Raw genomic sequence first — 57,671 nt, forward strand, 5'->3', positions numbered from 1 at the left:
TAAGCGATTTTTCTTGAATGGCAAATTCATTAGGGTTGATGCTAGCTTCTCGTTCCCAGATAGAAACCACCATACATTCTCCGGCCTTGTGGACAGCAGCTAAAGCTTGTCCCAGCACAACCGGCACCCCAGTCACTTCATAAGACACATCTGCCCCGCCACCAGTTAAACGCTGAATAGCAGCTACCACATCTTCGCCTTCTTCTGGTCGCACAATGATGGCCCCAAGCTCCTCTGCCTTGGCTTGGCGTTCTGGAGATAATTCAACTCCATAAATCTTAGAGGCACCGGCTGCCCGCAAAGCCTCAATAATCAAGAGCCCGATTGGCCCCAAACCGAAGACAACCGCTGTATCGCCCGTCTTAAGAGCTGACTGACGGACTGCGTAAACAGCCACAGCAGCAGGTTCTGTCAAGGCTGCCTGCTCATAGCTAAGACTGTCTGGAACTTTGTGAACAATGTCTCCGTCCAAAACACAGTATTTGGCAAAACCACCGTCTGCCGCCAAACCGACAAAGTTTAGATTGGGGTCCAGATTATAATCACCGACAAGATTATGCTTAGCCAAAATGGGCTCAACTGTCACCCGGTCGCCAACTTTGACCCGTGTCACAGCACTGCCGACCTCAACAATTTCGCCAGCAAACTCATGTCCCAAAGTTACAGGCGCTTTCTGGCCAGAATAGACATGCTCTGTTTCTGTCGGAATAAAAATCGGTCCGTCCAAGTATTCATGCAAGTCAGTTCCACAGATTCCTGTATACTTGACCGCAATTTTAACCTGATGCGGTTGGACTTCCGGTACATCCACTTCTTCAATACGGACATCTTTAGCGCCATACCAACGCGCAGCATTCATTTTTGCCATAAACATACCTCACTTTATAATTTGTTAGTTTAATTGTAAACCCTTTCAGAAATCTTGTCAAAAGATTAGCTACATTTTCAAAAAATAACATACAAAAAACCAGCATCTGCTGGTATCAAGTTTATTCTGCAATTCTAGCAGAGTAGAAAGGAAGAAGGAACATTAAAACAATATAAAGAATCAAGAGAATCGCACGAAGCAATCCACCAAATAGAAAAGCAACTACTAAAGTTCCCAAACAAATAGAAAAATTAGTAAAATTTGTTTCAATCAGCAAGGTTTGCCCTGCTTTAACTGTCACTGGCTTGGTTTTCATAGGAGCTGCTCCTACACGAACAACAGCTTCTTCTCCCTCAATAGGAAAAATAGCCTCGTCACCATTCTTAATTGCGCCAACTTTCTGTTCATTTATAAAGATTGGAAACTTTCCAATAATCCCTACAAAACCTGTCCCACGTTTCACTTTGATTTCCGACATAAAGACTCCTTTGTTTTTTTTAATTATTTTAACATAACCGATGGCTAAAGAAAAGATAGAAAACCAGCCTCACGACTGGTTTTCTACTTATTTCTATAATTTCTCCAACTCTTCATTGAGCAGTTTTTGTGCTACTTGTGGGTTGGCTTGACCCTTAGTGGCCTTCATAAGCTGACCAATCAGTGACTTGGCCGCATTCTTATTGCCGCCCTTATAGTCATTGATAGCTTTTTCGTTGTTTGCAAATACTTCTTGGATGATTGGCAGAAGCTGCGCAGGGTCTGAGATTTGAATCAGGCCGGCTTTCTGTACATACTCCTTGGCAGAGCCACCATTTTTAGCCAGATGGACAAAGACCTTCTTAGCAATCTTAGAAGAAATCGTTCCGTCTGCAATCAGAGCAATCATCTCAGTCAAGTTCTCAGGTGTCAGCTCAATCTCAGAGATGGTCTTGCCTTCGGCATTGAGGTATTGAGCCACTTCCCCTTGGAGCCAGTTAGAGACAGCCTTGGCGTCACAGCCTGCTGCAAGAGCTGCTTCAAAGAAGTCTGACACAGCCTTCGTCGCTGTCAACTGCTTGGCATCGTAATCAGACAGACCGTAATCGCCCACATACTTAGCCCGGCGTTCTTTTGGAAAGGCTGGCAGACTGCTGCGTACTTGCTCAATCCAAGCATCTTCAATCTCAAAGATAGGTAGATCAGGCTCTGGGAAGTAACGGTAGTCCGCTGAACCTTCCTTCACCCGCATGAGCAAGGTTTCGCCAGTCGCTTCGTCATAACGACGGGTTTCCTGACGGATTTGGCCACCGCTGCGTAGAATTTCTGCCTGGCGTTTTTCCTCAAATGCCAGACCCTTACGAACAAAGTTGAAGGAATTAAGATTTTTCAGCTCAGTCTTGGTACCAAACTCTTTCTGGCCGTAAGGACGGATAGAAATATTGGCATCCACCCGCATGGAACCCTCTTCCATCTTGACATCCGAAATGCCCGTGTACTGGATGATTTCCTTGAGGGCAGTCAGATAGGCATAAGCTTCTTCTGGACTGCGCATATCCGCTTCTGATACAATCTCAATCAGCGGCACCCCTTGGCGGTTGAGGTCCACATAAGAGTAGCCGTCACTGCCGTGGGTATTCTTTCCGGCATCTTCTTCCAAGTGGGCCCGCTCGATACGGATTTTCTTGGTCGTGCCGTCTTCTAGCTCAATCTCAATCCAACCATTGTAGCCAATCGGCTCATCAAACTGAGAAATTTGATAAGCTTTTGGATTGTCCGGATAGAAGTAATTCTTGCGGTCAAAGTGCATTTTTTGGTGAATGTCCATGTTCAAAGCCAGAGCAGCCTTGATACCGTAGTCAATGACACCCTTGTTCATAACAGGCAGAACACCAGGGAAAGACCAGTCAATGATATTGGTGTTGGCATTGGGATCTTCACCGAAGTGAGCTGGAGCCGGTGAGAAAATTTTTGAATTGGTCTTCAATTCAACATGGACTTCCAGTCCGATAACTGTCTCAAAGTTCATTATTTTTCACCTCCAAAGATAACTGGCTGCTGTTTGTGGTAGTCAGTCGTTGCTTCAAATGCTGCGGCTGCCTGATAGATAGTCGCTTCATCGAAGTGGTTACCAATCAACTGCAGGCCGACAGGAAGACCATCTGCAAAGCCAGCTGGGATTGAAATGCCCGGTAGGCCAGCCAGATTGACTGGAATGGTCAAAAGGTCAGCCAGATACATAGCCACTGGATCCTGGTTTTGACTGCCCAAGTCATAAGCTACAGTTGGTGCAGTTGGACCTAAGATCAAGTCGTATTTTTCAAATACCTTAGCAAAATCTTGCATAATCAAGGTCCGAACCTGACCAGCTTTCTTGAAATAAGCATCGTAGTAACCAGATGACAAACTGAAAGTTCCCAGCATGATGCGGCGTTTCACCTCTTCACCAAAGCCTTCACTACGAGATTTAACATAGACATCTTCTAGATTTTCAATACCTTCTGCGCGGTAGCCATAGCGAATACCGTCAAAACGTTGCAGGTTAGAGCTGGCTTCAGAAGAAGCAATGATATAGTAGACTGCTACGCCATACTTACTGTGGGGCAGGCTGACTTCTTCAACAATAGCTCCTAGACTTTCCAAGTGCTTCGCCGCTGCTAAAATCGTTTCCTTGACCTTGCTGTCAATTCCCTCACCCATGTATTCCTTAGGCAAGGCAATCTTCATCCCCTTGATATCTTGGCCAATCTTGCTGGTAAAGTCTGGTACTGCTTCTTGTGATGATGTAGAGTCCTTAGGATCATTACCAGAAATAACATTCAAAAGCTGGGCATTTTCCTTCACTGTCTGAGAGAAAGGCCCAATCTGGTCTAAAGAAGAGCCAAAGGCAATGAGACCAAAACGCGAAACCCGTCCATAAGTTGGCTTGAGGCCGACTACACCGTTAAAGGAAGCCGGTTGACGAATAGAACCACCCGTATCTGAACCCAGTGACAGACGAACCTGACCAGAGGCAACAGCTGTCGCTGAACCACCAGATGATCCACCAGGAACCTTGCTGCTGTCCCAAGCATTCTTAGTCGTCTTAAAGTAAGAGTTTTCGCTAGAACCCCCCATGGCAAACTCGTCCATGTTGGTCTTACCAACGATAATCATGTCCTTACCGTAAAGCTTCTCTACGCTAGTCGCATCGAAAATCGGCTTGTAATTGTAGAGTATCTTAGAAGCAGCCGTCGTCAAAATCCCCTTGGTTGAGATATTATCCTTGACTGCCAGCGGAATTCCGCTCATAAGATTGTCCGCATCAATGCCCTTGGCGTCTAGAGCCGCAGCCTGAGCTAAAGCCTCCTCTTCGCTGACAGTAATGAAGCTGTCTACAGCTCCTTCACGTTCTTTGATATCTGCCAAAGTTGCCTGAGTTAACTCTACCGCAGAAATTTCTTTCTTGACCAGCAAATCATGCAACTCTTCAATGGTCTTGTGATTAAAAGTCATTAGGCATCTCCTCCGTCATCTAGGATGGCAGGCACTTTGATGTAGCCCCGCTCTTTTTCAGGTACATTTTGGAAAAGCTCGTCCCGGTTCCAGCCTGGCTGAGCCACATCTTCTCGCATATAGTTGATATTGGCAGCTACATTGGAAGTGAAAGGCACACCCTCTGTGTCCACTTCATTGAGCAATTCGACCATGTCGACAATCTTGGTTAATGTCGTCGCAAACTCAGCAGTTTCTTCTGATGAAAAAGCCAGTTTTGACAACTTTGCTACGTGACTTACTTCTTCTTGAGTAATCTTCATCTCTGATTCCTTTCATAAGATATGTGATCTTTAGCGACTGAAAATAACAATTTCTAGATAACATCTTATTTCCAAGCTTCAGCTCACCTTTACTTTGACAAGCTAGGGACGCTGAATTATTTACCATCCGCTAGCTCTTTTCTTCAGCTTCTTCCTGCCATTCTTCAGGAATTCGCATCATTTCATTTTACCATATTTCAGGCTAATTCTTCAATTCCAAATGCAGTTCTTTGAGCTGTCTTAGATCCACCAAACTTGGACTTTCCAGCATAGGATCAAAGCCAGTACCATTTTTCGGAAAAGCGATGACTTGGCGGATATTTTCTTCCCCAGCCAAAATCATAACCAAGCGATCCAAGCCTAGAGCCAAGCCGCCGTGTGGCGGAAAACCGTATTCTAAGGCTTCTAGGAAAAAACCAAAGTCCCGCTCATAGTCTTCCCGGCCAATGCCCAATAGCTCAAACATGGCTTCCTGAGCCTTCCTGTCATGAATCCGTAGACTCCCACCGCCGATTTCATAGCCATTCAAGACGATGTCGTAAGCGTGACTGCGGAATTGATCTGGCTCCTGTCCATCTTGAAAGATTCCCTGTGTGAAAGGATGGTGCATGGCTTGATAGCGGTTTTGGTCTTCATTCCACTCCAGCAGCGGCCAATCCACAACCCAGAGAAAATGAAGCAGACTTGCGTCAATCAAATCCAAAACTTTTGCGACTTCTATGCGCAGATGTCCCAAAGCTTCCTGAGCCCGACGCTTCTTAGCCATGACTAGCAGAATCAAATCTCCATCTTTGGCCTCAAAACGTGCTAGTAAATCCTGACTCTCAGCCTCAAAGGTGCTAGCCAAATCACCAGCTAACTGGCCATTTTCAATCTTGAGGCTGGCAAAACGGCTACAACCAAATTCCTTCATTTCCTGATAGTAGTGACTCAGCTGTTTCTTGCTAAAAGCACTAGCCGCATCTGGCACACAGATTCCCATCACTTCCTCTTGGTTATCCAAAGCTTTCTTGATGAGAAGCGAATCATTGGACTGGCACAAATCCGTCAAACTCTTTAGCTCTAAACCAAAGCGCGTATCTGGCTTATCAGAACCGAAGCGGCTCATAGCCTCTTCATAACTGATAGTCGGAAATGCTTCTGTCAACTCTAAACCATGAGTTTTCTTGACAACAGCCTTGAGCATGGCTTCAACCAGAGCTCGGATTTCTTCCTCGCTAGCAAAACTCAGCTCCAAATCCACCTGGGTAAACTCTGGCTGACGATCGCCCCTCAGGTCTTCGTCACGGAAACAACGAACAATCTGATAATAGCGCTCAAGTCCTGCTCCCATAAGCAATTGCTTGAGCATCTGTGGGCTCTGAGGCAGCGCATAGAATTGATTTTTAAAGACCCGACTAGGAACCAAGAAGTCTCTAGCACCTTCAGGAGTTGACTTAGTCAGATAAGGCGTCTCCACCTCCAAAAAGTCCAAACTGTTCAAATATTCCCGAATGGTTGATGTGACCTGATGACGAAGTTTAAGGTTATGTGTCATCTTCTCACGGCGCAAGTCCAAGTAGCGGTATTTCTGACGTAGGTCTTCTCCAGTATGGGCGTGTTGATCCAGCTCAAAAGGCAGTGCCTTGCTGCTAGCAATAACCTCAATCTTTTCAGCCCTCAGCTCAACCTGACCAGACTTGATGGACTTATTGACAAAGCGCTCTTCCCGCTGAACTACTTGCCCCGTCACTGCAATGACATCCTCTTTGCCAATGTCTTCCAGCTTAGCAAAATCTTTAATCTCACCGCCGACAAAGACCTGAAGCAAGCCTTCGCGATCCCGCAATTCAATAAAGGCCAGTTTGCCGTGATTACGGATATTGGCCACCCAGCCAGTTGCGGTCATGGTCTGTCCGACCTGCTCTAAACCATAATTTCCGATAAAAATTTCTTTCATGTTCTTTCCCTCTCAAATCAATTTGTAGCTCCGCCCTGTTGTTCAGGATATTTACCGCAGTTTTCCATCGTCTTCACCTGACCTACTGCAAAATAAAAAGCTTTCGTCTCTAAAACAGACGAAAGCCGTGGTACCACTGTTATTCGCTGCCCTAAAAGGCAGCCTCTGAGCTCGTAACGTGAGCGACGTTTGTGCTTAATCACACAAAAGATTACGAAACATGTTCTTCGGTTTTTGCTTTCTTGGTGCTGCTCTCAGCTATCAGCACTCTCTGTACAAGTCAGCAAGCCTACTCTGCTTCTCTTTTACTCTTAAATTGTATCTATTATAGTCGAACCCAGGACATTTTGCAAGTGGTTTAAGGCAAATTTGTGATTTTCCTCTGACAGAGAAGCCACTGCCGGCTCTACCACCTGAATCTGATAACCAAGATTATAGGCATCAATCGCTGTGTGCAAGACGCAAATATCCGTCAAGACTCCAGTCAAAATGACTGTATCTACCTTTCTTTCTCGCAGGCGGATATCTAAATCCGTGCCGGAAAAGGCAGAATAATGACGCTTATCCATCCAAAAGACCCGAGAGTCTGCTTGATGCTTGTCATAAAAATCAGCCAAAGGACCAAAAAGGTTACGACCGCTGGTTCCTTTGATGTTATGAGGCGGAAACAGCTTGCTTTCAGGATGAAAGGCATCATTCTCATCATGGGCATCAATAGCAAAGAAGATATAATCTCCTCGCTCAAAAGCCGCCTTTGTTACTTGAGCAATGGCTTCAGAAATCGCCTGAGCTGGCGCTCCTGCTGTCAACTTGCCCTCATCTGCGACAAAATCAACTGTATAATCAATGGAAATCAGTGCTTTAGCCATTAGTAGTCCCTCTTTTTAATTTCATCAAAGACATCCGGAATCAGGACTTTCAGATAAGTTCCCTTCATTCCCAGTGAGCGGCTTTCAATAATCCCAGCACTTTCCAGCTTGCGCAAGGCATTAACAATCACTGAGCGGGTAATCCCAATACGGTCAGCAATGACAGATGCTGTCAGCTGGCCTTCATTGCCATTGAGCTCGCCCAGAATAGCTGAAACAGCTCTCAGTTCTGAGTAAGACAGGGTATTGACTGCCATGGTCACTGCTGTCCGGCGGCGGATATTTTTCTCATCCTCTTCCCGCTGGAAGTTAAGCAGCTGGATACCAACCACTGTGCTGGCAATCTCAATCAAAATCAGATCATCGTCCGCAAATTCCTTGTCATTGCGCCAGATAATCAATGAACCCAGACGAATCCCTGACACATGAATAGGAGCAATGGTGGTCAGCCCATCTGGAAACTCATCCTTGGTCTCCACTGGGAAAATCGTCAAATCATGTGCAACTGGCAGATTAGCCTCTGTTTCATAGACCAGATTGGCTTCGTGAACGTATTCCTCTGGGAAATTCTTATCCTGGAAAAAAGCTTCCACACGGTCATTATTGGTCTTGTAGCGCATGAAATAGCCTAAAAGACGGCCCTTGCTGTTGATAATGCAGGCATTGCAGTGGATAATATCAGCCAACTGACGCGTAATAGCGTTGTAGGGTAGTTCTTCCTGCATCTGCTCTTCCGAGCGCTTCAAAATAGACGTAATTTTTCGTGTTTTTTCTAGTAAATTGGCCATGTTTTTACCTCATATTTATTAGCTTCATTGTAACATAAAAGCAGTAAAATTTCAATAATTATCTGAAAATTTTTTATTGAAAAACAATTACATACAATTCGATAAAATAAAGAATTTTTCAAGTATATGACTTGATATATCAAGCCATATTAAACAAAAAACAGTCAAGAATTTGACTGTTTTTGATTGATTTTGTTCTTTCTAATCAAGAGAACGTTTCTTGTAGAACAATTTCATAGCCATGAGCAGAAGCATTTGGCCTGCTAGAAGAAGCCAAGAAGAGTTTTCTCCTGTCTTAGGCAAGACATGACCTGAAGCAGCTGCCTGCTTATGATTTCCAGGGCTAGCACTTCCAGCATCTCCAGTAGTTCCAAGAGCTGTATGCTGAGGATCTCCTACTTGTCCAGTAAGCGGAGAGCGAGCGAAGCGCTCCTCTGTGTGAGCCAAAACAGACTGATAATAGCGAATATCTTCTTCCTTATTTTGTTCTGCATAAGTTTGAGCTAGCAAGTCGTATGTCGCCTTAGCTTGTGCTTGAACTGCAGTTAAAACTGCTACTTTTGCTTCTTGATCTGTTTGAGCTGTAAGAGCCGCTTGGTAAGCTGCCTGAGCTACAGCTAACTTGCTTTTAGCTTGTTCCAAGTTTCCTTCTGCATTTTCAAGATTTGACAATGACTCTTTAGCCTTTTGCAAAGCTGCTTCAGCATCTGTAACAGCTTTTTCAAGGTTAGTCTTTCTTTCTTTTGCTGCATTCAAAACTGCTTCTAGCTGAGCCAACTTATCTGATTCAGTTTTTAGAGCTTCTTGAGCTGCGGCAACTGTTGCTTGAACAGCAGTCAGAGCTTCTTGGGCCTGAGTTAATTTGTCCGCTTTAGTCTTGTCATCCAAGTTTGAGTTTTGCAGAGCCGCTTGTGCTGCTGCCAAAGCTGCTTGATCTGCTGCCAACTTCTCTTGAACTGCTGCAAGAGCTGCTTGAGCCTGAGCAGTTGCTGACTCACCTGCTTGAGCTTGCGCCTGAGCAAGTTGCTGGTTGGCTTGCTCTAAAGCTGCAGCTCTCCGATTATAAGTAGATTGGGCAACTCCCTTAGATGCCAGAGCCAGTTGATTGGCCTTGAAGGCGGCATCATAGGCTGTTTGAGCCTTGGCTACTTCCTGCGGATCTACTTTTGCTGTTGGAGCTTTTCCTGTAATAGGGCTGGCATTGAAGTTCTTTTTGCTAGCATACTTGACTTGATCTTCTGACACCATGGTGAAATGAGCCATAGTGATGTCGCCTTCCATTGAGAAATCAACTCCCAGATAGTTTTTCTGGCGACCAGTATTGAGACCTGAGATAGATGTAGCATGCAGCCATTCGTAGCCATTGAACATGAATTCAACAACAGAATCATAGACCCGTCTCTTCATTTCAGCCACACTCATTTGACTAGCATTTTCTCTCCAGATATAAGCGTTTTCGTAATATTGGAGACCTTTACTCTCCTGCTCAGCACTTGTGGTCATCAAACCATATTCACGTGCTACGCGGTTGATTCCTCTAGCATCGTGATGGTATTCCTCCATCAAATCCCAGTTCCAATTGTCTTTGCGGTATTCTGTTGCTACTTTATCAGCGAAATCAATTGAAGATGGTGTCACAACTACTTCACCTGTTCCCATCTGAGCACGCAGCTGGTTGATGAGTTCAGAAGCAAACTGTGAAAGTTCCTGACGAACATTCTGTGGAATATTATTGGTATCAATCAAAGCTTTGCTATCTGTAGGATCTGCTACGTATCGATTGAGAGCCTTAGCACTGGCATTCAGTGCAGCAAGTCTCTTTTGAATCTCATTAGTTTTTTGCTCTGATAAATTCGGTGCAACTAGCTCTCTCAAGGCTGCAATGTATTCCGGAGTCATAGACACACGGTTTTTATTGCTAGAAGCTTCAGTAGTAATTTTTCCAGCTTGAGCCTTTTGCAAAGCCTGTTGAGCTTGGTTCAAGTCTGACTGGGTCTTCTCAGCTGCAGCAGTTTTGTCCTGCAAGTTCTTCTGAGAAGCATCACGAGCCGTCTTAGCCTGAGTCTGGTTGGTCTGAGCTTTTGCAACCTCAGCCTGCTTCTGACTGTCAGTCTGACGAGCTGTAGCTACTTTTGCTTGCGCTGTTTCAACAGCAGACTGGTCAGCTGCCACCTTATCTTGGGCTACTTTCACATTCTTTTCTGCCTTAGCTGTAGCTTCACCGCTTAGGTTAGCCTGAGCATCCTTGACGTCATTTTGAGCTTTAGCAAGGCGTCCTTCTTGAGTTTTCGCTTGCTCTTGAGCTTCTTTAGTCTTGGCTGCCTGAGCATCGCGCTCAGCTTGAGCCGTCTTGGTTGCTTGGTCAGCTTTAGCCAGTTCTGACTTGTTGCTGTCCACTTGAGCTTTTTGGTTGCTCTCTTCTTGCTTAGCTGTTTCAATAGCTTCCGGACCAGCTTTATCAGCTGCCTCCTGTGCCCGGTTAGCTTCAGCTTGTGCTTGCTCGACCTGACTTTGAGCCGCAGCAGTATTTGCCTGAGCTTGAGCCAAATCAGCTTTCCCTTGTGCAACATTGCTGTCGGCTTCTTGTACAAGAGCCTGAGCAGCGTCTACCTGTTCTTTCGAAACAGATTCATCCTTTTGTGTGTTTTCTGCCTGTGGTTGGCTTTGACTAACGGGCGCATCAGAATAAGACTGATTATCAACTAATTGATCAGCCTGAACTCCTTCTGCGAGCACCAAAGACAATGCCGCTGCACTGACAGAAAAAGCACTAAGTGTCTTTTTCATTGTCAATATAATCTCCTCCACTTTTTCATCATTGTTAAAAACATTGACAAACACATTCTATCATGTTTGTCTTCTGGAAGGAAGACGCTAACACATTTTTTTAAGCATTTTTGGACAGATACATAAAAAATGTTGGACAAATTCCTAAAAAATGTCGGTAAAACCACCTATAATTTTTACCAATCGACCTCAAATTCAATTTCCAGAGCATCTTAATTTTTTTATTTTTGCAATTCAAAGACAACCATTGGACTAAAAAATATGTAAAATAAGTTATAAAAAGGCCGGAATATTTTCCAGCCTTTTTATAACATCCGCTTATTAACGGCGATATTGGCGCAAGAAGCGCGTCATTTTTTCTTGGATTTGAGCTAGCTCATCTACTCGAGGCAGATAAACGATGCGGAAATGATCTGGATCCTTCCAGTTAAAACCTCGTCCATGGACGAGAAGGACTTTTTCCTGCTTGAGGAAATTGAGCACAAACTGCTCATCGTCGTCGATGTGATACATGTTCCGGTCAATTTTCGGGAAAATATAGAGACCAGCTTTAGGTTTTACAGCTGACAGTCCTGGAATATCCTGAATAGCCTGATAGATGAAATTACGCTGCTCATAGATACGACCACCTGGCAACAGCAGTTCATCCACAGATTGATGACCGCCAAGTGAGGTTTGGACGACTTGTTGAGCCAAGACATTAGAGCACAGGCGCATGTTGGAGAGCATGTTTAACCCTTCGATATAACCCTTAACATGATGCTTAGGCCCAGATAGCACCATCCAGCCAACACGGAAGCCTGCGATTCGGTGCGACTTAGAAAGACCATTCATACTGACACAGAAGATATCAGGAGCCAGACTAGCCACAGACGTATGGACATTGCCGTCCATCACCATGCGGTCGTAGATTTCATCCGCAAAGATAATGAGATTATTTTGGCGAGCAATTTCCACAATCTCCAGCAGCAGTTCCTTAGGATAAAGTGCTCCCGTTGGATTGTTAGGGTTGATGATAATGATAGCCTTGGTATTAGATGTGATTTTTGACTTGATATCGTCAATATCTGGATACCATTCTGCCTGCTCATCACAAACATAGTGAACAGCATTCCCACCAGCCAGACTGACTGCAGCCGTCCAGAGTGGATAGTCTGGCATCGGCACCAGCACCTCGTCCCCGTCATCAAGCAAGCCCTGCATGGACATAACAATCAGCTCGCTGACGCCATTTCCCAGATAAATATCATCAATATCTACATTAGGAAAATTCTTAAGCTGGCAGTACTGCATAATAGCCTTACGGGCTGAAAAAATCCCCTTGGAGTCAGAGTAGCCCTCACTGTCACGCGCATTCATAATCAAATCATGAATGACCTCATCAGGAGCGGTAAAACCAAATTCAGCCGGATTTCCTGTATTGAGGCGGAGAATCTTTTCACCGTTGGCCCGCATGCGCATAGCTTCATCCAAAACCGGACCGCGAATATCATAGGCAACATGTTCCAGCTTGCTGGACTTGTCAAATTCTTTCATTCTTATTTTTCCTCTATTCATCAGAATGTTATCATTATACCACCAGAAAAAGCGATTGACAACAAAAAAATAAGCTCACTTTTCACGCGATTATGAAGCGATTTATAAGATAAAGAGCACTATTCCTTTTCTAACCCCTCAAAGTAAAGGAATCTTTTTCTGCTTGTAATTTTCTGACAGCATTTCCATTTTATCTTTACTTTTTTTCTGAAAAGGGTTACAATAGAAACAAGAAAATAGTTGCAAATCACTCGGACGTTATGGATTGATTGATTTTTGGTCAGCCCAATCATTCTGTGAATGATGCGACGTCCTTTGCCGACCATTTTAGAGGAGGTAGCTCTATGACTCAGAAATATGAAAACATTATGGTTGCTGTGGACGGTTCTCACGAATCCGAACTAGCCTTTGAAAAGGGTGTTAATGTGGCTCTCCGAAACGGCTCTCGTCTCACTATCGCCCATGTCATTGACACCCGGGCTTTGCAAAGTGTCTCAACCTTTGATGCAGATGTCTACGAGGACTTACAAGAAGATGCCAAAAAGCTGACAGCTGAGTTGAAAGAAAAAGCTCAAAAATCCGGTGTCAAGCATGTTGACATTGTCATTGAAATGGGCAATCCCAAGACTCTCTTAGCTACAGATATCCCAGAAGAGCACAAGGTAGATCTGATCATGGTCGGTGCTACCGGTCTCAATGCCTTTGAACGGCTGCTAGTCGGCTCTTCCTCCGAATATATCCTGCGTCATGCCAAGGTTGACTTGCTGGTGGTCAGAGACTCTGAAAAGACTTTATAAAAACTAGAGCAGGTAACTGCTCTAGTTTTCTTCTTTCTGCTCTATGCTACGCTGGTAGGCCTGAATCTGTCGTTCCAGTTCTTCTTTGATAGCTCCTTCGGGCGCGTATTTTTCTTCCCAGTCTTCTGGTTTGAGAATTTTATGGGTAACGGGGTCAAAGTGAGCCTTCCCGTCTGGGAAAATTTTGCCCATATTAGCCCGATGGACAATATCGAACAGTTGCTCTGGATCCACTCCCATCAGAACAAAACTGCCATAAGTGAAGTATAGAGTATCAATCAAGGCATCTACTTGACCGACTAGAGAAACCTCAGCCTGACTCTTGGAGCGAACCTTGTCAGCAGCCTTGTCAAGCGCTTGATGGAGATAGGCTACAGAACTGTCAAAGTCTTCCTCTGAGTTACTAGCTGCTCGCAGAAACTCGACCAGCTCTTCCAGTTTGAAGCCTGCCCGATAGCGAGCGTCCTGAGGCGACCAAGCAATCGGCTCTTCCTGAGTACTTTCATCCATGACACTATGGAACTCTTTAACCTTATTAAAGTGATGGTCACTGCTGGTAAAGACCTTTTCCCTCGCTAGGATACCAAAATGCTCCAGAGCCTTGTGAATCCCATCCTGACTATTGCTGCTAGTCGTATGCTTGGCCACTTCCTTGACCGAGCTGGTTCCATTTCCCATAGCAATAGAGAGACCAACTCCCGATAGCATTTCCAAGTCATTGTCAGAGTCGCCGAAGGCCATGACCTGATGAATGTCAAAGCCATATTCCTTTCCAACTCGGCGAATCCCCTCTAGCTTAGACGTGTCTTTATTGATAATATCGACCGCATAGGGGCTACTGCGGGTAAATTTCAAATCAGGGAAGTCTGCTTCAATCTTACGGCTTTCTTCTGGACTGGCCAAAATCAAAGCTTGATAAATCGGCTCCTGAATCAGCTGCAGGAGATCCTTTTCATGCTGGGGCAAGGCCTTGCTGATGACCTTATTAAATCCATGACTGACTGTTCGCGCCATTCGCTTAGGGATGAAGCGGCTAGTCCACTGGGAGAAAGGGCTCATGCCGAAGGACATAATCTTGGAGCCCAGCATAGCCTCAGCCGTTCCCAAGGAAATTTCTTTCCGATGCTTCTTAGCATAGGCAATTAAATCCCGCAAACTCTGCTTGTCAATGGGACTGGCAGAAATCACCCTATCTCTTGAAAAAATATACTGGCCATTATAGGTCACAGCAAAGTCTAAGTCCAATTGCTCCATAAAAGGTTTGACAAAGAAAGGGCCGCGGCCGGTTGCCAAACCGACCAATATTCCTTGCTCCTTTAAACTCTGAATAGCCTTTTCTGTAGATTTCAAAACCGTTCGACTGTCATTGACCAGTGTCCCATCAATATCGAAAAAGACGGCCTTTACTTCCATTGATTTTCTCATTCTTTCCTTTTATGATACAATAAATTATAACACAAAAATGACATACAATCACATGAATTGCAGAAAAGAAAAGCTGGAGTAATATCTATGCAACAGAAATGAAAACTCTATGAAAACAGAATGTGAGTTTTCAACTCTGCATTATGACTACAAGGAGAAAAAGGATTTATGACAAAGAAAATCTTGGTCCTGCACACAGGAGGAACCATTTCCATGCAGGCTGACGGCTCTGGGGCTGTCGTCACCAATGCTGATAACCCTATGAACCATGTGACCGTTCCGCTTGAGGGGATTGAGACAGAAGTCATTGACTTTTTTAATATTCCCAGTCCTCATATCACACCCCAGCACATGCTCAAGCTCTACCAAAAAATCAAAGCCAGTGCTGACCAATTTGACGGAGTAGTCATTACTCATGGGACGGATACCTTAGAAGAGACAGCTTACTTTCTGGATACTATGCAGCTGCCAAGGATTCCGGTCGTTCTGACCGGAGCTATGCGCAGTTCCAATGAGCTGGGGAGCGACGGAGTCTATAACTACCTGACAGCCCTGCGGGTGGCTAGTGATGAAAAAGCCAGTGATAAAGGCGTGCTTGTCGTTATGAATGACGAGGCACATGCTGCCAAGTATGTAACCAAGACCCATACGACCAATGTCAGCACCTTCCAAACGCCGACTCACGGACCGCTTGGCTTGATTATGAAACAAGAGATTCTCTATTTTAAGACAGCAGAGCCTCGGGTCCGCTTTGACTTGAACAGCATTTCTGGTCTGGTGCCCATCATTCCAGCTTATGCCGGTATGAAGACAGAACTTCTGGACATGCTGGATTTAGACAAGATAGACGGCCTCACCATAGAAGCATTCGGTGCTGGCAACCTCCCCAAGGAAGTAGCTGACAAGCTGACTGATATGATAGCAGCCGGACTGCCAATCGCTCTGGTCTCTCGCTGCTTCAACGGGATTGCTGAGCCAGTCTATGCTTATGAAGGAGGCGGCGTTCAACTGCACCAGGCTGGTCTCTTCTTCGTCAAGGAGCTCAATGCCCAAAAAGCCAGAATCAAACTGCTCATCGCCCTGAATGCTGGACTCAAAGGTCAAGAACTCCGAGATTATATGGAAGGCTGAGAAAAAAATCCCTATTTATTTTCTTTAAATCAAAAAGTGCTAAGGTTGCTTAGCATTTTTTTGACTCTTTCATATTCTAACACTGGGAAAATTTCATTGAATCGCTGGCCTTAGAGGATAACCTCAAACAGAGACTCTAGAATTTCAAAAATATAATCACTTACCATAGGTCACCTCCATTTTCTTAGCTTGTTTAAATTTCTTCGGATAGTGGACTTTGATTGTAACTTTCATAGCTTTTACCTCGCTTATCATTCATTCTTTAAGAGCAAAAACGAAACTCTTGGAGTCTTTAGCTTCAAGTTTGGTCTCTAATCTTTTTGTTCTTACTTGGATATAAGGATACAGCCCTAAACTTAAGAATCTCTTATAGATTTCTTAGGGAAAGCTTATAGTCAAAGAAATCCGGCAGCAATCTCTATCTACTACTTGAAATGAACAAGTCTTTCCAGTCACATACAAAAAGCTTCACCGATTGGGTGAAGTTTGTGATTTGTTAGAAGATTTATGATGAAAAAATTCTAAATTATTCTTATTCTTTGAGTGGCTCATACCTCGCAAGTCTTCTTGTCTTCAAGCTTTGGTTATAGGATTTTAAGGGATGTTTACTTTGTCATTGGTCCTACCTCTTTCTTTGATTTGACAATAGTATAATCCCTCAAACTTAAAGCCTACTTATAAATATCTTGCAGGAAACTTAATCCAAAGAACTCTTAATCTAGGTAATCTCGCTTGTCCAAATGAAGAGCAATCAAGTGCCAACTAGGATCTGTCCGCCAGTTCGGATCAGCTGTAATCTGGCTGGCAACCTTTCTGGCTTCTTCTAAAATCGGATAATCTTCCACGATGTCTGCCACTTGAAACTCAGGAATACCAGACTGCCGAGTGCCAAAGATTTCTCCAGAGCCTCGCATTTTCAGATCCTCCTCAGCCAGCAGGAAACCATCAGTCGTCTCAGTCATGATTTTCATGCGGCGCTTGCCTGACTCCGTCTTAGGATTGGCAACCAAGACCGCATAAGACTGCTTGCTGCCTCGGCCGACGCGGCCTCTTAGCTGATGAAGCTGGCTGAGTCCAAAGCGGTCCGCATCCATGATGACCATCACCGTAGCATTGGGGACGTTGACTCCGACCTCAATGACCGTGGTAGAGACCAGAATATCAGTCCGTCCTTCCTTGAAGTCCTGCATAATCGCCTCTTTTTCCTCGCTCTTCATCTTGCCATGAAGCAGAGCCACTTGGGCCTGCTGACCAAAATAGGCTGTCAGTTCTTCTTCTAGGGCAATGGCATTCTTAAGATCCAGCGCCTCAGATTCCTCAATCAAAGGAGAAATAAAATAGGCCTGAGCTCCCTTATGAAGCTCTTTTTTAAGCCAGTCGAGGACGACTCCCAGCTGCTCATGCTTGACCCAGCGGGTGATGATAGGCTTGCGTCCTGCCGGCATCTGGTCAATGATGGAGACATCCATATCACCAAATGCTGTAATTGCAAGAGTTCTGGGAATAGGCGTCGCCGTCATCATGAGGACATCAGGATTGTCTCCCTTTTCCCGTAAAATCCGGCGTTGCTCCACCCCAAAGCGATGCTGCTCGTCAATAATGACCAAGCCCAATGCATGGTAACGGACTCCTTCCTGAATCAAGGCATGGGTTCCGACAATCATGTCCACCTGACCGTTTTCAATCGCTGCCAAGGTTTCCCGGCGCTCAGCTGCTTTCATCCCACCAGTTAGCAGGGCAAGCTTCAATTCTGGAAAAAGCTGAGCTAGGCTGTCAAAATGCTGCTCAGCCAAAATTTCTGTTGGAACCATCAGAGCTGACTGAAAGCCAGCTGTATAAACAGCATACATAGCCAAACCAGCGACTACTGTCTTTCCGCTTCCTACATCGCCCTGCAGCAGACGATTCATGTGCCCAGGCGACCGCAAATCCTGCAAAATCTCTGTCAGACTGCGCTCCTGAGCTGAAGTCAGTTCAAAAGGTAAGCTCTTCTTTTTCTCGGCCACAGCATCCAACTGCCAATCAATTTTTAATCCATTGCTGACAGCCTTGGTTTCTCTCTTTAAGACCTGCAGCTGCATTTGAAAATAAAAGAGTTCTTCAAATTTAACCCGCCGAAGAGCCTGCTTGTAATCAGTCAAATCCTTTGGAAAATGCATAGCCCGCACAGCCTCAACTCTGCTCACTAGCTGGTAGCGTTCCAGCAGGGACTGGGGCAGATTTTCCTCTAAGAGCAAGTCCAATCCTTGGTCAAAGGCAGTCTTAATCAGCTTGACCAGACTGGCCTGACTAATTCCCTGAGCCAGCCGATAGACAGGCTGCAAGTCGTCCTCTACCTGAGCCAGCAGTTTCATACCAGTCAGACTGGCTTTGGCTTTGTCCCACTTTCCAAAGACCGCTAAATTAGCTCCAACTTCAATCTTGTCTGCCAGATAAGGCTGGTTAAAGAAATTAACTGCCAGAGCGACTTCTCCCTGCTTGATGGTAAAGCGCAGGCGATTGCGTTTGTAGCCGTAATACTGGACATTGGCCGGGGTTACGACCTGACCAGAAACAACCGCCTTTTCTCCATCCTCCAAGTCTAGGACATTCTTACTCTTAAAATCCTCATAACGAAAAGGAAAATAAAGCAGCAAATCCTGCAAGGTCTCTAGACCCAGCTTGGCAAATTTTTCTGCTGATTTCGGTCCCACACCAGGCAGAACCGTCAAAGGTTGGTGTAAATTCATAATTCCTCTTTCAGTTCTGATACTGCTGCGGTGCTAATATCGCAAACAGGGGGGCCAAGCTAGAACATTATCAAATACTTCAAGCGGTTCCCTGCATTAATCTTCTTAGTCTTTATAGACCCTCGGTACACGGTCGCTAATCAGGCAAACCACCTCATAGTTAATGGTGCCACGCTTTTCTGCCACATCTGTCGCCGTAATGGTCTCCGCACCGCTATTTCCAATCAACACAACCGAAGTGCCAAGGGGATAAGCCTGAGGCAGGCACACTGTAATTTGGTCCATGGAAACGCGGCCGACAATAGGGCAGCGCTGACCATCAATCAAGACATCAAAGCCCTGCATATCGCGTGTCCAGCCATCCGCATAACCCAAAGGAATGGTGCCAATCCACTCTTGAGACTTGCTAGTGTAGGTGGCTCCATAGCCAACATCTGCTCCAGCCTCGACTTCCTTGACATGCACCAATTCTGAGACCAGCGACAGAGCTGACTTGAATTCATAAGGAAGTGCCAAGACTCTTCCGCTGGGGTTGAGACCATAGATGATATCCCCCAGCCGAACTGCATTTAGAACGGTCTCTCTGTGCCAGAGAGAGGTGGCGGAATTACTAGCGTGGACAAGAGAGGGAACATTGTCCAGCTCAGATAAGATCTGATGAAAACGAGCCAGCTGGGCTTCAAACTTATGGTGCTCCGCTTCATCTGCCGTTGCAAAATGGGTAAAAATTCCCTCCGCGACAGCCCCAGCAACCTGCAAGCGGTGGATTGCCTCCTGAGCTTCCTGACTATCTCGAAAACCAATCCGCCCCATACCAGAGTCAATCTTGATATGAAAATTCAATCCAGTCAAGTCTTCTTCAGCGTCTAAGGCTAGATCCAGCCAATCCAAACTGGCTACGGTCAGAGACACCTTTCCTTTTCTAGCCAGCGGGAGCGCAGCCAGATCTGACACTCCTAGCACCAGAATTTTTTTGCCAATACCCGCTGAGCGCAGCTCCAAGGCTTCATCGATATTAGACACACAAAATCCATCTACGAGGGGCTCAATATGCCTAGAAACCTCAATAGCTCCATGACCATAAGCATTGGCTTTAACGACAGCCCACTTTTCAGTCGTCTGAGGCAGATGGGCACTCAGTTGTCTAATATTAAAAGCAATGGCAGCTAAATCAATCACTGCCTTGCTGGGTCTATGCAGACTAGCTTTCATCATTTTCCTCCAAAATAACGCTGGCCGTAACTAGGCCAGCAGCATGGCTCAGCGAAATCCAAACCTTGCCAGTAAAAGGTGACCTGCTGAAATAAGGCGCTCCCTGACGGTCGTTTAAAATCTCCAAGTCCTGAAACCTGAGTTTACCGATACCGGTTCCCCAAGCTTTAGAAAAAGCCTCCTTGGCAGCCCAACGGCCAGCTAGAAATTCGATTTTCCGCTTACCGGATAACTCCTCAAAACGAGAAAGCTCCGCCTCGGTCAGCACCTTCTTTGCAAAGCGGGCATTTTTCAGATAGGCTCGCTCAATGGCAGCCAGTTCTTCTATGTCAATTCCGTGTCCTTTTATCATATCATTCTCTGGAAAGGCGACAAAACTCAGCTGGGCAGCCAGCTGAGTTCGTCTTCACCCGACAGTTAGTCCTCTTTACAGGTCAAGACTGTCCCTTTCAATTTTCCTTATTTATCTAAAGTGTTGTAAATTTCTTCAATGAGCTGAACAGTATTGTCCCAGCCCAGGCAAGGGTCGGTGATGGATTTACCAAAAACTTCCGGCTCATTTTGCCGGCCGTCTTCCAGATAAGACTCAATCATAAAACCACGAACCGCTCTCTTAATCTTTTCATTCCAATCCCGATTCAGCAAGGTCTGACGCACAATCCTAATCTGTTCCAGATACTGCTTGCCAGAGTTATCGTGATTGGTGTCAATGACAATGAAGGGATTCTCCAAGCCCATCTTTTCGTAGTAGGAAATGGCTTCCAGCATATTCTCATAGTAGAAATTTGGGATATTTTTACCGTATTCATTGGTAGCCCCACGCAGAATAACATGAGCCAAAGGATTCCCAGAGGTTTCTACTTCCTGACCATGAAAAAGGAAAGTCTGCTTATTTTGTGCTGCATAGACAGCATTAAACATAACCCCCAGATTGCCAGAAGTTGGATTTTTCATGCCGACTGGAGCGTCAATGCCTGATGCCACAAAGCGGTGCTCCTGGTCTTCAACTGAGCGAGCTCCCACAGCATGATAGCTGACCAAGTCGTCTACCAGCACAAGATTGGACGGATAGAGCATCTCATCAGCCGTCGTCAGACCAGTCTCTGTAATGACACGGTAGTGCAGCTGACGAACAGCCTGCAAACCATTGATAAGACTAGGAGCTTTAGAAGTATCTGGCTGGTGAACCAAGCCCTTATAGCCATCCCCATTGGTCCGCGGCTTAGCAGTATAGACGCGCATGACGATAAAAATCTTATCTGCGACCTTCTTCTGCAGCTCTGACAAACGGCGGGAATACTCCAGCACAGCCTCTTCATTGTCTGATGAGCAAGGACCAATCACCAAGAGAATACGCTCGTCTTCCCCACTGAGAATCTCAGCTAGTTCTTGGTCTCGCTTGTTTTTATGAGTCAAGGCCTGACCAGTCAGTCTGGTTCTGGACTTAATCTGCTCAATGTCAATCTTCTGACCTTTTTCAATAAATGCCATACCATTTTCCTAATGTATCATAAATTTCACGAACCAGCTGTTCTGTATTTGCCCAGCCCAGACAAGGGTCAGTAATGGACTTGCCAAAGACTTCCGGCTCGTCCTGACGACCGTCTTCCAGGTAAGACTCAATCATAAAGCCCCGTACGGTAGCCTTAATCTTTTCATTCCAGTCTCGGTTAATCAGAGTCTGGCGAACGATACGGACCTGCTCCAGATACTGCTTACCAGAGTTATCATGATTGGTGTCAATGATGATAAAGGGATTTTCTAAGCCCATTTTTTCATACTGGGCAATGGTGTCCAGCAGGTTATCATAATAGTAGTTGGGAATATTCTTACCGTATTCATTCAGAGCACCGCGCAAGATTGCATGCGCCAAGGGATTGCCAGATGTTTCTACTTCCTTACCAGCGAATAGGAAACTCTGCTTGTTCTGAGCTGCATAGATGCCGTTAAACATGACATTGAGATTGCCAGAAGTCGGATTTTTCAAGCCAGTCGGCAGATCCGCTCCACTAGCTACAAAGCGATGCTGCTGGTCTTCGACCGAGCGAGCTCCTACAGCCATGTAAGAAATTAAATCATCTACCAGAGGCAGATTTTCTGGATAGAGCATCTCATCAGCTGTGGTCATGCCTGTCTCGGAAATAACCCGATAGTGCAGATTGCGGACTGCCTTGATGCCGTTAATCAGACTTGGAGCGGCAGTCGCATTGGGCTGATGAATAAGCCCTTTATAGCCATCTCCGTTCGTCCGAGGCTTAGCAGTATAAACCCGCATGACCATGAAAATGCGGTCTTTTACTTCTTCTTGGAGAGCAGATAGACGCTTGGCATACTCTAGCACCGCTTCTTCGTTATCTGAAGAGCAGGGACCGATAACCAAGAGAATGCGGTCATCTTGACCACGCAGAATTGCTTCCAACTCTCGGTCACGCTTTTCCTTGCGAGCTAACATGTCGCCTTCTAGCTTAGCAAGTTGGCGAACTTCTGCCACATCAATGGGTTGACTAGTTGCTTTAAAGGTCATCTATTCTCCTTCTTTTATGTTTACTTTTTACGGCCGTGACAGTTCTTGAATTTCTTGCCAGAACCACATGGACAAGGGTCATTTCTCTTTACGTTAGACAGGTCTACATTCTCAGGCATATTTGGCGCCTTGGCAGAGATATTGCGGGTAGCTGTGGTATTGATAGCCCGATCTGTCCGAGGACGCTCTTGCTCATGAATCTGTGCTTTCATCATCAGACGAGTTACATCAAACTCAATAGAGCCAATCATGTCATTGAACATACGGAAGCTTTCTGCTTGGTATTCGACAACTGGATTGTTCTGAGCATAGCCACGCAGTCCAACAGCATTGCGCAGCTGGTCAAGGGCGTCGATATGGTCAGTCCACTTGCTGTCCACCACGCGCAGAATCAAGACCTTCTGGAATTCACGCACCGCTTCTTCATCTCGCAGCTTAGCAATCTGACTGTCGTAGACTTCCAATGCACGTTCAAACAGATAATCTTTGATTTCTTGGTCAGACTTGCCTTCCAAATCGCTATCAGAAATAGAATCTTCTGAAACCAAGTTATACTTAGCAAAGTTTAAAATTGCTTCAATCTTATCATCCTGATCAGAGTGGCTGCTTCCATCAACGATGCGGTTGATCGTCCGTTTAATCATAGCATGGATTTCAGGACTGAGGTCACGGTCAGCAGTAATGACATCGTGGCGCTCAGCATAAATAATTTCCCGCTGCTCACGCATCACGTCATCATACTGCAAGACTTGTTTCCGCGTATCGTAGTTATTTCCTTCGACACGCTTCTGAGCTGCCTCTACCTGACGGGTCAGCATGCCAGACTTGATAACAGAATCTTCGTCACTAAGGTTCATCCGATCCAAGAGGGCTTTAATGCGCTCTGAGCCAAAGCGACGCATCAGCTCATCTTCCAGTGACAGGTAGAATTGTGACTCACCTGGATCACCCTGACGGCCTGAACGTCCGCGCAGCTGATTGTCAATCCGGCGGCTTTCATGGCGTTCTGTACCGATAACGCAGAGACCGCCCAATTCGCGAACACCTTCACCCAACTTGATGTCGGTTCCCCGTCCGGCCATATTGGTCGCAATAGTAACCGCTCCACGTTGGCCGGCGTTCATGATAATTTGCGCCTCTTTATAGTGGTTTTTCGCATTAAGAACTTCGTGAGGAACCCCAGCTTCTACCAATTTCTTAGAAATATAATCACTGGTTTCAACCGCAACGGTACCAACCAGAACTGGCTGGCCTTTTTCATGACGCTCTTTAACATCCTGAACAACTGCCTTAAACTTAGAATCAATACTTGGGTAGAGCAGGTCAGAATGGTCAATACGTGCTACCGGACGGTTAGTTGGAATTGGAATAACACGAATGTTGTATGTTTCGCGGAACTCTTCTTCCTCTGTCTTAGCTGTACCTGTCATGCCGGACAACTTCTTATACATACGGAAGAGGTTCTGATAAGTGATAGAAGCAGAAGTCTTTGTTTCTTCCTGAATCGGCACACCTTCTTTGGCTTCAATCGCTTGGTGGAGACCGTCGGAGTAACGACGTCCCTCCATTGTCCGACCGGTAAACTGATCGACAATCAGAATTTCCTGATCTTCACTAACCACATAGTCAATGTCAAGGAGCATGATGTAGTTAGCTCGCAGGGCATTGTCGATAAAGTGAGTCAGGGCAACATTTTCAATATCATAGAGATTGTCCAGCTTGAAGTAGCTTTCTGCCTTGTCAATCCCTGAATCAGACAGACCAATCGTCTTAGACTGAACATCGATGATGTAGTCGTCCTTATCCAGAGATTTGACATAGTGGTCAGCCATATGATAAAGCTGGTTGGTATCTGAAGAAACCGGTCCTGAAACAATCAGCGGTGTCCGAGCTTCGTCAATCAGGATTGAGTCCACCTCATCGACCAAGGCATAGTTGAGTGGGCGCTGTACCATGTTTTCAGCGCGGACTACCATGTTATCACGCAGGTAGTCAAAGCCGATCTCAGCATTGGTTGAATAGGTAATGTCGCAAGCATATGCTTCTTTCTTCTCAGATGGAGACTTAGCTGCCAGATTGATACCGACAGAAAGGCCAAGCCAAGAATAGAGTTCACCCATTTCAGTCGCATCACGCTCAGTCAGGTATTCGTTGACTGTGACAACGTGCACTCCTTTACCTGCAAGGGCATTTAAGTAAACTGGCATCGTCGCAGTCAAGGTTTTTCCTTCACCGGTACGCATCTCTGGAACGTCACCATGATGGAGAACGATTCCTCCCATAACCTGTACCTTATAAGGGAAAAGACCCAACACTCGCTTAGCTCCTTCACGGACAACTGCAAATGCTTCAAATAAGAGCTGATCTAAAGTTTCACCATCAGCATAGCGTTTCTTAAATTCTTCTGTTTTTGCCTGAAGTTCTTCATCAGACAAAGCTGCCATTTCGTCTTCATAAGCCAAGACCTTATCAGCCATTTTTTCTAATTTTCTTAATTCACCTTTATCATTTTCAATGATAGTCTTTAAAATATTCGCCATTTTTTTCCTTACTATATAATAATCTTTCTGATTTTTAGAATGTTCTTTTCATTATAGCATGTTTTCCTATATCTTTCAAGAATGAAAAAAGCAAAAAAGCTCCATCAGACTGTGCTTACAGAACCGGGAGATAGCAGGAGATTAGAGGATAAAAAAGAAAAGGCAGAGGTTTTACTCTGTCTTTTCGAGTCCAAACAGCACAAGGATAAACAAGTGTTTTTTCTTTTTGATAAAGAGACCTTTTTCCGATAGTGTCTAACACTCCTTGGACATTCTACCGCTCTTTCGGCTACTTAAAATCCAACAAGTGCATGGTGTCTTGGGCAATCATCAGTTCTTCGTTGGTTGGAAGAATGAGAATTTTAGCCTGCGACTGGGAATTTTGAATAAAGAGCTGACCTTGCTCGTTAGCTGCCTGATTTAAAGAAAGTCCTAAGCAATTGAGCTTTTGAACGACCAAGCTGCGGATCAAGGCTGAATTCTCCCCGATTCCAGCGGTAAAGACCAAGGCATCCAGACCATCTAAATCTGTGATGTAGCTTGCAATAGTCTGAGCGATACGGTTGACAAACATATTAACTGCTAGACTAGCTTTTTCATCGCCTCTGTCACAAGCCTCCAAAACATCTCTTAAATCATTGCTGAGTTGGGAGATGGCCAGCAGACCGGATTCTTTATTGAGGACATCGCTTAATTGCTGGGCTGATAATTTTTCCTGTTCTAGCAAAAAAGGAAGAATCATGGGATCTATGTCACCCGAGCGGGAGCCCATCATCAGGCCAGCTAAGGGGGTAAAGCCCATTGAAGTATTGACAGACTGACCATTTTTAATGGCGCAGATACTAGCACCATTGCCCAAATGGCAGTTGATAATCTTCAAATGCTCCGCAGCTTCTCCTTGCCCTTCCCAAATCTCCTTTACCTTTTGAGCAATATACTTGTGACTCGTTCCATGGAAACCATACTTTCTCAAACCGTATTTATGATAGTAATCCCAGGAAAGAGGATAGAGATAATAGGCTTCTGAAAGGCTTTGATGAAAGGCTGTATCAAACACAGCCACTTGTCCTGTTTCTGGCAGCGCCTTTTGGAAAGCTCGAATCCCTACCAAGTTGACAGGGTTATGGCTAGGAGCTAAGAAGGACAGCTTCTCAATGATGGATAGCACTTGCTCGTCTATCAAAGCAGAATCATCAAAGGATTCTCCGCCATGGGCTACGCGATGACCGACTCCATCTATCTCGTCCAGAGATGCAATCAGCTTCCGCTCCAAAAGAAAGTTCAGCAGGTAATCCACGGCAAATTGATGCGAAGGAATGGCCAGCAGTTCCTTTTCTTTTTGACCTTCAAATTCAATCTTAAAAATACCTTCCTTTAAGCCAATCTTTTCAAAAATTCCTTTCACCAAAAGGCTTTCATCAGGCATACTGAGCAGTTGAAATTTTAATGACGAACTGCCCGCATTAATCGCAAAAATTTTTTTAGACATATTTTTCTCCTGAGCAATGAAAACAGTGATTTTTCCAAATAATCTTTTTTTGAAAACTGAAACTTTCCATTGCTGCTTGTTAGATAAATAAGCTAGCTTCAAATGGTCGGCTAGCTTATTTACTATTTTGTATATTACATAGCATTGACTGCCAAGACAGCCAAGACAGCGCCGATAGTCGGTCCTACAATTGGCACCCAAGCATAAGCCCAGTTTGCATCTCCTTTATTCGGAACTGGTAAGAGGGCATAAGCAAGGCGCGGACCGAAGTCCCGGGCTGGGTTGAGGGCAAAACCTGTCGTCGAACCCAAAGACAAGCCGACCGCCATAATGAGGAAGCCAACTAAGAGTGGAGTGAGTCCAGGCGTGATTTCGCCGTGCGTTATCATCAAAAGTGCAAAGATGAAGAAGAAAGTCGCAACGATTTCGCTGAGCAGATTAAATGCTGGATTCTGGATGGCTGGTCCAGTAGCAAATACGCCAACTGAGTTGCCTTCTTCTGCCTTGGTTTCTTTGAAATGGGGATAGTAGAAGAGCACCACAATAGCTGCTCCGACAAAGGCTCCGAGAATCTGAGCAATGATATAGCCCACCACTTGCTCCCAAGGGAAGATGCCTCCTACCGCAAAAGCAATGGTGACAGCTGGGTTAAGGTGACCGCCAGTATTATAAAATCCTGCCGTATAGACACCCAAGGTCACTGCCAAGCCCCAGCCAAATACAACGGTAAACCAGTTGGGAGAGAAACCTTTTGCGAGACTCTTATTAAGACTGATAGACGCTCCGATTCCATTCCCAAAAACCATCAGAACCATGGTGCCTAAAAATTCACCTAGATATTTTTCCATACTCCATACTCCTTCATTTCGAAATAGTTTATACTCTCTCCTCTATATTGCTTCTACAGCGCAATATAGATTCTAAGAAAGTATAAGAGAAATATGCTCGTAAAATAGGAGAAAATCCCTAGCTCCAAAGCATGGATTGCAAGTGGTATCCTCTCCTCTGATATTATTTAATTAGCTAGCTGGCTTATCTACAGCCCTACAGCATACTCAGCAATGGACTGGTCTTCTTCAGAACTTCCTCCGCTGACGCCGATACCGCCAATCATCTCTGACTGGCAATAAATCGGAATGCCACCTGCTAAACTAACGACCTTATTGTCAGTCATCGTTTCCAGCTGGTAGAGCCACTGGCCAGGCTGAGTTAAAGGTGCTAGATCCTTGGACTGCATCCTCATGCCAACAGCTGTGTAAGCTTTCTTATAAGCCATATCGTTACTCACTAACAAGGCATTTTCCATACGATAGGTCATCACGACTTGTGCTGCTGGATCAACCACCGTTATCACGACAGCTAGTCCCAGCTCTTCAGCCTTGCGTCTGGCCCTTGTTACCAATTCCCAGGCATCTTGATAGATATTTGTGAAAAGAACAGGCTCTTTATCCAGTAAGGTTTGGCATCTGGCAAGGACTTTTTGGATGATGATGTCCTGCAATTCTGAGTTTCCTTCCCAGCTTGATAATTCTGGACTATCAAGCTCGTCTCTCTCTCTATCTCTAGCCATCCATTTCACCTCTTTTCAGTAGTTGATACGGACATCTTTTTGAATTGATCGGAACAAGTCAAAAAGATGCTTCTAACAGGTCAGATTTTTTAAACGGGACTCCCTTGACCAGACGCGCTGCATTTGAGCCAAACAGGCGCAAGACGTGGTCTGGTATAGCGGAATAATCTTTGATACGATAGATAAATTTTTCAAGCGGCAAGTTACGATAATGGAGGACTGCGTCTCGCCCGTCACAGGCAATTCCTACTAAAAGCTGGGATTGAGTTGCAGCCACATGCGCTAGTGATACAGGATCACTAACTTCATCTGGGCTGACCAGACTAAAAGGAATACCTTCCTCTTCGATACCGTAGCCGATTTGGGCCACCTTATCCGCAGGAGCATTGTCCGTAGCTATAAGTCTAATGGTTGGCTTTCTAGTATAAGCTAATTCCATAGCCGGCCCCCCATTTCTCTCTGACATAGGTCAAAATCAGTCCGGTCGCTACTGCATTTCGAGGCCCTACCAAGCCACGCACATTGCCTCGACCAGCTACAATGGCATTCTGAGAGAGGGCTTCGGTCACTAGCTGAGGTATTTCAAAGTCCAAAGCTGAGCCACCCACGATAACAACGAAAGGAATGTCTCGAATATTTTGAGTGGGACTGACACGCTTGAGAGCTCGCACCGCATTGGTAACAAAGACTCTTTCCTTGGCAGACTGCCGAACGAGTTTGATTTTCTCAATAGAGTAGTCTCCGTCATCAATAGGAACAAATTCATCATTTTCCTTGACGATGACGACTCTGGCAAACAAATCTCCAGACAACGGCTTATCAAAAAATTGAACAGTGCCGTCTTCATGCCGGATATGGAAAAGACTTTCTACCTTGGCCAGAGGATATCGTTTGATGTCCTCTGCAAGATGATGATTTTCCAGTCCCAACTCCGAATTGATCAGCATGGTTACCATATCACCGGCACCGGCTAGATGGACAGCCAAGATTTGACCCCTGCTATCGATAATGGAAGCATCTGTCGAGCCTGCTCCTAAGTCCAAAATAGCCAAGGGGCGATCCGTCCCTGGTGTAGTCAGAGCCCCGAGGATAGCTGATTCAGCTTCTGCTCCACCGATTTCTACAGTGATACCCAGCTCACGTTCGACTTCTTGGGCAATGATGGACATTTGCAGCTTGTCGGAATTTACCATAGAAGCAATGCCGACAGCCTGCTCCATAGAAAATTCTCCAGCCACACCACCGCGCACAGAAATCGGAGCAAAAGTATTGACGGCCAGTAAGTCACGGATATAAATGTCGGAAGGCTCTTTCTCGGTCAGGTCAGCCATAGTTTGGCGCACCTTCTCTAGCATGCCACCAACATTGGTTCCCGCTTCTCCGACAACATTGCTAATCTCGCCAGCATAGACAATTTTCTCCATAATCTCATCGGCGCCCTTGGAAATATCCACCTTTAAGGTATGCTCCTTGCCGATAATTTGGATACTGCCTGCTGGAATCGTCCGAGCCTGAACGTCGCCTGCTGGTGTCTTAATCACGACAGCTGAGCGGTTGCCAATGAGGGCACGGGCAATGGGAACGATGCTTTTCGTCTCTTCTGCACTCAAGCCGAAAACCGTCGCAATCCCATAGGGATTGGATAATTGGGAAATCACCTTTCCTTGCTCTACCACTTCAACAGCAGCTTGCATTCCCAAAGGAACCTTGTCAATAAAGAGAATCTCATCCACGATTGGAATCTTCTGGCTAATGCGGTTATTGACCAGAACCCCATCATCCGCCTGCAGAATGGCAGCAGTAATCTGATAACCCTTAGCTAGATAGGCATTGATCAGCTGGGCAACCAAGTCAAAATCAATAATCTTTGGCACTACCACGATGTATTTCCCATCAATCGGATGATGAACCAAGTCGAGAATATCCACTGTCAGTCCGATCCCCAGACCCAGACCGCCTGGAGTACGGGGATTATGGCCAATCATGGTAGACTCAGTAATAACTGTCTCTGTGATGGTTTCCATGGCAACATCGCCGATGACAGGCGTCGCTTCATTGATCCGAATCAAATCAATTTGTCCCAACTCAAGCGGTGTTTGCTCCATCAATTTCCTCAGAGATTGATAAATCCCATGGACGTTTTCCTTGGTCCCCTTGATGCCTGTTGTATCCGCAATGGCTGAGGCAAGAAAGTGAATGCTTCCATCATCTTGCACTTCAGCTAAGGCAGACTCGGTCGAAGAATTTCCTATGTCTACTCCAATGATTCGTTTCACATTTTCACCTCCACCAAAATTAGGCTATTTTGAGCAGCATTTATAAAAGCAGTGACAACAAGCTTTTTTCAACCTAAAATAGCCTTGATAAAACCGGATTAGTTGTCGCCTTTCAACTTCTTGCGGCGCTCATAATTTTCAGCAGCTTCTCTGACAAAGCCCGCACAGATAACAGCTCCATATTGGTTTTCCAATTCATTGGCAATGTCCAATAATTCCTGTTTGGAAGACCGGTAAGGACGCAGGGCATTGTAGATTTCCAGCACACGCGCATCCGGAACCTTGGTCAGTTCCGCAGCCCGAGAAAAGTTATACTGGATTGCTTCGCGGCCGGCATTCTTAGCAATTTCACCTTGCTTGATCAAAATCTCTGGCTTAATCCGCAAATCCTCTGCTGTTACATAGCCAGACAAGATATTTTCCAGTGTAATATCTTCGAATTTCTTATCCTGACCAACCTTTATCCAGTCTGGGTGTTTTTTAGAAATAGGATAATCAGCCGCTGTCGCTTCATCAGAACTGACAGGACGACTGGTTGCTCCTTGACTAGCTGAGCCGCTGTCGCTTAGCTCGGCTAATATTTGTTTTACTAATGTTTCTACTGATTCACTCATTCTGATTTCTCCTTGTAGACATCATATGCATTAAATCACCTGACATTCATCAGCTGGTTTTCCTCTTTTAACCAGTTTCGTTTCCTTGATATGCAGCAAGGCTGAGTAGGCCTGGTACTTAGGACGAGCCATTTGGTCGTTAAGGGTTGGCACCGGATTTGGTGTTTCACCCTTAGCATACTTAGCAGCATTTTTACCAATCAAACGATAGGTTTCAGGAGTTAACAAAGGTGCCTGCGGGAAGAGTTCCAGATTACTGAGCGGTGGCAAATCACGTTGGTGAATAACCGTTGTTCCCTTAGACTGAACACCGATAGAAATGCCAGAACCAGACAGGTGGTCTCCTTCTACCGCTACAAAGGCAACGTCAGAAGAACGATAGACCTTGACAATGCGAGCCTTGAGCCCTTCTTCTTCGATACCAGCCACCAGCTGACGCAGTACTTCCGTATGAGGAATGTCCACCATCGTCTTCACCTGCTGTTCTCCAAAGGCAGGTCCAACTGCAATAACGACTTCATCCGTTGATTGACTAGGCTTAGCCACACCAACTGTACGGATGACAGCTTTTTCATTGGACACAGGCTTTGTGGCAGGCTTTTCGCTTGTTGCAGCAGCTGTTTCGTTGGTATTGGCGCTCATTTCTTTCATCACTTCTGCAATAATGGAGCGCAGTAAAGTTTCATTTATCTCTGTCATCTTAGCTCCTCCTATACATCACGCGGGTCAATCGCTTTAGGAATGTCTTTGACTTTTTCCCATTCTTCACCGACCAGACGATGGCCTGTACCGACACCAACATAGTCATTCGGTGAATTCACCGCTGAAATAACATTCCAATCTCGATCAAAGATAGCAGATGTTTGCAGGAAATCCCCTGCTACACGTTGCTTGAACAAATTGAGCAGCTCATTGGCAACTTCTGGGAAGCCATTATTAGCCAAGGCTTTGATCAAATCGGCTCCTTGAACGCCGCGTTCCAGAATACCTTGAGCAGCCTTGATGTCTTCAACCTTATCCCGCTCTGGCATATCTTTAGAGCCATGAGCATAGGTCGCTGCTTCGACTTCTTCATCGGTAATCGGCGGCAGGCCCAAGCCCTTGAAAAGAGCTTGCATAACGCGTGCCGCCTTGTTCCGAACCTTCACAACTTCCTCTTCACGTACAGGACGAAGACCACCGTCTACCCGCAGGTCACGTTGCAGGACATTGTAGTCGTCAAAGTCTTCCGCATCCCAGTTAGAGCCGGCAAACATATTGTCATAGTTTGGCGTAGCAGAGTAGCCAGAGTTGATAAAGTCTGTACCTGGCGCAAACTGCATCAAAGTCCGAACGGAGCGACGTAAGTCTGAGTGAGTAAAGGTTTGGTCATTTGATGAAGCACATTCCAAGTCCAGCATGCTGGCAATCAAGTTTTCAGCAACGACCGCCCGAATACCACTCGGAACAGCTGCTGGAATACCGATACAGCTTACCGATCCATTCTGAGTTCCTTGAACCCCAGCTGCTTTTGTTACGTAGAGACAGCGAGCTTCCAGATAGAGCATGGACTTGCCTTCGGCTTGTCCCATCTGCACTTCAGACCCTGTACCGGAAGTGAAGCGCATCTTGAGTCCACGAGAGGCATAGGCGGAAGCCAGAAAGGCCTTGGACCAAGGTGTATCATCTCCATCAGTGAAGACATCTTCTGTACCATAAACAGAGATGGTCTCAGCATAGGCCGTAAAGCCACGCATACCAAATTCTAGTTCTGTCGCTTCTTCCAAGGAGCACTGAGTCAGTACCCCAGGACGGCCCACTTGGGAGCCAATCATCAGAGACAGGGCATTAAAAGGAGCGTAACGCACTACGGCAACCGTTGTTTCCTGCTCTGCAAAACCACGCAGAGCTCCTTCAGCTGCATCTGCAGCAATCTGAACTGGATTATCATTGACATTAGTGACGTGGGCTTGAGTAGCTGTTTGCTTACGGGTCCGCATCTTTTGCAGACACATCATGATTTCCACGACATTCATCTGATTGACTACTTCAATGATTTTAGCCGGAGTCATGGCCTTGGTCAGCTTGATGATTTCTGTCCGAGGCACATTCGGTGTCAATATTTTATTGGCAATCTCTCGTGAGTCCATCTGAATAACTTCTTCAGCGCGGCTCAAGTCAATCCCGTAGTTGGCAATGAACTGGTCAATCAGGTCAAATTCTTCTTTTGGTTTGCCGTCTAACTCAACCACTTTCCCATTTTGAATCTTGATACTGGGTTTAGGATCATTGGGGCTTTCCATAGCCACTAAACCTTCTTCAACCCATTCTTTTACAAATCCATCTTGGTTGATAGGGCGTTCGCTTAATACTTCAAAACGTTTGGATCTCATACCGTTTCCTCCCTCTCACTCTTAAATGTAAGATGGCTGTGAGTTGGTTGGCTCGTCACCCATACTGCCTAAAAGTGCCAGTCCAACTTCACGCGCTGAGATAACTGATTGTCTAACTGCTCCAGAATCCCCACTGATAAAGAGGATGGCTTCGTTTGAGTGGCTGGTGCCACCATTTCCTGGAGAAGCATAGCCGACAACAGTAACGTTGGCAGCCTTGACAGCTGTATCTGCCATGACAACACCAATGGCTGCAGGTGCTCCGACAATCAAGCCAAAGGCACGGCCGTATTCAGCACCAAAGGCAGTCTGGCAAGCATAGCTAGCACGCGCAGTATATTGGAGTTCAATATGCCCTGCATCATTAGCATAAACATCACCAAAGGTTCGATCCACTTCCTTCAAGGTTACTTCCACAGCTCGTCTGACATCTGATACATCTTCACCACCGAAGATAATCAAACTTCCGTGTCCAGCACCGCCCTTGGTATCACGAGGCAGTTCGATTTTAACAATTTCTGTATTGGTTGCTTTGACCGCTTCATCTGCGGCCATAATATGAGGACCTGCACCGGTACGAGCACCGACCACACCGATTGAGCGATAGCTCTTTTCTAGCTTCATAGCATCCAGCACCTGCTGGTCCACATTGGCAATGACAAGTCCAATTGTATCGCCTATCGGATTAACACCGACAAATTCTGTAATATTGCATTTGTTTTCCATAAGACAACTCCTTTCGCTGACACATTTTTTGAAGCGCTTACATTTTTAGGAAATAGAGAAATCAGATAAGGGGAGCACCATAACTATGCACCTCTTTCTGATTCTATTTTTTTACTTTTTGGGGGTCAAAAGAATAGATTATTCTAAGGTTTTCTGTTAAAATGAGTATGGTTGTTTTTTATAAAGGAAAAAATTCTGCATTCTCAAAAAGGGCCTAACCAACTTTTTTAGGAATGCCAAGCTAAGCCTACAAGAAATATACTTGACAGGCCTTTCCCTTCAGAAATAACAATCGCAGAGACAGATAACAGATGATAAACTTTTCACAGGGTTGCTCATCTTCTATCTGTTTTTTTATTTTCCTTCATTACAGAATGGCAGGACAGCAGGCCGCTGTCCTGCCATTCTAGTAAATCTGATAGTTCAATCCTCCAACAAACTAGCCTTGCCAGTCAGCCGGATAAGTCACATAGATAAAGCGGGCCTTATCTCTGACAGAGAACTGAATGTCGCTGCCTTTAGGGATAAAGAGTACTTCGCCAGGGCCAGCTGTCATGACTTCGTCACCAACGATAATATCAAGACGCCCTTCAATAACATAGTCCACTTCATCATAGTCCAGATGCCAAGGGAAAGTTGTCTTTTCCATGGTCATCAGACCCAAGCCCAATCTTGGGCTTTCATCTAAGGTCAGCAAATCTCGTGTATAAACTTGATGGCTCGCATCACCTGTATCCAAGCGATCTTCTGGACGAACATCCAGACCAGGCAGGGCGATAGAAGCTACGCCTGCCTTGCTGACTTTCTTCCCACCATCTTTAGTGGCTAATTCTTCCAATAAAATCTTACGAACCAATGTTTCTAGGTCAGAACGATTAATATCTGCCATACTTCATACCTCCAAGTCTAAGCTTCCTTCTTCGTTAGGAAGAAAGCCAGTAATACCGCTGTGATACCGCCGACAAATTTACCAATCATCATCGGCACAATCATTTCCGGTTTTTGACCGGCTGTAAAGCCTAGGTGATCTCCGATAACGAAGGAAGCAGATACAGCAAAGGCTACGTTGATAATCTTACCGCGTTTGTCCATATCCTTCATCATCTGGAACATGGCAATGTTATTAGCCAAAGAAGCTACCAAACCAGCTGCACCAACTTCGTTCATTCCTAGGGATTTTCCGATAGCAGAAAGCGGTTTGTTGGCTACCTTGGTAAAGACAGCTACCAGACCAAAGGCTCCAGCCAAGGTTACGGCAATCGTTCCGACAACTTCAAAGGCTTCCTTCAGTGTCTCAGCACCTTTTGGATAGAGGCTGATGAGCCATTCATTTCCAGTCAGAAGCTGAGCTGCACCAAAAGCCAAACCGAGCGTTGCCAAGATAACAATAATCTGACCAAACACTTCAAAACCTTTAATCATGGCATTAGGTGCCAAAAGCAATCCTATGAAAATCAGAGCAGATACAATGATAATCGGGATAAGATTGACAACCAAGGTTCCAAAAGGCAGACCTGGCACGAAAATTCCTCCAAGGAGACAGCCAATCGGAACAGTTACCAAACCGTATAGGATTCCGCGAGCCAAAAGCGGACGGTCATCTTTTTCAATAATACCCAAGGCAACTGGAATCGTAAAGACGATGGTTGGCCCCATCATAGAGCCCAGTACAAAGGCAGCGAAATTTCCTACTGCTGGATCCTGAGCCAGACTGAGAGCCAGAGGAGCTCCTCCCATATCATTGGCAATGAAGGTTGTCGCAAAGATAGACGGGTCAGCGCCCACCAAGCCATACAAAGGCACGACAATTGGTTTCAAGACATCCGCCAAGAGGGGAGCGATTACCATAATCCCAGCCATAGACAGAGCCAAAGCTCCCATAGCCATGATTCCTTCTTCAAATTTTTCACTTAGTCCTAGTTTGCCACCGATACATTTATCCACTGCACCGATCAGCATGAATAGAACCATGATATAAATGATAATTTCATTGATACTCATAACATTACCTTAGTTTCTAATATTCTTCATCACTGTGATAGTCAACCTTGTCAATGATAGCCACAACGACCATATCCACAGGGATATTCGTCTTATTTAGGCTCATCCGGGCAGAACTGCCAGTGGTTACCATTACTTGGTCTCCTTCGCCTGCACCGATGCAGTCGGCCACAATAAGCAGAGCTGGGTCACTTTGATGTTCATTTAGCTGCCGTTCGACCACTAAAAATTTCAAACCATTTAAATTTTCGTCTTTTCTAGTCGCCCAAAGGCTTCCTTTTACTTTACCAACAAACATCTCTACCCACTCCTTTATTCTATGATTTCTATTTTTTGACGTTTTAGATAATCTCTCGCCAAGGCTGTCACAATCATTCCTTTTTCTATTTTAAAGTTTCCATTTTCAGGTAAGCCCATTTCTCTCAGCCTCTTCTCTGTAAGCAAAACCGGCTTGCTCGGAGCCTTAGTCTTCTGGCTGACTTCTTCTGCCACCGCCCGTTTCACTTCCGGGCGAGGCTCTTCAGCCTGATCGCTTTCTAGGAGTGCTAAGAGTTGGCCTTCTTTATAAAATTGCAGACCGTAGCGAATCAGCTTTTCTCGCTGTCCCTGCAGTTCCTGATACAAGTACACTTTAGAAGATTGCTTGTACTGCTGAATAGCAAAGGCGCTGTCTGATACGAGGACTTTTTTGCCTTTCAAAAGACTCTTTAAAATGACTGCTTCCTCCACCGCTAAAGGGCAAAGGGATGAGAGTCTTAGAAAAGCATCAAAACCAAGCGACTCAACAACAACAATCTCTGCTGTGCAAGAATCTTTTACGACTTGAAAGCCTTCCCCTTCTAATAAGTCAGGAATCTTATCGCCTCCAATGACGTATACTGAGGGTTTCTGAGGCTTTTTCTTCAACTTTTCCATCAGGCGGTCTGTAATCAAATCTACCAAATGATCTAGATTTTCCATTCTTTACCTACCTTTTATTTGCTCATAGGACTTATTTTTTAATAATCCGTCCGCGTGTTCCTTTTTTGAAACCACAAGCATTGGCTTCATCGTAGTCAATATGCATATAAGTCGCAAACTTGGGACTAACACGGATAACCACATCGTCAAAAATCAGCGGACGAGCACCTTCTACTCTGACTTGTACAATCTCGTGATTTTTTACATTCAGACGTTCGGCATCTTCCGGTGTCATATGAACATGACGCTTAGCTACAATCAGGCCCTTATCCAGACAAACTGCCTTGTCCCCATGAGCCAAGATGACACCCGGTGTTCCTTCGATATCACCACTTTCGCGAATGGGAGCCTTGGTGCCCAGCTGCAAACAATCGGTCAGGGAAACTTCTACCTGAGAATGTTTGCGAACAGGCCCCAGAATAACCACATTGTGAAAAGCGCCTTTTGGACCGACAACTGTCAGCCTTTCTTGACTAGCGAACTGGCCTGGCTGTGATAGGTCTTTTGCTTTTGTTAATTGATAGTTGGGACCAAACAAGGCTTCCAAATCTTCCTGACTCAAATGGACATGACGTCCGCTCGCCTCTACCTCAAATGACCCCTGCAATTCTTCCTGAACTTTATCAATTACTTTATTTACCAAATTTTCTAAAGTCATTGCTGTTCTTCTTTCTCTTGTTATTAGCTTGCTATCAACCAGAGCAAGACTTCAATTGATTTTAATAATTGAGAAACCTTACAAGCAAATTGATCTCTGTCACCATCAGCAGCCTGCTCCAATTCTTTGCGCAGGAGGGTCGTTTCGATATATGTTTCATAGCAATTCAGCTGCCAAGTCGGCTCCTGATAACTCATCATAACCGTTTCTTGATCGAGCTGTCGACTGACCCGAATGGCCTGCAATTCTGCATTGCTAGGCAGGTCTGTCTGGTAATCAGAAATATCATCCAGAATATGCTGGCCAACGATTTGTTCTACTATATTCAATAGTTGGCCAACTTGCTCACACTTTTCATCCTGAAAAGCCTGATGCAATTCTCTCTGGTTCTTCAAAAAGCAAGTATAAAGTTTAGTCAGTCTAAATAGTCGTGGATACACAGCAGAGTCCTCAAGGTTTGTAATCGGCACCCTGATAGCATCAGCAGCTGAGTCTGTTTTCCCTTTGGTCTGACCTGAACAGATAATTCGAATATGGTGATCATTGAGAAAACCTCTGGCTGCTGGCGTCAGTTTTTCATCTTTGTTTAATTCAAAGACACCGTTATCAGCGAGAACGGATTCTCTATAAAGCTTTCTGATCTTAGCTTCTGTAAAAACTGACATGTATTCACATCCTTCTACTCCGTTGATACTCTGTGAAAATCAATCTGATACTCTTCGAAAATCAAGATTTTCGTTTACGTATAGAGCTACTGCCCATAAGCTTCATTTTCACTGAGTATTCTATTTGCCTCAGGGGCCTGTATAAGACCTAAACGCTATAATACAGGCCCCTTCAGCAAATATTTATCTGTCCCAGATTATTTGGGCAGAATAACTTCCACTTCAGCATGTGGACGTGGAATTACGTGAACTGAAATCAATTCACCAACGTTTTCAGCTGCAGCTGCTCCAGCATCTGTCGCTGCTTTGACTGCGCCGACATCACCACGAACCATTACAGTTACCAATCCAGCACCGACTTGTTCTTTACCAATCAAAGTTACGTTAGCGGCTTTGACCATTGCATCAGCTGCTTCAATTGCGCCGACGAGTCCTTTTGTTTCTACCATTCCTAATGCATTTGCGTTTGCCATGTTTATTTCCTCCAATTATTTTCTTGTTTTTAATTTTATCCGAAAGTCTGTAATCTTATTCTTGATGAGGCAAGATTACTTCTACTTCTGCGTGTGGACGTGGGATTACATGAACTGAAATCAATTCACCAACGTTTTCAGCTGCAGCTGCTCCAGCATCTGTCGCTGCTTTGACTGCGCCGACATCACCACGAACCATTACAGTTACCAATCCAGCACCGACTTGTTCTTTACCAATCAAAGTTACGTTAGCGGCTTTAACCATTGCATCAGCTGCTTCGATTGCGCCGACGAGTCCTTTTGTTTCTACCATTCCTAATGCATTTGTGATTGCCATGATTGTATCCTCCAATTTTAATGTTTAATATTGACTATTTTAGTTTTTCCAATACGCGTTGAACCAACAAGGTTACCAGTTCTTCTTCGTTTGATCCGTCAACTGCTACTGCTTTTGGTTCTTCCACTGCCATATTTTCTGCTTGTCGCAGGTCTGACAGTTCAGCTGTTCCGTAAGCTACACGACGGATATTGAAGAGATTGAGCGGGCTGACATTATCAGATGTCGCGCTGCCACCCACAGCTCCACAACCCAAAGTAAAGGCTGGGAAGAGACCAGTCGTTGCACCGACACCACCCAGAGCTGCTGGCGTATTGATCAGCAGGCGAGATACTGGTTTTTTCAGTGCAAATTCACGAATAATTTCTTCGTTTTGACTGTGAATAGCAAGAGTGTGGCCTGCACCTTCGTGATGCAAGATCTTAATGCTCAGCTCACAAGCTTCCAACCAGTCCTTGACAGTGTAGAAGCCTAAGACTGGAGCCAGTTTTTCCATAGAATATGGATACTGCTTGCCGACGCCTGTTTCTTCTGCAATCAAGACCCGAGCATCAGCTGGAACTGAAATACCAGCTAACTCAGCAATCACCTGAGGTGTTTTACCAACCATCTTCGGATTCATCGCACCACTCGGCTGGATAATGAAGGCACCCAGTTTCTTAGCATCTTCTGCTGGAACAAAGTAAGCACCTTGTTTCTTGAACTCTGCTACAACCTTTTCCTTCATATCTTCTTCGACGATGATAGACTGCTCAGATGCACAAATCACACCATTGTCAAAGGTTTTAGAATCCAAAATCTGACGAACTGCTTTTGGCACATCTGCTGTTCTTTCGATGAAGGCTGGACCATTACCAGGACCTACACCGATTGCTGGTGTACCAGATGAGTATGCTGCTTTGACCATTGCATTTCCGCCAGTCGCCAAAATGAGATTTGTATCCTTGTGTCGCATCAACTCATTGGTAGCTGCGATGGATACCCGATGAATCGCACTGATGGCTCCATCCGGACAGCCAGCTGATTTAGCAGCTTTCTTGATGATTTCCACCGTTTCCTCAATACTTTTAAGAGCATTTGGGTGAGGAGAGAAGACGATACTGTTTCCTGCCTTCAAAGCGATCAAAGCCTTATACATAACTGTTGATGTCGGGTTGGTTGATGGAATCAAGCCAGCAATGACGCCGACTGGAACCCCAACTTCCAAGACTTTCTTTTCCTTGTCTTCGCGGAGAACCCCAACAGTTTTCATATCCTTGATTTCTTCAAGAATACCTTTGGAAGCAAGAGCATTTTTCAATACCTTGTCTTCCCAGCGGCCAAAGCCTGTTTCCTGAGCCGCCATTTTGGCTAGGCGTTCACGCTCATCATAACAAGCTTTCGCTACTACTTTTACAATGGTATCAATTTGCTCTTGGCTCATTTTAGCAAGTTCTGCTTGGGCTTTCTTTGCATCCCGAATCAAATTCCTTACTTCCTGAATCGATACCAAATCTTTATCTTCTAAAAACATCCGCAATTACTCCTCTCCTATTGTTTCCATCAAAGTCTCAACGAGAAGTTTCTTGTTGGCAAATTTTATTTCTTTCTTGCTGAGACGGATACCTTCTTGATGATAGGCAAGGCTGCGTAGTTCGACGACTTTTAGTTTTTCCAGTTTTTCTCTGGTGTAGGTCCTTGTCTCTCCTTCAAGCTTCTCTGCTGGTTTAGCCTTAGTTTCCTTTACAGGCTGAGGCTTTTCTTCGATTTTTTCTGAAGGGATTGTTTCCGCCGTAGAAGCAATCTCTTTTTTAGCTGTTTTACTATTTCTCTTTGGTGCAAAGAGAAGGTCTGTCTGGTTATCCAACCTAGAAATTACATGGCTGGCCAGATAGTAAGGTTTATCCTGTACCAACTCAACTGCCGCATCAACCGCTGAGCGGACTGCACTGACATCGCCTATTAATTGAACTGTGTTCAAACCAGCTTTGACCGTTTCAATATTAAGCAATGATACATTGGCAGCCTTCAAAGCCGCATCTGCCGCAACTACAGCACCTAGATAACCTTTTACTTCAATTAAACCTAGTGCTCTATCTGCCATTTAATCAACTCCTAATCAATAACTTTTAGGATCATTTGCTACTGCGATGACTGCATTCGCAAATGCGTCGCAGGCAGCTCGGCATGCTGACTGTGATCCGACCAGAAGACCGCCGGCAAAGTTGGTTTCGCTCGGTGGTCCATAGAAGGCTCCAACTTGCACATCTGCCGCTTTCAAAGCCGCATCCAGTGCCACCATAGCTTCACCCGGTGGAGCAATCAAGTAAGCAATCGCTGTTCCTTCTTCCGCATTAGCCCCCTCTGACAGGTAAGAACCTGCACGAGAGATACAATGAGCGAAATAAGGAATGCTGTCATCATCATTGGCACTGTAGAAGCTAGCCCCATTTTCGATTTCATAGACTGCTACATCCAGACCGCTGCGAACTTCTTCTGGGTTTGGACCAGCCAAGATACCGATGACTTCACCAGCCAGCTTAGTTGAAGCGTTGCCTGCACCAGCGTACATACTGCGAGCATAGACTACTTCGACATCTGCTGCCTTGGTTGCTTCATCCAAGGCTACATAAGTGACATCATCACAGTCAGAAGTGATAATTCCCAGGCTTCTGTGATGTGGTTTAAGCTCCAAAGAAGCTGCCAAACCTGCATCCACGTTCGAAATCAGAAGGGCACTCAATACATTTGCACCTAATCGATCATTTTTCAAAGCCACTACCTCCTATTATTTCAAATCAATTCCTGATTTCTTATTATCAAGAATCTTCTTAATGATTTCTGCTACATAGGCCCCAGCTTCAACGGCTGGTGTTCCGCCTTTATGAATATTGGAAACAACGGTCCGTTTCGCTTCTGGCATACCAACTGTTGGCTTGTAAGCCAAGTAAGCACTCATGGACTCAGCTGTTACTAGACCTGGACGCTCACCGACCAGCATACAGATAACTTCTGCACCAGTCAGTTCTGCGATTTGGTCCATAGCTGCAACCCGAGCATGCTTGATAAAGAGTACTTCGCCAAAGTCCAGTCCGAACATTTTCAGACCTTGCTTCAGAGCTGGCAGGAAGTCTTTGACGTTAGCCTCGATAGCTGATGAGCTAAGACCATCACCAACGACAATCTGAACCTTGGCATTAGGTTTGCATTTTTCCTTGATAATCGCCTGCTGATCTTCTGGGAAGATGCGGCCAAAATCTGGACGTGTCAGGTACTCATCCTTAGTAACTGCCTTTGTCTGTACAGGAATGAAGCCCATTTCCTTGATAAAGTCATCTGAAACATAGGAGAAGACCGCATCCTGAGCTGCCGCATGGTCTGCTCGGAAACGCAGAACAGTTTGTGTCTTGTAGCGATCACCTGCCCGCCACAAGCCCAGACGTGCCGGAGTAAATTTCTTAATCTTCCGGTAGGCTTCTTCATTGATGGCATTCGGAATCAAGAACTGTTCCTGGATATCTACTTCTGTTATATCTGGAATGACGCCATCTTCTATCACTGAAGTGTCTTGTTTGACTTCTTCCTGCAGAGAAACTGCAGATTTTTCAACTTTATTCTGGTCAGTCGCTGCTGTTTCTTTAGCAGCTGAGTCGCCGCCCATCTCATTTAACAATGAGCGAATCATTTCTTTTAATTGCAATTCATCCACAATGATTTCCTCCTTGCTAATTTTGTCTCATAAAGATGGAGCCGTCTCCGCCGATTTCTGTCAGGTGGCCATCTTCCATCAAGCCCATCTTTTCCATCCACTCTTCAAATTCCTTGATTGGACGTTTATTGAGAAGTGAACGCATGGTTGCTGTTTCATGGTAACCAGTTGTTTGATAGTTAAGCATGATATCGTCACCATGAGGAATCGCCATGATGTAGTTAACATTAGCTGCTCCGAGAAGAACCAAGAGATTTTCAGCGTCGTTTTGGTCAGCCTTCATGTGGTTAGTGTAACAGATATCACAACCCATTGAGATACCAGTCAGTTTGCCCATGAAATGGTCTTCCAAACCAGCACGGATAACTTGCTTAGAATCATAGAGATATTCAGGTCCGATAAATCCAACAACGGTATTTACCAAGAATGGATCGAAGCGTTTAGCGAAACCATAACAACGAGCTTCCATAGTCACTTGGTCTGCTCCATGGTGAGCGTCAGATGAAAGTTCAGAACCTTGACCTGTTTCAAAGTACATGACATTCGGTCCAGCAGCTGTTCCCACTTTCAGAGCTGTATCCCAAGCTTCTTGAATGATTTTAGCATCAAAACCAAAAGCTTCATTTCCTTTTTCAGATCCAGCGATAGACTGGAAGACCAATCCTGTCGGAGCACCTTGATTCATGGCTTCAATCTGAGTAGTAACGTGAGCTAGCACACAGTGCTGAGTTGGAATCTTGTACTCTTCGATAAAGTCGTTAAACTTATGTAAGACCCGCTTGACGCTTTCTACTGAGTCGTCTACTGGGTTCAATCCTAAGAGAGCATCCCCACATCCATAGGCAAAACCTTCCATAGTAGAAGCCATAATCCCGTCTGGATCGTCTGTGGTATGGTTTGGTTGAAGACGAGAAGAGAATGTTCCCGGCATACCAATCGTTGTATTGGCATGTTTGGTAATGACAATCTTATTGGCAGCTACAATCAAGTCCAAGTTGGTCATCAACTTAGCAACCGCTGCTACCATTTCAGAAGTCAACCCACGAGACAGCCACTGAATGTCCACGTTCTTAGTCTTGTTATCCAAGATCCATTCACGCAGCTCTTCTACTGTCCAGTTCTTAATCTTTTCGTAAGTACGAAGATTGACGTCGTCAATGATAATCCGTGTTACTTCATCTTCTTCATAAGGCACTACTGGATTATTGAACAAATCAGACAGTTTCAGCTGAGCTAGTACAACCTTAGCAGCGACACGCTCTTCAGCAGATTCTGCTGCTACTCCGGCTAGCTGATCTCCGGATTTGTACTCATTGGCTTTGGCCAGCACTTCTTTTACGGATTTAAATTCGTAAAGCCGACCAAACAATTTTGTTTTCAAAATCATGGATTACTTCCTCCTTTGTGTAAATAAAAGTTTAATTAAACACCAATGTTTTCACGACAATCGGTAGGACCGAGCCTTCGATAACTGGATTACCAATATCGATATAGTCGCCATTTTGAACATCCACTGAGTCAATGCAGACAAATGGATAATCCTTAGGCAACTGAGCAAAGAGACATTGACCTAATACCTTGGCCATATCTTCTCTGACCACCACTAGCAGCGGAATTTTCTTTTCAATGCTTTCGCTCATTCCACTGACAATAGCCTCTGCGTATTCCAAAACCCGGGCGAAGCTTGGGCTTTTTTCTCCATTGATTGCCAAAGCCACCTGCTGGACTTCATTTTCCAGTGTGAACCAGGCCACCTTGTCCCTGATAATCTGCTGCAGTCCCTCCTTATCCTCATGCTCATCAGAAGCAGCCAGTTTGAGAACTGGAATGTTCTTAATAGGGAGGATATCGGAGATGTAGGTAATGGTACTGCCGCTGACATCGGTCGTATGGCTGCCCGCTCCAACAACGGTTGCCCGGATAGTCTCAGCTGACTGGATGACTTTCTTTTGATCAAAAATCTTGGATTTGCTCAGCGCCCTGCCTAGCAAGATACCGATATCCCCATAGCGGAAATCATCCGCCGAGGTCGTTTCCAAGTATATTCCATCAGCTACACCACCAGAGAAAGATACGCAGTGGAGATCATAGTTCAACTTGAGACCGTGGTTGGTCTGTAGGAGCTCATAGTAAGGACTGTGATTGTCAATTCCTACAGACTGTTCTAATACGGAGACCATTTCTTGAATCAGCCGATCCAAATCAGCCCGATGGACTGTTTCACCAACTGCCAGCTGAAGCCCCTGCTCTGCAATGATAGTCTGCAGTTTTGGAGCAATATAGCTAATCCGCTGGGTCTGCGGATCCATCTTTATTAGCCGACCTCCGATATCAAAACACCCTGTATCAATCACATCTCCTTCTCGGAAAACTGCCAGATTGGAAGTCCCCCCACCAATATCAATATTGACGACTGATGTATGATGCTCTTGGGAATACTGATGACTGCAGGCCCCTTTACCAGCGATGATACTCTCAAGGTCTGGGCCGGCCGTCGCAACGACAAAGTCACCAGCATAGCCACTCAGGGCTTGCAGCACCTGACTGGCATTTTCCTTTCGAGCTGTCTCACCAGTAATGATGACTGCCCCCATCTGAATATCTTTTTTCTGAATGCCTGCTTTCGCATACTCATTCAGAACAAAGTTTTTGATCTTATCTACCTCGATCAAAAGTTGATCCGAAATTGGTGTGAAGATAATTTCACTTTTATAAAGAACTTTTTTATCTGTAATATAGACACGAGGAATAGTAAACACAGAAGCAATATTCTCGATGGTAAGCTCTGAAAGGATCAGCTGTGTAGTGGCTGTCCCGATATCAAGCCCCACACTCAAAATTTTATCTGACATACTAAAAACCTCCAAAAAAAGACGCTCAAAGCAATGCAAACAAACAGAGTTCATTTACATTCTTCAAGCGTCATTGCTTTTTTCGACTGACATCATTGTTAGTCTGGTAGTATTTATTTTTTAAAACGAATGGTCGTTATCGTCCCCTCATGGTCTGAGTGGATAGACAAGGTTCCAAACAATTTTCCTTGGACAAAGCGCTCCACCAAGAGTAGGCCCAGATGATTCTCAAAGGAATGCTCTTGATTGTAACCGCTACCATTATCCAGTACTTTTAAAGTTATTATATCATTTTTAAATCCAACCTGCAAACGGATTTGCGGTTTTTCTGGATTTTTTTTATCCTTAAAAGCATGCTCATAGCTATTCTGCAGTAATTCATTGACGATTAGCGCCAGTGAAGTAGCCCGGCTGCTGTCGAGACAGAGTTCCGGTTCCAAGCTGTAGGTCAGGGCTATTTCCCTATGCCCGAAAAAACAGCTCTGAACATTTTCGATAACTTTTTTCAGCAGATGCTCAATCTGAATGCTGTCATCCTGCTGAGAAGACAGGAGCTCGTGAGTCGCTGCTATAGAGAGCACACGATTCATACTGTCATTAAGAGCTTTTTTGGTTTCTGCTCCTGGACTTTGCTGAGCCTGTAGTCGCAGCAAGGAAACAACGGTTTGCAAGTGATTCTTTACCCGATGGTTCATTTCACGAATGGTAGTTGTATGGGTTAAGAGCTGCGCTTCCTTTTCCTTGATGTCTGTAATATCCTTACAGATCATGACCACATTTTCACTCTCAGCCAGCAAGTAGCGCTTGACCAAAAAGCAATAAGTGCCATAATGTACCTCAACTTGGTGAGGTTTTTCTTGAGGGGCTTGCGGTCCCAGTTGCTGGATTTCTTCAAAAGTCAGACTGTCTAAGACCAGATTGCTATAGTGCATTCCCTCAATCGAGTCCATATAGCCTAACTTATGGCGATAAGAGTCGGCAGCTGCTTGATTGAAATACTTGAGATAGCCCTGCCGGTCAAAGACCAGACAAGCTTCGTCAATATGATCAAATAAAACAAACTGCTCTTGCGCTGTAATCTCAGGATTGCTCCGTAACTCAAAATCGTCGTCCTCTTTATCTAAAGAAAAGTGGTCCGGCAAAGTCTGTGGAGCATTTCTTTCGATAATCAGCGTTCCAATGACGCGCTCTTCTCTCACTATCGGAAAGACCGTCTGATGGATGGCTAAGCCCTCCTGCGATCTGGCCGAAAGCCCAATCGAGGGAGCGCCCGTCTCCAAGGTCCGGATAACACCTGGCTCATTTTCCAGATAGGCCATAGCACCTACGACCGAGTTTTCGTACAAGCTGAGCTTGCTTTCCGGTTTTTTGTGAAAGATGACAATGGCATGTTCCGAAAAGATGTTCTTTACGTCAATGAAGACATCTTCATTGGCATAAGCTGAGTTTTTCAATAATTCGTCAGCCTGTTGGACAAGATGCTCGATATCAGCCTCATCCAAATTTGTCTGTTCCTGACAAAGCTGCTTTATCTTATCTTTATACATCATTACACATCATCTTGGAGCACCAGCAATTTGGCAATCTCAATCATTGGCACTCTCTTTTGCATACTAATTGTCCGAATGCGCTTGAAAGCTTCTGGCTCTGACAAATGATCACGAGCCATCAACAAGCCTTTGGCCTTTTCAATCACAATCCGATCGTCTATCTTTTTCGACAGCTTGACCATTTCATTGGACATCTGCTGAAGCTGGCGGCCCTTCTCAATGCAGACCTCTACCATAGGAATCAAGGACTTGGCATCCAAAGGTTTAACCAAGTAAGCACTAATCCCATTGGTTTTAGCTTTTTGAACATAGTGTTCATCACTGTAGGCTGACAGTAGAATCACACTGTAGGCTAAAGCATCTTCGAGTATTTTCTTACCCGCTGTCAGGCCATCCAAAAGCGGAAGCTTGATGTCCATCATGACCAAGTCACAACGATATTTCTGACACAAATCAATAGCCTCAAAGCCATCGGATGCCTCAGCCACCACTTCATAATCAGCTGCTTCTAATATATTTCGGATATCTAATCTTACAATTGGATCATCATCAACAATTAGTATTCTGCCCTTCATACTTCCCCTCGACAGTTTGATTTTTTATGTCCGCGTTACGACAGTGCTGGAGAAGCCCAAAATCTCTTCCAGACCTTGTAAAACGGCAATGAGAGCTGCCTCAACAGAAGAAACGTCACCTGTCATCACGACAGAGCCGCTGAAACGATCCACAAAACCAACTTGAACATCCGCAGCCTTGGTCGCAATATCAACCGCAATGATAGCCGCTTCACTCGGAGTGATCGTCAAGATTCCAATCGCATCCTTGATTTCTGCCTGCAATCCCAATTTTTCAAAAATGACTTCATCAGGATTGGCGATAAGGTGCGCCAAGGTCACTTGTTTCCCAGGAACGTATTCCTGTATCATTCTTTGTTTTTCTTCCAATTTAGTAAACCTTCTTCATGATTTTAAACGTTCAGAAGTGTACTGCATGCTCTTAATCATTATACAATAATTTTGGCATAACAGCAATTCAGAGGATTAAAACGCTTTCTCTAATACTTTAAGCAGCTCTTCTGCCGTAGGGACACGAGGGTTAGTCGGAGTACAGCCATCATGCAGGGCAGCTTCTGAAATTTCTACCTTGTACTGAGCAAAAGCATCTGCTTTCACACCATATTCTCTCAGAGAAGTTGGCATCTCCAGCTTTCTTTGTAGTTTCTTGATGGCTTCAACCAGCTGTCTTACTCCTGACACAGGACTTGAAGCACTGCATCCCAATAGTTTGGCAATATCTTGATAGCGGCTCGCTACAGTCTTGTCTGTCGCCTGCCGGTTCCGATTGTTGAATTCGATACCAGCATTATACTGAATGACATGGGGCATTAAAATACTGTTTAAACGACCATGAGGTACATGGAACTTAGCTCCTGCCGCATGTGCCAGACTGTGATTGATACCCAAAGAAGCTGTGTTAAAGGCCATACCAGCCAGAGTGGATGCTGCATGCATCTTTTCACGCGCTTCTACATCCTGACCATTTTTGTAGGCTTTAGGCAGGTATTCAAAGACCAGCTTGATTGCCTTTTCAGCCAAGGCATCAGAGAAGTCCGTAGCCTTGGTCGATACATAAGCTTCAATGGCATGGGTCAATACATCCATTCCAGTGTCAGCCGTTATGTTACCAGGAAGTGACAGAACCAAATCCGCATCTAAGATTGCAACATCCGGAAGGATTTCTTTGGTCACTAAAGGATATTTGGTCCCTCTCTCTGCATCCGTGATTACAGAAAAGGACGTTACTTCAGATCCAGTTCCGCTTGTTGTAGGAATGGCAATGAGAATGGCCTCTGAGAAGGCACCCTGCTTCTTGGCAAAATAATACATAGCCTTGGAAGCATCAATGGCAGAGCCTCCGCCAATAGAAAGCACAATGCTGATTGGCTTGTCTCCAGCACTCTTGATGCCAGCCACAACCGTTTCGATTGGCGGATCAGGCACAATATCTGTGAAAACAACAATATCATTGCTGTCATCAAAGTTGGCTAAAATAGCATCCAGCGTGCCAGATGTCTTCAAAAAAGGATCGGCAACGACTAAAATATGCTCGTTTTTATAATGGCTTAATTGCTGCAGAGCGCCCTTGCCCACATGCAATTCAGTCTTATAGGAAATCTTATACATCTTTTCTCCTTTCTGTTGTATCTGTTTTTAAACAAAAAGAAGCTATATGAAAATAAGACTGCTCCCCTACACACGTCACAGCATTTTCATATAGCTTCATTGCTTATTTATCTTCAGTACCCCTTTGTACTATATTGAATTATAACACAAAAGCGCTTTCATAGCAATAAAAAAGTCATTAATATAAGAAGTTTTTAGTGCTGCTTCTCCTTGCAAAGCCAAGCTTATTTGAAGGATTAAATTTTTATTAAAATTTGATTCGTTTTCCTTGTAATTACCTGTGAAAGGTGTTACAATCTAGTTACTAGGAAATTGATTTTAGTACTTTTAAGGATATGGAAGTCTGGTGCAAATCCAGCGCGGTCCCGCCACTGTGATAAGCTTTTCAGCTTTAAGTCAGGTCTTTATTCTTAAATTTTAGTAGATTTCATGCCTCGATGTAAGGTAGTGATGTCAGTTTGGAACAAACATTTTAGCTTAGTTTCCATTATTGACTCTACGTTTAAGTACGTTAATTTTCTAAAGATGAGGTTTCTCTTGTCTTTCTGCAAAGGAGCAGAGTCAATAATTGGAAAGCTAGTGCTAATCAACGAAGCTTAGCATGAAGATACGATGATGTATAGGCGGCTTTCTTTTTTTAGAAGATCAAAATAAGTTCTGTCCTTCCAAGACTTGGTAAAAGTCAATTTGGAAAGACAGAACTTTTTCTGTTTCTTTTTATCACTGGCGCTTGCTAGCCCAACGCTCAACATCCGCCTTGGTGATATTGTGGAAGACCTTGGCACCTCTTTCATAGGCCACGTCTTCTTGATGTTTGGTAAAGTTGATTACTCGAGCCAAGGCAAAGAAGTAATCTGACAGACGGTTGACAAAAATCAGGACATTATTGTTAATTTCCGTGGTCCACATAGTCCCTACGATATGACGCTCTGCCCGTCTTGCAATGGTCCGAGCTACATGAATCATAGAAGCAATCTCGTCACCGCCCGGCAGAATAAACCTTTCCAAAGCTGGTGGAATTTCTGCGTAGGTATCAATCCTCTCCTCAATCCAGTCAATCAGCTGCTGATCGACCTTATAAGGGTAAACTCCCTGAGGAGTAGAGAGGTCTGAACCACAGTCAAAGAGATAATGCTGCAGCTGGAGCAACTCATCTCTCAGCTTATCATCCTTGTCCAGCTTGGTAATAGTATAACCAATCCAAGAGTTCAGCTCATCAATGGTTCCGTAAGCATTAACTCGTTCCGCATCCTTGGCAACACTTTGGCCGCCAACTAGCTTGGTCAAGCCCTTGTCACCTGTTTTTGTATAGAGTTGCATATTTTTCCTCCTTTAAGTCACATTTTTGCGAATATCAACATAATCTTCTTCTTTCAAACTGCCTTCAGCAAAGGTCGGCATGTGTTCCATGGTATAAACAGCATTTTCAAGCAGAAAGAAAGCCAAAGGACAGCCCGAACCTTCACCTAGTCGCATGTCCAACAAAAGCATGGGCTCCAGTCCTAGAAAGTCACTGATCAGTCTGTAAGCAGGCTCCGTCGATGCATGGGAAGCAAAGGTATAGTCCAAGACATGAGGAGTCAGCTGATGGGCAATCAGAAGCCCCGTCAGAGAGATAAGACCGTCCACTACACATGGCAGCTGATAGCGGGAACAGGCGAGATGAGTGCCTGCCATAGCCAGCATATCTAGCCCACCAAGCTTAGCGGTCAGATCCAGAATATCTCCATAAGGAGTGTGACGATTCAGACACTGCTGAATAATGGCTGTTTTATGAGCCTTCATATCCTGAGTCAGACCAGCTCCATAGCCGGTGACGTCTTCTGCTTTAAGGCCGAGAACCGCTGCAATGACAGCAGCTGAGGTGGTGGTGTTGCCAATCCCCATTTCTCCTGTTCCAAAGAGACGATAGCCGTCTTTGATCAGGGCCTCTGCCTTCTTGTAGCCGACTAGAATTGCCGCTATAGCCTGCTCGCGGGTCATGGCCGGCTTCTTGAGCATATTACGCGTCCCATGACAAACCTTGTCCTTATTTTCCTCAAAGATATCCTTCTTGCAACCAATGTCTACCAGGCAGATGTCTGAACCTGCATGTTTGGAAATAGCACACAAGCCTGACTTCCCTGCTAGAATATTGCGAGCAACAGTATAGGTCGTTTCTTGAGGATTGGCAGAAACGCCTTCAGCTACGATGCCATTATCTGCCACATAGACGAGAACAATCTTCTTTTCCAAATCAATGGGACCAGAAAACATGGCATGCAAGCGAGCATAGATAGTCTCTAGCTTTCCCAAGGAGCCTGGCGGCTTTCCAAGCTGATCGCAGTAGCTCTGTCCTTCTTGAAGCTTGTATTTGTCTATCGGAAGAATCTGCTCAATAATTTTTTCTAAGTCTTTCAAACTAGTCTATCTCCTCCCTGACCGGCTGCACCCCTTCAAAAATAATCCTGCTCAAGGTCCGAGTCTGATAATAAGCCCCACTGGCTGAGCGAGATAGTTCAGCCTCTAGCTTAGGCAAGACTTCTAGCTGTTCCCTGCTCAGCAACAGACCAACCAATGTACCACTATGGGCAACATTGAGGCCTAAACACTGGTGTTCTTTTACCAAATTCAGTAATTCTTTCAGATAGGGTTTGGGCAGCCGTTGGTTATTCAACAAAGCACTATAGCTCGCTAAATGGCCAATCTTTTCCAAACTCTTCTCCTGACAAGCCTCCTGAAAGAGAGGAAGCAAACGCTTAGACTCCTCAGCCGGATAGCTAGGACTGTCCTTCATCCGAACCAAGTCAAGAGTTGTCACCATCTCCACAGGCTCCAAGATATAGACATAGAGCTCCGGTCGCCAGTCTGTCTGCCAGACCACTTGACCAGTCAGGGGATTAATGACCGTCCAGTCCGCAAAAGCCACCGAGTCAGTAGGCTCAATCTTAGCACAGAGACGAGTCAAATCTGATGCCTTTAGAAGCTGCTTTTGTCCCAGAGCAGCTGCCTGCAGGTAGCTAATCATATCAGCAGTGCTGCTAGAATAGCCCTTGCTGATAGGCAGGTCTGACTCCTGAACAAAAGAGAAAGCATTGGCCACAGGCAGGAGCTCCAAAGCTCGCCTTACCTTTTCACCTTGGGCTTGCCTTGCGAGAGACGAAGCTCCATCCAATCTCACTCGACTTCGCTTCTCAATCCCATAGGAGAGCAGGACCTCCTGCTCTCCTGCTAAACCTTGAAATAATTCACCGCAGGAACCTGGACAGGAAACCATACCCTTAGTCATAAGGAGCCTCTTTCGCCAAGACCTCTGTCAGACAAGCCAGAAGCTGTTCATTTTCCTGATGGCTGCGGATGGCTATGCGGTAATGCCGTTCTGACAGATCATGATAATTTTGACAGGAACGAATAAAAATCTTTCTCTGCCGAAGCTCCTGACGCAGGTCCTGCTGACCTAGATACTCAAAGAAGATATAGTTGACACTAGGCTTGACTGGCCGAATCTGTGAAAATACAGTCAGCCCTTGAAAAAGGAAATCTCTTTCTACTCGAAGCCACTGCTTGGTAGCTTGCTGATAGGCCTGATCCTCCAAAAGGACAGGCAGGGCCTGGTCCGCCATAGCATTGACCGACCAAGGAGCGCGGCTCCCCTCTATCTCATCAAAGCAAGTTGGATGGCAGCTGAGAGCATAGCCCAGTCTCAGACCAGGAATAGCATAAAACTTAGTCAGAGACCGCACCACTACTGCATTTGGATAGGTGGCCAGACGTGAGACGAAGCTATAGTCCTCCTCATTGTCCAGAAAGTCCATAAAAGCCTCATCCAGTATCAAAAAGATTTGCCGCTCCTGCAAGTAGTCAGCTAGCTTTTCTAGCTCAGTACGCCGAATCAAGGTACCCGTCGGATTATTGGGATTGCAGATGAGTACAGCGTCTCCTGCAGTCAGTGAATCCAAGGCTGGCAACATGTCAGCTAGATTCCACTCATAGGATGGGGAAGGGAGGCTAAAGCGCTCCACCTTGGCCTGCACTTGCAAGAAGGCTTTTTCATATTCCATGAAAGTAGGGCTCAGAGTCAGGACAGTTTTTGGACGCAGGAAGCGGGCCAGCTCATAAAAGACTTCTACCGCACCATTTGCCAGCAGGACATTGTCCTTTTCTAGGCCATGATGATGTGCCAAAAGCTCTCTGGAGTGGCTGTAGCTGATGTCTGGATAATGAACCAGCCAATCAATGGACTCGGTCAGACAAGCCCTCAGCTTTTGAGAAATCCCCAAAGGATTGATATTGGCACTGAAATCCAGACAATCTTCTAGAGAAAAACCAAATTCCTCAGCCAAAGCTGCCGCATTTCCCCCGTGCTCTACTTTCATAAAAAGACATTCCTTCCTCGTTTCCTTATTAGAATCTAGTATACCATATTCGACTTCTCGTCCCTAGTCTGACTCCAGATAAGCCTGGAGACGGTCAATTCCTTCGTTTTCCGTCGCTGATATTTCAAAAATTTCCTTGGCTCCAGCCGCTTTCAGCTGCCGCCGTGCTTTTTCGATTTGTTCTTCCTTATCAGCCATATCAATCTTGGTGACAATACCAATCACTTCTTTATTGAAGAGGGAAGAAAAACCCTGAGGAAAGGTCTGCATCTGATTGGAAGCCGCCACCAAGAGGCCAATCACATCAGCTTCCGTTGCTGTCACGTTCAGAGCATTGTAATACTTACGATGCTGGAGAAATTCTCCGGGCGTATCAATGATGGCATCATAGAACTCAATAGCCTGAGTCTTAAAGTAGGTCAGCTCCAATCCTTTCAGTCGCTGGGTCAGAGTGGTCTTACCCACTCCGACTGGACCGACAAACATAATTTTTTTCATATCTTGCATCCATTCCTCTCTATGACAGGGAACTGCCTGCTATCTGCTGAGCTGGGCTTTCTTACTATCTAGTTTGATAGTTTCCCTGCCATTGAGCAGTACACCCTTATTTTCATCGCGGCCTTGCAGGTAGTAAAGGGCATCTTCCTGACCGTATGTTTCAATTGCCTTAGTTTGCAAAAGACCGATTCCCTTGCTAGGATCTCTCAAAAGATTGAAGATGATACCCATTTGCAGTTTAGGGAAGTCCTTGAGCATAGCATAGTCGCCATTACTATCGCCGGCAATCAGGATTGGTTCTTGATTGTCATGATTGACAGCAATCAGCTTCTTGATAGTTTCTGTCTTGCCCTCACCTTGAGTCTGAGCATAATTGGTATCGTATTCTGGCTGAATCACTCCCTGATCATCCTTTTTCAGGCGCATAGCAGTGACATTTTCTTTAGGAATATTGTAGCCATACTTAGAATTGCTAGCATAAGGGATAATCACATCGATATAAGACGCTGAGCAGATATAGACATCAATGCCGTTAGCCATCAGAGTCTTGTAGAGATTTTGCATTTCCTTGACCGAGCGAACACCGCGCTTGAAGGTCACAGTGATTTGGCCTGACTCACCTTTCAAGCCTTCTGGACTTTCCCAAGTTTCAGAAGTCAGCTTGTCTTGGAGAGCTTGGTCAATAGACTTTTCAGATAGAGCTTGAACTTCTTCAGAAGTCATACCTGCATAGAGGTAGGTCACCCATGGATAACTGATGTCAGAGCTGAAGGTATCACCAATCGCTTCGTAAAGATAGCGGAGTTTAGCAGCAAAGTCTTGGTATTCATCGGTCTTTTTGACTTCTTCCAGAGACTTGTCTCCTTGCATTCCCTTATAGCTATTGTAAATAACCGTGTAGTCAGAAAGCAGGTCAGCCGCAATCTTGTCAATGTTCACTGGTTCACCATCTTTGTTATGGAAATCCTCAACGAAATCGTCGCTCGGTATATTGGTCCGCACTGCTTGGTCAAATTCTTCCGGCGTCATCTTAAAGGCCAGATTTTCAATTTGATAGGTAAAGGTTGCTTCGCCAATGTCGTTAATGACGGTCGTATTGTCCCAGTCAAAGACGGCATAAGGTTTTTTATTTTTATCATAGCTAGAGCTGGTGTTCCCATTCTCCTTGATGAGCTTAGTCAGACGGGCATAAAGCTTGTCTTCCCAAACGCCCTTATCCAAAGTCTTAGCCTTGTCCTTATCCGTTGTCTCTGTCTTAGCCGAGGACGACTCCGTTGTCGTCTTATTATTCCCCGCTTGACAAGCTCCCAGAAGCAAAGCCAAACTACAAAGCAGCACAATTCCTTTTGTCCGCATAGAAACAATCCTCCATAAAAAATAATAGTGCGCAAAAAAATGGCATAGAAAACCCCTTTGATTCTGAAACACTCGCTTCATTGCGATCAAATCAGGCTTCCTTGCCATTTTCTATACTGTTATTATATTATAAACTATCTGGCAGACTTTGTCAATGAAGCGCTTTCAATTTTGTAAAAAAATAAAGGCAGAGAAAAATTATTTCTCTGCCTTAGCAAAGTTTTCTTCTAAATGTTGCAAGATTTTCTTACGTTTAGACATTTGGTAGTCATAATGAATCATAATAAGCGCATAACTTAAAATACTACCGAGTATCATCATCATCATATCACCATCTTTTAAATACAATATGGAAAGTAGTACCACACATGGGGTACCAAGTAATTGTGTTATTCTAATTACTTTATAATGTTTTTTTGCTTTTTCTATAAACTCCTTTCCCTCAGAACCTTCTAAATTTACTATAGAAAAAGTGGTTTTCTTTTTCATAGAAACCATTGCCATTCTAGTAATAATCCCAGTAAGAAAGATGGTTAAAATTAGTATTATTAATCGAATGTTAAAAGAATCTACTACAAGTTTCTTTGCTATCATCCTTAACAATGGACCAACTATCAGTATAAAGGCAGGGGTATAGGTCTGAATTTTCTCAGTGTTTTGTAAAACGTTAGATAGTTTTAATTGTTTCTTCTCTAAATCATAATAAAGGGCCTTACCCTGATACCAGCCTAAGTTTACTAAATTAGAATATTTCTTCATTCATTTTCCTTTTAAAGTATATTTTTTATCATTGTTTAACTACATAGGAGACATTCGGAACACCACTCAAATTTTTGTCAGCTACTAAAAACACCTCAAATCAGTTCATCACTTTTCGGATGCTTCCTTATATAAATAGCTGCATAAACCGCATCTACCATGACAGCTGGCAAAGTCAAGGTCAACAAAATTCCCAATAAAACACCAAAAGCATTCTGAATATAACCCGTTAGGAGGGAGGGAATGATTGTTGCCCCCGCAAAAGCTATAGCAAAATTATTCCACCATGTTTTCTTTCTATCTCCCTCTTTTACTTGATTAAAAGCCCAGACTTTTCCTTGATTCTTTGGGAGATAGTACCAAGCATAGAGGCCACAAGCAAAGATAAAAAGGAACATCATCAATATTACATAAAATGGAGTGAGAGGGGATTGATATATCTCCTTAGCTCCAATAGGACTACCGTCTGAAATAACCATTAGTAAACCAATAAAATTTAGACCTATCACTAAGCTTAACACTGTGAGGGCTATTAAATAATATGTTAAAACCTTCCATGCATTTATTAAATAGGGAATAAAAGAAATGATAATACCCAATATATTCACAACACCGCAAAGCAAAGAAAGCCCTTTAAAGATACCTAGATAATCTTCATAACTTCCAACCAAATACATAAAACCGCTTAATGCCAAACCAATCCATGGATATAATTTAATATAACCTAAGCTGACACCATGTGTAATCAATGGACCATGGTATCTTCCTTTTTCTATATTAGTGATATTTACTTTATCTTTTCTATTTATCTTTACCATTAACGAGACCACCCTTCCACTAGTTTAAGCCATTAGTTCTATTAGAAAAGATTTGTAAAAATCTGAATTATTTATTGGACTATAATCTATAATAATCATATTCAAAAAATCGTAATATTTTTTCTTCATTTCGCAACTCCTGTATTGATATTTTTGTTTCTTCTAAACTTCTCAGTATTAATTACTCTTATCCATTTTAAATCATTCTTGATAAACAATCCAGTTATAGAGGACACGTTCATATTTCCAGCTTTCCTCTTAATAAAAAAAGGGAAATCGTTTCTTCGATAATCCCCTTCAATTCTACAATTTTTCAGGCACTTGATTTCTCCAGCCTGTGAAAACTTGTGCATAGCCCAATAGATACAAGGGCGTCAATGCGATACTCAAGCCTACCAAAGCAATAATCATATAGAGTCCTGACAGCATAAACAGGCGAGTGATGACTGCTACTGCTGCTGACAAGCAGCACAGGACGATGGCATGAATCTGCAAAATATTGATCTTTTGTTTCTGTTCAAAATATCTCAATTTTGAAACGATCACCATCTGA

Annotated in this window: 54 protein-coding genes, 1 pseudogene and 1 riboswitch (2 of these 56 running past the window's edge); of the genes and pseudogenes, 2 read left to right on the forward strand and 53 right to left on the reverse strand. The window is 44.6% G+C overall.

Features of this window, described 5'->3' with window-relative positions:
• The 10 genes from J1C81_RS08965 to J1C81_RS09010 form a co-directional block, all read right to left on the reverse strand.
• Positions 1-868, reverse strand: the 5' portion of a protein-coding gene (locus J1C81_RS08965) for a 2,3-butanediol dehydrogenase (RefSeq protein WP_032906405.1). 179 nt of this gene lie to the left of the window's left edge; only the first 868 of its 1,047 coding nucleotides appear in the window; it begins with the start codon at positions 866-868; its stop codon lies off the left edge, out of view.
• A 121-nt stretch (positions 869-989) separates the two neighbouring features.
• Positions 990-1,346, reverse strand: a complete 357-nt coding sequence (locus J1C81_RS08970; protein ID WP_002915785.1) for a hypothetical protein — start codon at positions 1,344-1,346, stop codon at positions 990-992.
• A gap of 93 nt (positions 1,347-1,439) precedes the next feature.
• Positions 1,440-2,873 carry an Asp-tRNA(Asn)/Glu-tRNA(Gln) amidotransferase subunit GatB gene (gatB, locus tag J1C81_RS08975; RefSeq protein WP_002915787.1) on the reverse strand — a complete coding sequence of 478 codons (1,434 nt, stop codon included), beginning with the start codon at positions 2,871-2,873 and terminating at the stop codon, positions 1,440-1,442.
• Positions 2,873-4,339, reverse strand: a complete 1,467-nt coding sequence (gatA, locus tag J1C81_RS08980) for an Asp-tRNA(Asn)/Glu-tRNA(Gln) amidotransferase subunit GatA (protein ID WP_002915789.1) — start codon at positions 4,337-4,339, stop codon at positions 2,873-2,875. Before gatA ends, gatB begins: the two co-directional genes overlap by 1 nt.
• On the reverse strand, positions 4,339-4,641 hold the full coding sequence (gene gatC / locus J1C81_RS08985) for an Asp-tRNA(Asn)/Glu-tRNA(Gln) amidotransferase subunit GatC (protein WP_002915790.1): 303 nt from the start codon (positions 4,639-4,641) through the stop codon (positions 4,339-4,341). The genes gatA and gatC overlap by 1 nt, the downstream gene beginning before the upstream one ends.
• A 202-nt stretch (positions 4,642-4,843) precedes the next feature.
• The gene (gene aspS, locus J1C81_RS08990) at positions 4,844-6,580 is read right to left on the reverse strand and encodes an aspartate--tRNA ligase (RefSeq protein WP_002915792.1); all 1,737 of its coding nucleotides are present in this window, start codon (positions 6,578-6,580) and stop codon (positions 4,844-4,846) included.
• 311 nt (positions 6,581-6,891) lie between these two features.
• Positions 6,892-7,449, reverse strand: coding sequence for a cysteine hydrolase family protein (locus J1C81_RS08995; RefSeq protein ID WP_002915796.1), 558 nt, complete (start codon positions 7,447-7,449; stop codon positions 6,892-6,894).
• The gene (codY, locus tag J1C81_RS09000; RefSeq protein ID WP_002903941.1) at positions 7,449-8,237 is read right to left on the reverse strand and encodes a GTP-sensing pleiotropic transcriptional regulator CodY; all 789 of its coding nucleotides are present in this window, start codon (positions 8,235-8,237) and stop codon (positions 7,449-7,451) included. The genes J1C81_RS08995 and codY overlap by 1 nt, the downstream gene beginning before the upstream one ends.
• A 201-nt stretch (positions 8,238-8,438) precedes the next feature.
• Positions 8,439-11,024: an SEC10/PgrA surface exclusion domain-containing protein gene (locus J1C81_RS09005; protein WP_080556997.1), complete on the reverse strand. Its 2,586-nt coding sequence runs from the start codon at positions 11,022-11,024 to the stop codon at positions 8,439-8,441.
• Positions 11,025-11,345: 321 nt separating this feature from the next.
• A complete protein-coding gene (locus J1C81_RS09010) occupies positions 11,346-12,560 on the reverse strand; it encodes a pyridoxal phosphate-dependent aminotransferase (protein ID WP_009659361.1) in 1,215 nt (404 codons plus the stop codon).
• A 344-nt stretch (positions 12,561-12,904) separates the two neighbouring features.
• Here J1C81_RS09010 and J1C81_RS09015 point away from each other — a divergent pair, with 344 nt between their 5' ends.
• The gene (locus J1C81_RS09015) at positions 12,905-13,357 is read left to right on the forward strand and encodes a universal stress protein (protein ID WP_002915801.1); all 453 of its coding nucleotides are present in this window, start codon (positions 12,905-12,907) and stop codon (positions 13,355-13,357) included.
• A 21-nt stretch (positions 13,358-13,378) separates the two neighbouring features.
• Here J1C81_RS09015 and J1C81_RS09020 read toward each other — a convergent pair whose 3' ends face one another.
• Positions 13,379-14,770 carry a Cof-type HAD-IIB family hydrolase gene (locus tag J1C81_RS09020; protein ID WP_032909760.1) on the reverse strand — a complete coding sequence of 464 codons (1,392 nt, stop codon included), beginning with the start codon at positions 14,768-14,770 and terminating at the stop codon, positions 13,379-13,381.
• 180 nt (positions 14,771-14,950) lie between these two features.
• Here J1C81_RS09020 and J1C81_RS09025 point away from each other — a divergent pair, with 180 nt between their 5' ends.
• Positions 14,951-15,913: an asparaginase gene (locus J1C81_RS09025; RefSeq protein ID WP_002915807.1), complete on the forward strand. Its 963-nt coding sequence runs from the start codon at positions 14,951-14,953 to the stop codon at positions 15,911-15,913.
• A 713-nt stretch (positions 15,914-16,626) separates the two neighbouring features.
• Here the strand turns inward: J1C81_RS09025 and recG are convergent.
• From recG to J1C81_RS09235, 42 genes and pseudogenes are all read right to left on the reverse strand, one after another.
• Positions 16,627-18,642, reverse strand: coding sequence for an ATP-dependent DNA helicase RecG (gene recG / locus J1C81_RS09030; RefSeq protein WP_002902528.1), 2,016 nt, complete (start codon positions 18,640-18,642; stop codon positions 16,627-16,629).
• A gap of 105 nt (positions 18,643-18,747) precedes the next feature.
• Positions 18,748-19,854, reverse strand: coding sequence for an alanine racemase (gene alr / locus J1C81_RS09035; RefSeq protein ID WP_023915816.1), 1,107 nt, complete (start codon positions 19,852-19,854; stop codon positions 18,748-18,750).
• Positions 19,844-20,206, reverse strand: coding sequence for a holo-ACP synthase (gene acpS / locus J1C81_RS09040; RefSeq protein ID WP_002896329.1), 363 nt, complete (start codon positions 20,204-20,206; stop codon positions 19,844-19,846). Before acpS ends, alr begins: the two co-directional genes overlap by 11 nt.
• A 107-nt stretch (positions 20,207-20,313) precedes the next feature.
• Entirely contained in the window at positions 20,314-21,345 is a 1,032-nt protein-coding gene (locus J1C81_RS09045) for a 3-deoxy-7-phosphoheptulonate synthase (RefSeq protein WP_002915809.1), read from the reverse strand.
• Entirely contained in the window at positions 21,332-22,378 is a 1,047-nt protein-coding gene (locus tag J1C81_RS09050) for a 3-deoxy-7-phosphoheptulonate synthase (protein WP_002915811.1), read from the reverse strand. The genes J1C81_RS09045 and J1C81_RS09050 overlap by 14 nt, the downstream gene beginning before the upstream one ends.
• Positions 22,379-22,398: 20 nt before the next feature.
• Positions 22,399-24,918, reverse strand: coding sequence for a preprotein translocase subunit SecA (gene secA, locus J1C81_RS09055; RefSeq protein ID WP_002901055.1), 2,520 nt, complete (start codon positions 24,916-24,918; stop codon positions 22,399-22,401).
• A gap of 289 nt (positions 24,919-25,207) precedes the next feature.
• Positions 25,208-26,407, reverse strand: coding sequence for an acetate/propionate family kinase (locus J1C81_RS09060; protein ID WP_032909761.1), 1,200 nt, complete (start codon positions 26,405-26,407; stop codon positions 25,208-25,210).
• A gap of 134 nt (positions 26,408-26,541) precedes the next feature.
• A complete protein-coding gene (locus tag J1C81_RS09065; protein WP_002907132.1) occupies positions 26,542-27,255 on the reverse strand; it encodes an MIP/aquaporin family protein in 714 nt (237 codons plus the stop codon).
• A gap of 188 nt (positions 27,256-27,443) precedes the next feature.
• Entirely contained in the window at positions 27,444-27,977 is a 534-nt protein-coding gene (locus J1C81_RS09070) for a GlcG/HbpS family heme-binding protein (RefSeq protein ID WP_002915817.1), read from the reverse strand.
• Between the two features lie 58 nt (positions 27,978-28,035).
• Positions 28,036-28,416 carry a glycerol dehydratase reactivase beta/small subunit family protein gene (locus J1C81_RS09075; protein WP_002915819.1) on the reverse strand — a complete coding sequence of 127 codons (381 nt, stop codon included), beginning with the start codon at positions 28,414-28,416 and terminating at the stop codon, positions 28,036-28,038.
• Complete coding sequence (locus J1C81_RS09080) at positions 28,397-30,253, reverse strand: diol dehydratase reactivase subunit alpha (protein WP_002915821.1); 1,857 nt, start codon at positions 30,251-30,253, stop codon at positions 28,397-28,399. Before J1C81_RS09080 ends, J1C81_RS09075 begins: the two co-directional genes overlap by 20 nt.
• A gap of 98 nt (positions 30,254-30,351) precedes the next feature.
• Positions 30,352-30,867 (reverse strand): diol dehydratase small subunit, encoded by a 516-nt coding sequence (locus J1C81_RS09085; protein ID WP_002896345.1) that lies wholly within the window; start codon positions 30,865-30,867, stop codon positions 30,352-30,354.
• A gap of 30 nt (positions 30,868-30,897) precedes the next feature.
• Positions 30,898-31,566: a propanediol/glycerol family dehydratase medium subunit gene (locus J1C81_RS09090; RefSeq protein WP_002915822.1), complete on the reverse strand. Its 669-nt coding sequence runs from the start codon at positions 31,564-31,566 to the stop codon at positions 30,898-30,900.
• A gap of 11 nt (positions 31,567-31,577) precedes the next feature.
• The gene (locus tag J1C81_RS09095) at positions 31,578-33,239 is read right to left on the reverse strand and encodes a propanediol/glycerol family dehydratase large subunit (protein ID WP_002896348.1); all 1,662 of its coding nucleotides are present in this window, start codon (positions 33,237-33,239) and stop codon (positions 31,578-31,580) included.
• 21 nt (positions 33,240-33,260) lie between these two features.
• Positions 33,261-33,971: pseudogene (gene pduB / locus J1C81_RS09100) on the reverse strand (propanediol utilization microcompartment protein PduB); the annotation flags it as partial.
• Between the two features lie 433 nt (positions 33,972-34,404).
• On the reverse strand, positions 34,405-34,854 hold the full coding sequence (locus J1C81_RS09105) for a cupin domain-containing protein (RefSeq protein ID WP_002896350.1): 450 nt from the start codon (positions 34,852-34,854) through the stop codon (positions 34,405-34,407).
• A gap of 17 nt (positions 34,855-34,871) precedes the next feature.
• Positions 34,872-35,966 (reverse strand): ethanolamine utilization protein EutH, encoded by a 1,095-nt coding sequence (locus J1C81_RS09110; RefSeq protein WP_002896353.1) that lies wholly within the window; start codon positions 35,964-35,966, stop codon positions 34,872-34,874.
• Between the two features lie 16 nt (positions 35,967-35,982).
• Entirely contained in the window at positions 35,983-36,264 is a 282-nt protein-coding gene (locus J1C81_RS09115) for a EutN/CcmL family microcompartment protein (protein ID WP_002896356.1), read from the reverse strand.
• Between the two features lie 14 nt (positions 36,265-36,278).
• Positions 36,279-36,926, reverse strand: coding sequence for a hypothetical protein (locus J1C81_RS09120; protein WP_002915823.1), 648 nt, complete (start codon positions 36,924-36,926; stop codon positions 36,279-36,281).
• A 31-nt stretch (positions 36,927-36,957) separates the two neighbouring features.
• Positions 36,958-37,584 (reverse strand): ethanolamine utilization phosphate acetyltransferase EutD, encoded by a 627-nt coding sequence (gene eutD, locus J1C81_RS09125; RefSeq protein ID WP_002896361.1) that lies wholly within the window; start codon positions 37,582-37,584, stop codon positions 36,958-36,960.
• A 23-nt stretch (positions 37,585-37,607) separates the two neighbouring features.
• Complete coding sequence (locus tag J1C81_RS09130; RefSeq protein WP_002915824.1) at positions 37,608-38,249, reverse strand: hypothetical protein; 642 nt, start codon at positions 38,247-38,249, stop codon at positions 37,608-37,610.
• 197 nt (positions 38,250-38,446) lie between these two features.
• Entirely contained in the window at positions 38,447-38,722 is a 276-nt protein-coding gene (gene pduA, locus J1C81_RS09135) for a propanediol utilization microcompartment protein PduA (RefSeq protein WP_002896373.1), read from the reverse strand.
• A gap of 55 nt (positions 38,723-38,777) precedes the next feature.
• Positions 38,778-39,059: a propanediol utilization microcompartment protein PduA gene (pduA, locus tag J1C81_RS09140; protein ID WP_002915825.1), complete on the reverse strand. Its 282-nt coding sequence runs from the start codon at positions 39,057-39,059 to the stop codon at positions 38,778-38,780.
• A gap of 34 nt (positions 39,060-39,093) precedes the next feature.
• Positions 39,094-40,572 carry an acetaldehyde dehydrogenase (acetylating) gene (locus J1C81_RS09145; protein WP_002915826.1) on the reverse strand — a complete coding sequence of 493 codons (1,479 nt, stop codon included), beginning with the start codon at positions 40,570-40,572 and terminating at the stop codon, positions 39,094-39,096.
• A gap of 6 nt (positions 40,573-40,578) precedes the next feature.
• On the reverse strand, positions 40,579-41,142 hold the full coding sequence (locus J1C81_RS09150; RefSeq protein WP_002915827.1) for a BMC domain-containing protein: 564 nt from the start codon (positions 41,140-41,142) through the stop codon (positions 40,579-40,581).
• 15 nt (positions 41,143-41,157) lie between these two features.
• Positions 41,158-41,811 carry an ethanolamine utilization microcompartment protein EutL gene (gene eutL / locus J1C81_RS09155; protein ID WP_009659835.1) on the reverse strand — a complete coding sequence of 218 codons (654 nt, stop codon included), beginning with the start codon at positions 41,809-41,811 and terminating at the stop codon, positions 41,158-41,160.
• Between the two features lie 15 nt (positions 41,812-41,826).
• Positions 41,827-42,747, reverse strand: a complete 921-nt coding sequence (eutC, locus tag J1C81_RS09160) for an ethanolamine ammonia-lyase subunit EutC (RefSeq protein ID WP_002915828.1) — start codon at positions 42,745-42,747, stop codon at positions 41,827-41,829.
• Between the two features lie 16 nt (positions 42,748-42,763).
• Complete coding sequence (locus tag J1C81_RS09165; RefSeq protein ID WP_002915829.1) at positions 42,764-44,134, reverse strand: ethanolamine ammonia-lyase subunit EutB; 1,371 nt, start codon at positions 44,132-44,134, stop codon at positions 42,764-42,766.
• 31 nt (positions 44,135-44,165) lie between these two features.
• Positions 44,166-45,599 carry an ethanolamine ammonia-lyase reactivating factor EutA gene (eutA, locus tag J1C81_RS09170; protein ID WP_002915830.1) on the reverse strand — a complete coding sequence of 478 codons (1,434 nt, stop codon included), beginning with the start codon at positions 45,597-45,599 and terminating at the stop codon, positions 44,166-44,168.
• Positions 45,600-45,712: 113 nt separating this feature from the next.
• Entirely contained in the window at positions 45,713-47,149 is a 1,437-nt protein-coding gene (locus J1C81_RS09175; protein ID WP_002915831.1) for a sensor histidine kinase, read from the reverse strand.
• Positions 47,149-47,724, reverse strand: coding sequence for an ANTAR domain-containing response regulator (locus tag J1C81_RS09180; protein WP_002902510.1), 576 nt, complete (start codon positions 47,722-47,724; stop codon positions 47,149-47,151). The genes J1C81_RS09175 and J1C81_RS09180 overlap by 1 nt, the downstream gene beginning before the upstream one ends.
• A gap of 24 nt (positions 47,725-47,748) precedes the next feature.
• Complete coding sequence (locus J1C81_RS09185) at positions 47,749-48,093, reverse strand: BMC domain-containing protein (protein ID WP_002898216.1); 345 nt, start codon at positions 48,091-48,093, stop codon at positions 47,749-47,751.
• Positions 48,094-48,189: 96 nt separating this feature from the next.
• The gene (locus J1C81_RS09190; RefSeq protein ID WP_002896393.1) at positions 48,190-49,332 is read right to left on the reverse strand and encodes a 1-propanol dehydrogenase PduQ; all 1,143 of its coding nucleotides are present in this window, start codon (positions 49,330-49,332) and stop codon (positions 48,190-48,192) included.
• A 310-nt stretch (positions 49,333-49,642) separates the two neighbouring features.
• A riboswitch (adenosylcobalamin (AdoCbl) riboswitch) is annotated at positions 49,643-49,791 on the forward strand.
• A 261-nt stretch (positions 49,792-50,052) separates the two neighbouring features.
• The gene (locus J1C81_RS09195; protein WP_002915832.1) at positions 50,053-50,652 is read right to left on the reverse strand and encodes a cob(I)yrinic acid a,c-diamide adenosyltransferase; all 600 of its coding nucleotides are present in this window, start codon (positions 50,650-50,652) and stop codon (positions 50,053-50,055) included.
• A gap of 12 nt (positions 50,653-50,664) precedes the next feature.
• Positions 50,665-51,732 (reverse strand): nicotinate-nucleotide--dimethylbenzimidazole phosphoribosyltransferase, encoded by a 1,068-nt coding sequence (gene cobT, locus J1C81_RS09200; RefSeq protein WP_002915834.1) that lies wholly within the window; start codon positions 51,730-51,732, stop codon positions 50,665-50,667.
• Position 51,733: 1 nt separating this feature from the next.
• A complete protein-coding gene (locus J1C81_RS09205) occupies positions 51,734-52,600 on the reverse strand; it encodes a hypothetical protein (protein ID WP_002915835.1) in 867 nt (288 codons plus the stop codon).
• Positions 52,593-53,687, reverse strand: a complete 1,095-nt coding sequence (gene cobD / locus J1C81_RS09210; RefSeq protein WP_002915836.1) for a threonine-phosphate decarboxylase CobD — start codon at positions 53,685-53,687, stop codon at positions 52,593-52,595. Before cobD ends, J1C81_RS09205 begins: the two co-directional genes overlap by 8 nt.
• A 63-nt stretch (positions 53,688-53,750) precedes the next feature.
• Positions 53,751-54,185, reverse strand: coding sequence for a EutP/PduV family microcompartment system protein (locus J1C81_RS09215; protein WP_080557029.1), 435 nt, complete (start codon positions 54,183-54,185; stop codon positions 53,751-53,753).
• 39 nt (positions 54,186-54,224) lie between these two features.
• The gene (locus tag J1C81_RS09220; protein ID WP_032909762.1) at positions 54,225-55,541 is read right to left on the reverse strand and encodes a phosphoserine phosphatase; all 1,317 of its coding nucleotides are present in this window, start codon (positions 55,539-55,541) and stop codon (positions 54,225-54,227) included.
• 198 nt (positions 55,542-55,739) lie between these two features.
• Entirely contained in the window at positions 55,740-56,300 is a 561-nt protein-coding gene (locus tag J1C81_RS09225; protein ID WP_002915840.1) for a hypothetical protein, read from the reverse strand.
• 95 nt (positions 56,301-56,395) lie between these two features.
• Positions 56,396-57,118 (reverse strand): hypothetical protein, encoded by a 723-nt coding sequence (locus tag J1C81_RS09230; RefSeq protein WP_002915841.1) that lies wholly within the window; start codon positions 57,116-57,118, stop codon positions 56,396-56,398.
• A 303-nt stretch (positions 57,119-57,421) separates the two neighbouring features.
• Positions 57,422-57,671 carry the 3' end of a hypothetical protein gene (locus J1C81_RS09235; protein WP_002915842.1) on the reverse strand. It continues 407 nt past the right edge of the window, so the window shows 250 of its 657 coding nt (coding positions 408-657); its start codon lies off the right edge, out of view — the gene reads right to left on this strand; the stop codon is at positions 57,422-57,424.

The sequence above is a fragment of the Streptococcus sanguinis genome (assembly GCF_050225395.1).
Classification (GTDB): Bacteria; Bacillota; Bacilli; order Lactobacillales; family Streptococcaceae; genus Streptococcus.

Coding starts and splice junctions, on each gene's coding strand:
- J1C81_RS09020 (WP_032909760.1), bottom strand. CDS start 14,770: ATGGAAGTAAAGGCCGTCTTTTTCGATATTGATGGGACACTGGTCAAT.
- J1C81_RS09085 (WP_002896345.1), bottom strand. CDS start 30,867: ATGAGTGAATCAGTAGAAACATTAGTAAAACAAATATTAGCCGAGCTA.
- pduA (WP_002915825.1), bottom strand. CDS start 39,059: ATGGCAATCACAAATGCATTAGGAATGGTAGAAACAAAAGGACTCGTC.
- J1C81_RS09115 (WP_002896356.1), bottom strand. CDS start 36,264: ATGTTTGTTGGTAAAGTAAAAGGAAGCCTTTGGGCGACTAGAAAAGAC.
- J1C81_RS09120 (WP_002915823.1), bottom strand. CDS start 36,926: ATGGAAAATCTAGATCATTTGGTAGATTTGATTACAGACCGCCTGATG.
- J1C81_RS09145 (WP_002915826.1), bottom strand. CDS start 40,572: ATGTTTTTAGAAGATAAAGATTTGGTATCGATTCAGGAAGTAAGGAAT.
- aspS (WP_002915792.1), bottom strand. CDS start 6,580: ATGAAAGAAATTTTTATCGGAAATTATGGTTTAGAGCAGGTCGGACAG.
- J1C81_RS09105 (WP_002896350.1), bottom strand. CDS start 34,854: ATGGCAGATATTAATCGTTCTGACCTAGAAACATTGGTTCGTAAGATT.
- J1C81_RS09190 (WP_002896393.1), bottom strand. CDS start 49,332: ATGTATAAGATTTCCTATAAGACTGAATTGCATGTGGGCAAGGGCGCT.
- gatC (WP_002915790.1), bottom strand. CDS start 4,641: ATGAAGATTACTCAAGAAGAAGTAAGTCACGTAGCAAAGTTGTCAAAA.
- J1C81_RS09070 (WP_002915817.1), bottom strand. CDS start 27,977: ATGGCTAGAGATAGAGAGAGAGACGAGCTTGATAGTCCAGAATTATCA.
- gatA (WP_002915789.1), bottom strand. CDS start 4,339: ATGACTTTTAATCACAAGACCATTGAAGAGTTGCATGATTTGCTGGTC.
- J1C81_RS09025 (WP_002915807.1), top strand. CDS start 14,951: ATGACAAAGAAAATCTTGGTCCTGCACACAGGAGGAACCATTTCCATG.
- J1C81_RS09150 (WP_002915827.1), bottom strand. CDS start 41,142: ATGGCAGATAGAGCACTAGGTTTAATTGAAGTAAAAGGTTATCTAGGT.
- acpS (WP_002896329.1), bottom strand. CDS start 20,206: ATGATAAAAGGACACGGAATTGACATAGAAGAACTGGCTGCCATTGAG.
- J1C81_RS09065 (WP_002907132.1), bottom strand. CDS start 27,255: ATGGAAAAATATCTAGGTGAATTTTTAGGCACCATGGTTCTGATGGTT.
- J1C81_RS09110 (WP_002896353.1), bottom strand. CDS start 35,966: ATGAGTATCAATGAAATTATCATTTATATCATGGTTCTATTCATGCTG.
- codY (WP_002903941.1), bottom strand. CDS start 8,237: ATGGCCAATTTACTAGAAAAAACACGAAAAATTACGTCTATTTTGAAG.
- J1C81_RS09205 (WP_002915835.1), bottom strand. CDS start 52,600: ATGACTAAGGGTATGGTTTCCTGTCCAGGTTCCTGCGGTGAATTATTT.
- secA (WP_002901055.1), bottom strand. CDS start 24,918: ATGGCGAATATTTTAAAGACTATCATTGAAAATGATAAAGGTGAATTA.
- J1C81_RS09165 (WP_002915829.1), bottom strand. CDS start 44,134: ATGATTTTGAAAACAAAATTGTTTGGTCGGCTTTACGAATTTAAATCC.
- eutD (WP_002896361.1), bottom strand. CDS start 37,584: ATGACTTTAGAAAATTTGGTAAATAAAGTAATTGATAAAGTTCAGGAA.
- J1C81_RS09010 (WP_009659361.1), bottom strand. CDS start 12,560: ATGAAAGAATTTGACAAGTCCAGCAAGCTGGAACATGTTGCCTATGAT.
- J1C81_RS09220 (WP_032909762.1), bottom strand. CDS start 55,541: ATGCGGACAAAAGGAATTGTGCTGCTTTGTAGTTTGGCTTTGCTTCTG.
- gatB (WP_002915787.1), bottom strand. CDS start 2,873: ATGAACTTTGAGACAGTTATCGGACTGGAAGTCCATGTTGAATTGAAG.
- J1C81_RS09005 (WP_080556997.1), bottom strand. CDS start 11,024: ATGAAAAAGACACTTAGTGCTTTTTCTGTCAGTGCAGCGGCATTGTCT.
- J1C81_RS09175 (WP_002915831.1), bottom strand. CDS start 47,149: ATGATGTATAAAGATAAGATAAAGCAGCTTTGTCAGGAACAGACAAAT.
- pduA (WP_002896373.1), bottom strand. CDS start 38,722: ATGGCAAACGCAAATGCATTAGGAATGGTAGAAACAAAAGGACTCGTC.
- J1C81_RS09015 (WP_002915801.1), top strand. CDS start 12,905: ATGACTCAGAAATATGAAAACATTATGGTTGCTGTGGACGGTTCTCAC.
- recG (WP_002902528.1), bottom strand. CDS start 18,642: ATGAATTTACACCAACCTTTGACGGTTCTGCCTGGTGTGGGACCGAAA.
- J1C81_RS09225 (WP_002915840.1), bottom strand. CDS start 56,300: ATGAAGAAATATTCTAATTTAGTAAACTTAGGCTGGTATCAGGGTAAG.
- eutA (WP_002915830.1), bottom strand. CDS start 45,599: ATGTCAGATAAAATTTTGAGTGTGGGGCTTGATATCGGGACAGCCACT.
- J1C81_RS09050 (WP_002915811.1), bottom strand. CDS start 22,378: ATGACCTTTAAAGCAACTAGTCAACCCATTGATGTGGCAGAAGTTCGC.
- J1C81_RS09095 (WP_002896348.1), bottom strand. CDS start 33,239: ATGAGATCCAAACGTTTTGAAGTATTAAGCGAACGCCCTATCAACCAA.
- alr (WP_023915816.1), bottom strand. CDS start 19,854: ATGAAAGCTAGTCTGCATAGACCCAGCAAGGCAGTGATTGATTTAGCT.
- J1C81_RS09045 (WP_002915809.1), bottom strand. CDS start 21,345: ATGGCATTTATTGAAAAAGGTCAGAAGATTGACATTGAGCAGATTAAG.
- J1C81_RS09090 (WP_002915822.1), bottom strand. CDS start 31,566: ATGACAGAGATAAATGAAACTTTACTGCGCTCCATTATTGCAGAAGTG.
- J1C81_RS09130 (WP_002915824.1), bottom strand. CDS start 38,249: ATGTCAGTTTTTACAGAAGCTAAGATCAGAAAGCTTTATAGAGAATCC.
- J1C81_RS09215 (WP_080557029.1), bottom strand. CDS start 54,185: ATGAAAAAAATTATGTTTGTCGGTCCAGTCGGAGTGGGTAAGACCACT.
- J1C81_RS09180 (WP_002902510.1), bottom strand. CDS start 47,724: ATGAAGGGCAGAATACTAATTGTTGATGATGATCCAATTGTAAGATTA.
- J1C81_RS08970 (WP_002915785.1), bottom strand. CDS start 1,346: ATGTCGGAAATCAAAGTGAAACGTGGGACAGGTTTTGTAGGGATTATT.
- J1C81_RS09230 (WP_002915841.1), bottom strand. CDS start 57,118: ATGGTAAAGATAAATAGAAAAGATAAAGTAAATATCACTAATATAGAA.
- J1C81_RS09195 (WP_002915832.1), bottom strand. CDS start 50,652: ATGCAACTCTATACAAAAACAGGTGACAAGGGCTTGACCAAGCTAGTT.
- J1C81_RS09060 (WP_032909761.1), bottom strand. CDS start 26,407: ATGTCTAAAAAAATTTTTGCGATTAATGCGGGCAGTTCGTCATTAAAA.
- J1C81_RS09075 (WP_002915819.1), bottom strand. CDS start 28,416: ATGGAATTAGCTTATACTAGAAAGCCAACCATTAGACTTATAGCTACG.
- J1C81_RS08995 (WP_002915796.1), bottom strand. CDS start 7,449: ATGGCTAAAGCACTGATTTCCATTGATTATACAGTTGATTTTGTCGCA.
- cobD (WP_002915836.1), bottom strand. CDS start 53,687: ATGAAAGTAGAGCACGGGGGAAATGCGGCAGCTTTGGCTGAGGAATTT.